The 57,671-nt window shown below is 50.2% G+C and carries 53 protein-coding genes and 2 pseudogenes (1 of these 55 cut by a window edge); 22 read left to right on the top strand and 33 right to left on the bottom strand.

Going from position 1 to position 57,671, the window contains the following annotated elements:
• Window positions 1-26: 26 nt before the first annotated feature.
• The 5 genes from tusB to fkpA all read right to left on the bottom strand — a co-directional run bounded on the left by tusB (window position 27) and on the right by fkpA (window position 2,849).
• Window positions 27-314 carry a sulfurtransferase complex subunit TusB gene (tusB, locus tag BM191_RS11560; RefSeq protein ID WP_092878309.1) on the bottom strand — a complete coding sequence of 96 codons (288 nt, stop codon included), beginning with the start codon at window positions 312-314 and terminating at the stop codon, window positions 27-29.
• An 8-nt stretch (window positions 315-322) separates the two neighbouring features.
• Window positions 323-679, bottom strand: coding sequence for a sulfurtransferase complex subunit TusC (gene tusC, locus BM191_RS11555; RefSeq protein WP_092878307.1), 357 nt, complete (start codon window positions 677-679; stop codon window positions 323-325).
• Window positions 679-1,065 carry a sulfurtransferase complex subunit TusD gene (gene tusD, locus BM191_RS11550; RefSeq protein ID WP_092878305.1) on the bottom strand — a complete coding sequence of 129 codons (387 nt, stop codon included), beginning with the start codon at window positions 1,063-1,065 and terminating at the stop codon, window positions 679-681. The genes tusC and tusD overlap by 1 nt, the downstream gene beginning before the upstream one ends.
• Complete coding sequence (locus tag BM191_RS11545; protein ID WP_092878303.1) at window positions 1,065-1,787, bottom strand: helix-turn-helix transcriptional regulator; 723 nt, start codon at window positions 1,785-1,787, stop codon at window positions 1,065-1,067. Before BM191_RS11545 ends, tusD begins: the two co-directional genes overlap by 1 nt.
• Window positions 1,788-1,997: 210 nt before the next feature.
• Window positions 1,998-2,849 (bottom strand): FKBP-type peptidyl-prolyl cis-trans isomerase, encoded by an 852-nt coding sequence (gene fkpA, locus BM191_RS11540; protein WP_092878301.1) that lies wholly within the window; start codon window positions 2,847-2,849, stop codon window positions 1,998-2,000.
• A 292-nt stretch (window positions 2,850-3,141) separates the two neighbouring features.
• On the opposite strand from fkpA, the gene BM191_RS11535 reads away from it, so the two are divergent.
• Complete coding sequence (locus BM191_RS11535; protein WP_092878299.1) at window positions 3,142-3,360, top strand: SlyX family protein; 219 nt, start codon at window positions 3,142-3,144, stop codon at window positions 3,358-3,360.
• Window positions 3,361-3,484: 124 nt separating this feature from the next.
• Here BM191_RS11535 and slyD read toward each other — a convergent pair whose 3' ends face one another.
• The 4 genes from slyD to kefG form a co-directional block, all read right to left on the bottom strand.
• Entirely contained in the window at window positions 3,485-4,030 is a 546-nt protein-coding gene (gene slyD, locus BM191_RS11530; protein WP_092878297.1) for a peptidylprolyl isomerase, read from the bottom strand.
• 129 nt (window positions 4,031-4,159) lie between these two features.
• Window positions 4,160-4,354 (bottom strand): YheV family putative zinc ribbon protein, encoded by a 195-nt coding sequence (locus tag BM191_RS11525; RefSeq protein WP_092878295.1) that lies wholly within the window; start codon window positions 4,352-4,354, stop codon window positions 4,160-4,162.
• 52 nt (window positions 4,355-4,406) lie between these two features.
• On the bottom strand, window positions 4,407-6,212 hold the full coding sequence (gene kefB, locus BM191_RS11520) for a glutathione-regulated potassium-efflux system protein KefB (protein ID WP_092878293.1): 1,806 nt from the start codon (window positions 6,210-6,212) through the stop codon (window positions 4,407-4,409).
• Window positions 6,212-6,763 carry a glutathione-regulated potassium-efflux system ancillary protein KefG gene (kefG, locus tag BM191_RS11515; RefSeq protein ID WP_092878291.1) on the bottom strand — a complete coding sequence of 184 codons (552 nt, stop codon included), beginning with the start codon at window positions 6,761-6,763 and terminating at the stop codon, window positions 6,212-6,214. Before kefG ends, kefB begins: the two co-directional genes overlap by 1 nt.
• A 125-nt stretch (window positions 6,764-6,888) precedes the next feature.
• Here kefG and BM191_RS11510 point away from each other — a divergent pair, with 125 nt between their 5' ends.
• Together BM191_RS11510 and BM191_RS11505 are read left to right on the top strand one after the other, a co-directional pair.
• Entirely contained in the window at window positions 6,889-8,793 is a 1,905-nt protein-coding gene (locus BM191_RS11510) for an ABC transporter ATP-binding protein (RefSeq protein WP_092878289.1), read from the top strand.
• Window positions 8,794-8,819: 26 nt separating this feature from the next.
• Window positions 8,820-9,032, top strand: a complete 213-nt coding sequence (locus BM191_RS11505; protein ID WP_092878287.1) for a hypothetical protein — start codon at window positions 8,820-8,822, stop codon at window positions 9,030-9,032.
• 170 nt (window positions 9,033-9,202) lie between these two features.
• Here the strand turns inward: BM191_RS11505 and BM191_RS16570 are convergent.
• A pseudogene (locus BM191_RS16570) lies at window positions 9,203-9,358 on the bottom strand (TauD/TfdA family dioxygenase); the annotation flags it as partial.
• A gap of 852 nt (window positions 9,359-10,210) precedes the next feature.
• Here BM191_RS16570 and treR point away from each other — a divergent pair.
• From treR to treC, 3 genes are all read left to right on the top strand, one after another.
• On the top strand, window positions 10,211-11,161 hold the full coding sequence (gene treR / locus BM191_RS11500; RefSeq protein WP_092878285.1) for a trehalose operon repressor TreR: 951 nt from the start codon (window positions 10,211-10,213) through the stop codon (window positions 11,159-11,161).
• A 168-nt stretch (window positions 11,162-11,329) separates the two neighbouring features.
• Window positions 11,330-12,748: a PTS trehalose transporter subunit IIBC gene (gene treB, locus BM191_RS11495; protein ID WP_092878283.1), complete on the top strand. Its 1,419-nt coding sequence runs from the start codon at window positions 11,330-11,332 to the stop codon at window positions 12,746-12,748.
• 23 nt (window positions 12,749-12,771) lie between these two features.
• Window positions 12,772-14,415 (top strand): alpha,alpha-phosphotrehalase, encoded by a 1,644-nt coding sequence (treC, locus tag BM191_RS11490; RefSeq protein ID WP_092878281.1) that lies wholly within the window; start codon window positions 12,772-12,774, stop codon window positions 14,413-14,415.
• A gap of 121 nt (window positions 14,416-14,536) precedes the next feature.
• Here the strand turns inward: treC and malM are convergent, their stop codons facing one another.
• The 4 genes and pseudogenes from malM to BM191_RS11475 all read right to left on the bottom strand — a co-directional run bounded on the left by malM (window position 14,537) and on the right by BM191_RS11475 (window position 18,739).
• Window positions 14,537-15,454 (bottom strand): maltose operon protein MalM, encoded by a 918-nt coding sequence (gene malM, locus BM191_RS11485; RefSeq protein ID WP_092878279.1) that lies wholly within the window; start codon window positions 15,452-15,454, stop codon window positions 14,537-14,539.
• 110 nt (window positions 15,455-15,564) lie between these two features.
• The gene (locus BM191_RS11480; protein ID WP_092878277.1) at window positions 15,565-16,833 is read right to left on the bottom strand and encodes a maltoporin; all 1,269 of its coding nucleotides are present in this window, start codon (window positions 16,831-16,833) and stop codon (window positions 15,565-15,567) included.
• Between the two features lie 985 nt (window positions 16,834-17,818).
• A pseudogene (gene tauA / locus BM191_RS16810) lies at window positions 17,819-17,977 on the bottom strand (taurine ABC transporter substrate-binding protein); the annotation flags it as partial.
• A 159-nt stretch (window positions 17,978-18,136) separates the two neighbouring features.
• Window positions 18,137-18,739: a LysE family translocator gene (locus BM191_RS11475; RefSeq protein WP_092878275.1), complete on the bottom strand. Its 603-nt coding sequence runs from the start codon at window positions 18,737-18,739 to the stop codon at window positions 18,137-18,139.
• Between the two features lie 59 nt (window positions 18,740-18,798).
• Here BM191_RS11475 and BM191_RS11470 point away from each other — a divergent pair, with 59 nt between their 5' ends.
• The 5 genes from BM191_RS11470 (at window position 18,799) to BM191_RS11450 (ending at window position 24,148) form a co-directional block, all read left to right on the top strand.
• Window positions 18,799-19,815 (top strand): hydrolase, encoded by a 1,017-nt coding sequence (locus BM191_RS11470; protein ID WP_092878273.1) that lies wholly within the window; start codon window positions 18,799-18,801, stop codon window positions 19,813-19,815.
• A gap of 1 nt (window position 19,816) precedes the next feature.
• Window positions 19,817-20,035: a YheU family protein gene (locus BM191_RS11465; protein ID WP_092878271.1), complete on the top strand. Its 219-nt coding sequence runs from the start codon at window positions 19,817-19,819 to the stop codon at window positions 20,033-20,035.
• Between the two features lie 58 nt (window positions 20,036-20,093).
• Window positions 20,094-20,963, top strand: a complete 870-nt coding sequence (locus tag BM191_RS11460; protein ID WP_092878269.1) for a phosphoribulokinase — start codon at window positions 20,094-20,096, stop codon at window positions 20,961-20,963.
• Between the two features lie 415 nt (window positions 20,964-21,378).
• Window positions 21,379-22,011 carry a cAMP-activated global transcriptional regulator CRP gene (crp, locus tag BM191_RS11455; RefSeq protein WP_092878267.1) on the top strand — a complete coding sequence of 211 codons (633 nt, stop codon included), beginning with the start codon at window positions 21,379-21,381 and terminating at the stop codon, window positions 22,009-22,011.
• A 64-nt stretch (window positions 22,012-22,075) separates the two neighbouring features.
• Window positions 22,076-24,148 carry a YccS/YhfK family putative transporter gene (locus BM191_RS11450; RefSeq protein ID WP_092878265.1) on the top strand — a complete coding sequence of 691 codons (2,073 nt, stop codon included), beginning with the start codon at window positions 22,076-22,078 and terminating at the stop codon, window positions 24,146-24,148.
• Window positions 24,149-24,214: 66 nt separating this feature from the next.
• On the opposite strand, the gene argD is transcribed toward BM191_RS11450, so the two are convergent.
• The 3 genes from argD to ppiA form a co-directional block, all read right to left on the bottom strand.
• On the bottom strand, window positions 24,215-25,435 hold the full coding sequence (gene argD / locus BM191_RS11445; protein ID WP_092878263.1) for a bifunctional acetylornithine/succinyldiaminopimelate transaminase: 1,221 nt from the start codon (window positions 25,433-25,435) through the stop codon (window positions 24,215-24,217).
• An 86-nt stretch (window positions 25,436-25,521) separates the two neighbouring features.
• Window positions 25,522-26,097, bottom strand: a complete 576-nt coding sequence (locus tag BM191_RS11440) for an aminodeoxychorismate synthase component II (RefSeq protein WP_092878261.1) — start codon at window positions 26,095-26,097, stop codon at window positions 25,522-25,524.
• Window positions 26,098-26,283: 186 nt separating this feature from the next.
• Window positions 26,284-26,856: a peptidylprolyl isomerase A gene (ppiA, locus tag BM191_RS11435; protein WP_092878259.1), complete on the bottom strand. Its 573-nt coding sequence runs from the start codon at window positions 26,854-26,856 to the stop codon at window positions 26,284-26,286.
• A gap of 258 nt (window positions 26,857-27,114) precedes the next feature.
• Here ppiA and tsgA point away from each other — a divergent pair, with 258 nt between their 5' ends.
• On the top strand, window positions 27,115-28,302 hold the full coding sequence (gene tsgA / locus BM191_RS11430; protein WP_092878257.1) for an MFS transporter TsgA: 1,188 nt from the start codon (window positions 27,115-27,117) through the stop codon (window positions 28,300-28,302).
• Window positions 28,303-28,342: 40 nt separating this feature from the next.
• On the opposite strand, the gene BM191_RS11425 is transcribed toward tsgA, so the two are convergent.
• The 13 genes from BM191_RS11425 to pilM form a co-directional block, all read right to left on the bottom strand.
• Window positions 28,343-29,626 (bottom strand): cytosine deaminase, encoded by a 1,284-nt coding sequence (locus BM191_RS11425; protein ID WP_092878255.1) that lies wholly within the window; start codon window positions 29,624-29,626, stop codon window positions 28,343-28,345.
• Between the two features lie 187 nt (window positions 29,627-29,813).
• Window positions 29,814-30,818 (bottom strand): tryptophan--tRNA ligase, encoded by a 1,005-nt coding sequence (trpS, locus tag BM191_RS11420; protein ID WP_092878253.1) that lies wholly within the window; start codon window positions 30,816-30,818, stop codon window positions 29,814-29,816.
• Between the two features lie 15 nt (window positions 30,819-30,833).
• Window positions 30,834-31,511 (bottom strand): phosphoglycolate phosphatase, encoded by a 678-nt coding sequence (locus BM191_RS11415; protein ID WP_092878251.1) that lies wholly within the window; start codon window positions 31,509-31,511, stop codon window positions 30,834-30,836.
• Window positions 31,495-32,181, bottom strand: coding sequence for a ribulose-phosphate 3-epimerase (gene rpe, locus BM191_RS11410; RefSeq protein WP_092878249.1), 687 nt, complete (start codon window positions 32,179-32,181; stop codon window positions 31,495-31,497). The genes BM191_RS11415 and rpe overlap by 17 nt, the downstream gene beginning before the upstream one ends.
• Before the next feature lie 66 nt (window positions 32,182-32,247).
• The gene (dam, locus tag BM191_RS11405) at window positions 32,248-33,063 is read right to left on the bottom strand and encodes an adenine-specific DNA-methyltransferase (protein WP_092878247.1); all 816 of its coding nucleotides are present in this window, start codon (window positions 33,061-33,063) and stop codon (window positions 32,248-32,250) included.
• 128 nt (window positions 33,064-33,191) lie between these two features.
• On the bottom strand, window positions 33,192-34,223 hold the full coding sequence (locus BM191_RS11400) for an SPOR domain-containing protein (RefSeq protein ID WP_092878245.1): 1,032 nt from the start codon (window positions 34,221-34,223) through the stop codon (window positions 33,192-33,194).
• A gap of 83 nt (window positions 34,224-34,306) precedes the next feature.
• The gene (aroB, locus tag BM191_RS11395; RefSeq protein WP_092878345.1) at window positions 34,307-35,404 is read right to left on the bottom strand and encodes a 3-dehydroquinate synthase; all 1,098 of its coding nucleotides are present in this window, start codon (window positions 35,402-35,404) and stop codon (window positions 34,307-34,309) included.
• 52 nt (window positions 35,405-35,456) lie between these two features.
• Entirely contained in the window at window positions 35,457-35,978 is a 522-nt protein-coding gene (aroK, locus tag BM191_RS11390; protein ID WP_092878243.1) for a shikimate kinase AroK, read from the bottom strand.
• Window positions 35,979-36,342: 364 nt separating this feature from the next.
• A complete protein-coding gene (gene hofQ, locus BM191_RS11385; protein WP_092878241.1) occupies window positions 36,343-37,581 on the bottom strand; it encodes a DNA uptake porin HofQ in 1,239 nt (412 codons plus the stop codon).
• Window positions 37,484-37,903: a HofP DNA utilization family protein gene (locus BM191_RS11380; RefSeq protein ID WP_092878239.1), complete on the bottom strand. Its 420-nt coding sequence runs from the start codon at window positions 37,901-37,903 to the stop codon at window positions 37,484-37,486. Before BM191_RS11380 ends, hofQ begins: the two co-directional genes overlap by 98 nt.
• Entirely contained in the window at window positions 37,866-38,396 is a 531-nt protein-coding gene (locus tag BM191_RS11375; RefSeq protein WP_092878237.1) for a HofO family protein, read from the bottom strand. Before BM191_RS11375 ends, BM191_RS11380 begins: the two co-directional genes overlap by 38 nt.
• Window positions 38,389-38,931, bottom strand: a complete 543-nt coding sequence (locus tag BM191_RS11370) for a PilN domain-containing protein (protein WP_092878235.1) — start codon at window positions 38,929-38,931, stop codon at window positions 38,389-38,391. Before BM191_RS11370 ends, BM191_RS11375 begins: the two co-directional genes overlap by 8 nt.
• Window positions 38,919-39,764: a pilus assembly protein PilM gene (gene pilM / locus BM191_RS11365; protein WP_092878233.1), complete on the bottom strand. Its 846-nt coding sequence runs from the start codon at window positions 39,762-39,764 to the stop codon at window positions 38,919-38,921. The genes BM191_RS11370 and pilM overlap by 13 nt, the downstream gene beginning before the upstream one ends.
• Window positions 39,765-39,882: 118 nt before the next feature.
• Between pilM and mrcA the strand changes: the two genes are divergently transcribed.
• Window positions 39,883-42,441 (top strand): peptidoglycan glycosyltransferase/peptidoglycan DD-transpeptidase MrcA, encoded by a 2,559-nt coding sequence (gene mrcA, locus BM191_RS11360; RefSeq protein WP_092878231.1) that lies wholly within the window; start codon window positions 39,883-39,885, stop codon window positions 42,439-42,441.
• Between the two features lie 42 nt (window positions 42,442-42,483).
• Here mrcA and nudE read toward each other — a convergent pair whose 3' ends face one another.
• Window positions 42,484-43,050 carry an ADP compounds hydrolase NudE gene (nudE, locus tag BM191_RS11355; RefSeq protein WP_092878229.1) on the bottom strand — a complete coding sequence of 189 codons (567 nt, stop codon included), beginning with the start codon at window positions 43,048-43,050 and terminating at the stop codon, window positions 42,484-42,486.
• A 390-nt stretch (window positions 43,051-43,440) separates the two neighbouring features.
• Here nudE and BM191_RS11350 point away from each other — a divergent pair, with 390 nt between their 5' ends.
• From BM191_RS11350 to pckA, 4 genes are all read left to right on the top strand, one after another.
• On the top strand, window positions 43,441-45,564 hold the full coding sequence (locus BM191_RS11350) for an IgaA/UmoB family intracellular growth attenuator (RefSeq protein WP_092878227.1): 2,124 nt from the start codon (window positions 43,441-43,443) through the stop codon (window positions 45,562-45,564).
• Window positions 45,565-45,756: 192 nt separating this feature from the next.
• Window positions 45,757-46,158, top strand: coding sequence for a ribosome-associated heat shock protein Hsp15 (gene hslR, locus BM191_RS11345; protein ID WP_092878225.1), 402 nt, complete (start codon window positions 45,757-45,759; stop codon window positions 46,156-46,158).
• 137 nt (window positions 46,159-46,295) lie between these two features.
• A complete protein-coding gene (gene hslO / locus BM191_RS11340; protein WP_092878223.1) occupies window positions 46,296-47,177 on the top strand; it encodes an Hsp33 family molecular chaperone HslO in 882 nt (293 codons plus the stop codon).
• 298 nt (window positions 47,178-47,475) lie between these two features.
• Entirely contained in the window at window positions 47,476-49,095 is a 1,620-nt protein-coding gene (gene pckA / locus BM191_RS11335; RefSeq protein ID WP_092878221.1) for a phosphoenolpyruvate carboxykinase (ATP), read from the top strand.
• Window positions 49,096-49,176: 81 nt separating this feature from the next.
• On the opposite strand, the gene envZ is transcribed toward pckA, so the two are convergent.
• Entirely contained in the window at window positions 49,177-50,547 is a 1,371-nt protein-coding gene (envZ, locus tag BM191_RS11330; protein WP_092878219.1) for a two-component system sensor histidine kinase EnvZ, read from the bottom strand.
• Window positions 50,544-51,263, bottom strand: coding sequence for an osmolarity response regulator transcription factor OmpR (gene ompR, locus BM191_RS11325; protein ID WP_001157751.1), 720 nt, complete (start codon window positions 51,261-51,263; stop codon window positions 50,544-50,546). The genes envZ and ompR overlap by 4 nt, the downstream gene beginning before the upstream one ends.
• A gap of 418 nt (window positions 51,264-51,681) precedes the next feature.
• Here ompR and greB point away from each other — a divergent pair, with 418 nt between their 5' ends.
• The 5 genes from greB to BM191_RS11295 form a co-directional block, all read left to right on the top strand.
• Window positions 51,682-52,158, top strand: coding sequence for a transcription elongation factor GreB (greB, locus tag BM191_RS11315; RefSeq protein ID WP_092878213.1), 477 nt, complete (start codon window positions 51,682-51,684; stop codon window positions 52,156-52,158).
• Between the two features lie 517 nt (window positions 52,159-52,675).
• Entirely contained in the window at window positions 52,676-54,028 is a 1,353-nt protein-coding gene (gene hdcC / locus BM191_RS11310) for a histidine-histamine antiporter (protein WP_092878211.1), read from the top strand.
• Window positions 54,029-54,062: 34 nt separating this feature from the next.
• The gene (locus BM191_RS11305; RefSeq protein ID WP_092878209.1) at window positions 54,063-55,199 is read left to right on the top strand and encodes a histidine decarboxylase; all 1,137 of its coding nucleotides are present in this window, start codon (window positions 54,063-54,065) and stop codon (window positions 55,197-55,199) included.
• A gap of 203 nt (window positions 55,200-55,402) precedes the next feature.
• Window positions 55,403-56,665 (top strand): histidine--tRNA ligase, encoded by a 1,263-nt coding sequence (gene hisS, locus BM191_RS11300; RefSeq protein ID WP_092878207.1) that lies wholly within the window; start codon window positions 55,403-55,405, stop codon window positions 56,663-56,665.
• A gap of 112 nt (window positions 56,666-56,777) precedes the next feature.
• A protein-coding gene (locus tag BM191_RS11295) for an ATP phosphoribosyltransferase regulatory subunit (protein WP_092878205.1) crosses the window boundary here: on the top strand, window positions 56,778-57,671 show its start. The gene runs 951 nt beyond the window's last position; 894 of the gene's 1,845 nt are visible here — the first part of the coding sequence; it begins with the start codon at window positions 56,778-56,780; its stop codon lies beyond the right edge, outside the window.

The raw sequence follows: 57,671 nt of genomic DNA, 5'->3' as shown, positions 1-57,671 counted from the left end.
GTCAAGAAATAACCAAGTTTCTCGTACTACCAGGCCATTTGATGTGGATTTTTAACCGTAAGCGCGACGAATTTATTATAGTCCACCACGCTGACTTTGTTTGAAATTTGAGCAACAAGGCCGCGCGCTTCAAGATCGACACGCAGAGCAAATAGCGTTACGCCAGAGGTCTGTAGTGCCTGAAACGCCATAGTTGAGGGTAAAGCGGCGATGACGCCGTCCTGTAACATCAGCAGGTCATCCCCCGGCATCAGCATACGTAACAGAGCGGAAAAATCACACTGAAAGGGAGAATGTCGCAGCGTATGTAGCATCAGGTACCTCAGAAGGTGAAGATTTGCTGATAGCCGCCCAGCGTTTTACGCAGCTCCTTTAGCGGCAATCGTGTTACCGGCAGCACCCAGTTCGCCTGCTCCAGACCGCGCTCACACACAGAAGCTTCGCAAATAAAGCATGACTCCACGTCATACAGCGGCAATACACCGAAGGTGGCAATATAGTCGCGAGATAAAATTTTACCTGGCAGCTGTTGAGGCAAAAGCTGTAGCACTCCGTCGGCAATAAAGAAAACTCCGATATTATCACTCAATGCCGAGACGGCCAGTAAGGCATCCAGCCCCTCTCGACCGGAGCTGCTTCCATGAGGAGATTGGGTGAAAACAAACGCCACAGATTTCATCAGAACTGAACCACCCGATCGCAGTTTAACGCGGCTTCCGCCAGCGCCCCTAATCCGGATAACACAAAACCCGTGGCGAGATTCTCACCCTCAATGCCTGCCTCGCGCCCTTCCTCGCTGTTTAGCACGCCACGGCGCAGAGCAGCTGCGACGCAAATATTCAACCTCACACCGTATTGTTGATGGATCTCTTGCCATGCTCTGACCATATGCTGCTCATCGCTGGCGGGCGCTGTCAGACGGTTAGCATTGTAGACCCCTTCACGGTAAAAAAAGACGCTGATCAGCTGATGTTCACTGGTACAAAGCGCACGGGCGAACTGGAGTGCACTGATACTCTGCTGAGTACCATAGGCCGGGCCGGTCACCATCAGGCTGAAACGCATTAGCGTTCATGCCCCTGAACGTCGCCGCTTTTGAATTGGCGGATATACAGATAAACCGTGTGCTTAGAAATAGTGAGGCGTTCTGCAACCTGGTTAATTGCGTCTTTGATATCGAAAATGCCTTTTTCATAAAGGTTAAGGACTATCTGCCGGTTCTTGGCATTATTGGAGACATTGCGGTCGGCGCTAACTTCTTCAATCGAAAACTCCAGCGTCTGAGTAACCAGATCTTCAACGGAAGAGGCAAAGTTTACCGCGGGCGAGACTTCCGGTGCTTCTGGCGGAATAAAAGTAGACATAATTTGTGAGAAGGGGACGTCAAGATTCATATTGATGCACAGCAGACCAATGACTCGTTGCTGGCGATTACGAATAGCGATGGTCACCGATTTCATCAGCACGCCGCTTTTGGCGCGTGTAAAATAGGCCCGTGAAACGTTACTATCGGCATCGGTCATATCATGCAGCATGCGCAACGCCAAATCCGTAATTGGCGAGCCGATTTGACGGCCTGTATGCTCGCCGTTAGCGATCCTAACCGCCGAACAGTTCAAATCCTCAAGGGAATGAAGCACGATTTCACAGTGGGAGCCAATCAGCATAGCTAGCCCATCAACGACGGCCTGATAGGAGTTAAGTATCTCGTGATCGCTATCTTCAAACGGATGCTGTCCCAGCAATTCTGAATCGGCGGGATCACCTATAGTAAGTGAATTCGACATCAACGACACCACCCTTTTATCAATAGCCTGTCTGCTCACCGTGCGACAGACTCACTTTACCTGTTTTTCATATGGATAAGTTTAACAAATGCAAGAAAGGTGCGCCCTGCCTTTGTTAATGATTCGTCATTTTCGTTCAGACGCCGACGACAGGAAAGGGAGAGGCAAAAACAATCGCCACCCGGAGGTGGCGACAACGTAACAGGATGATTATTTACTGGCTTTAGTCACCGCAGCGCTCTTGCCATGTGCAGTCTGAGCAGACTGCGGGGTTTTATTATCAGTCTGGGCTGTTGCAGGCTTAACATCCAGGAGCTCAACGTTAAATATCAGCGTTGAATTTGGTGGAATGCCGGGAACTCCGTTCTTGCCATAAGCCAGGTCCGGCGGAATAACCAGCTCGATTTTACCACCTTTCTTGATATGCTTCAGACCTTCAGTCCAGCCGGGAATAACACTATCAAGGCGGAAGGACAGTGGTTCACCACGGGTATAAGAGTCATCAAACACGGTGCCGTCAACCAGTGTACCCTTGTAGTTCACAACTACGGTATCGCTGTCCTTGGGCGTCTCACCGGTGCCTTCTTTCTCTACTTTATAGAGCAGACCCGACTTCGTTTTTTTCACGCCTTTTTCTTTGGCGAATTTATTTGCGAAGGCTTCACCTTTGACAGCGTTCTCTTTCGCATCTTTTTCCATTTTTGCCTGGGCAGCAGTTTTTACCCGCCCCTCAAAAGATTGCAGGGTTTGTTCAATTTCCTGATCGGAGAGTTTGCTTTTGCCAGCAAATGCATCCTGAACGCCAGCAATCAACTGTGATTTATCAAGCTTGATACCCAGCTTCTCCTGCTCTTTCAGAGAATTCTCCATGTAACGACCCAGAGAAGCGCCAAGCGCATAGGCAGACTGCTGATCCTCATTTTTGAATGCAGCATTTTTCGGTGCCTGCTGCGGCTGAGTCGGTGCTGGCGCAGCCTTGGCTTCCGCCGCCATTGCCAAAGGGGCATTTAGTGCGACGGCCATGGTGGTGGCTAACAGCGTTACTTTAAACAGTGATTTCATCCATTTCTCCAAACCCGAAGCCTCTCGCCCCGGAAGTCATGTGCAAGCCAAACGGCCTGTGGCGGTACTATACCTTTGCGTGAGAAAACAAAACACTCTCACATTCAAACAGCCTGCTCGATAAGACTTTAGCCGCGAGAGGAAGTTTCATCAGAAACATGCGGTCTTTAGCTTATTTTTTCAACCTCTAAGAGCAAGTTCAGCCATTTGGTGTGCGTATAGTATTAGATTACCGTTAATATCAACATAATAAGATCTGCCTGCTTTGCGGGAGGTAACAAGAGGAAATACTATGCAACAATTGCCGTTCAAAAAGCGTCTGGAAGAACTGGAGAGCCGTCTGGCATTTCAGGAGCATACGATTGAGGCCCTCAATCAAACGGTAACTCAGCATGAACTGGAGATGGCGCGAATGCGCGAGCAAATGCGGTTAGTAGTAGAAAAACTTAAAAGCGCGGCGCCATCGATGGTGGCACATCAGTCTGAAGAAACCCCTCCGCCCCATTACTGACCAACGGCTTGAGTGGAAAACGCGCCAGACAAAGGCCAACAAAGAAATAACCTTTGCTGGCCTTTTAAGCATCTGCGGCTGAGAGTATATCAACCGGCTTCAAAGCCGGTTAAGTTGCACAGACTCAGTGGCAGCCGCAGCTACCATTGCCGCCGCAACCGCCGCCATGTTGATGATCATGGTCGTGGTCATGATGATGATCATGCTCACCGTGAACATGGCCGTGCGCAATTTCTTCCTCGGTTGCTTCACGGATAGCCATCACTTCCACGTTAAAATGTAGATTCTGCCCTGCCAGCATGTGATTACCATCGACGGTGACATGATCGTCTTCAACGCCAGTAATCTCTACCGGCACCTGCCCCTGATCTGTTTCTGCCAGGAAACGCATGCCAACCTGCAGCTCATCAACGCCCATAAAAACATCTTTCTGTACGCGCTGAACCAGATTGTCGTCATACTGGCCATAGGCATCATTGGCTCCAACATCCACGTCGAATTTATCGCCAACCTCACGCCCTTCCAGTGCGTTTTCCAGACCAGAGATAAGAGAGCCATGACCATGAAGATAATCCAGTGGCGCGCTCACCGGAGATTCATCAACTAATACACCGTCTTCGGTACGTACCTGATAGGCCAGGCTAACCACCAGGTCTTTTGCTACTTTCATGATTACTCCTAACCGTTGAGAGCGTTCTTTGTATGCAGTACCACATTGTACTTACACATTGGATTGCGCCGATTGTACCGGAATTCAATGTGTCTGTGTGATTAAGCTCAAAAAAAGTGACGCCTTGCGTTACTCCGGATGAAAGATCCCGATGACCTGCTCTTTTTCACGCACACTCTTTTGATTTTGCTTATCGGCCTCGCGCATCTGGTGGCCGCACTTAACGCATTCAACGACATCTATATTGTGTTCTCGCCACAACGTCAGCACATCTTGTTGCTGACAGGCCGGGCAGACCGCACCCGCAATAAAACGTTTAGCCATCGTTACACCTTAAATAACGGACGGGTAGCGCGATCAGCTTTCACAATCCGATTTATTCATAATCATCCCAGTCATTGAACTGGCGCTGCTCGTATCGCATTTCCATTTTGAATATATCTTCCAGTTCCCGGCGCGCTTCCCTGACCCTGGAAATTTGCTGGCTGTCGGCGTGGTCTGGCATTAATTCACGCAGCATTCGCATATCGAGTCGACGAAAATGCTGCTGGGCGCGAAAAGCCTGGTGGGGGTGCATCCCCAGAGAAATAAGTGCTTTGCGGCCCAACTCCAGCGCACTGGAAAAGGTTTCACGTGAAAATTGATCCACTCCAGCCTGCAATAACTCATGGGCTTCCACCCGCCCGCGAGCCCGCGCCAGAATTTTTAGCTGCGGGAAATGTGTCTGGCACAGATGTACAATTTGTATCGCCGTTTCCGGTCCATTGCAGGCTATCACGATCGACTCTGCATTTTCAGCACCGGCAGCACGCAGCAACTCTAACTGTGTGGCATCGCCGTAATAGACCTTATAGCCGTATTTACGCATCAGGCTTACGGCGCTGATATCGCGTTCCAGAACCGTAATCCGCTTTTCATTGGCCATCAGCAGGCGGGCGACAACCTGGCCGAAGCGGCCAAAACCTACCACAATCACCTGCGGCTCATCGTTCTCTACGAAAGGTTTTTCATCCTGTTCGTCAACATCGTTAAAACGCCGCGCCAGGATCTTATCAACCAGCTGCATCAACAACGGTGTGGTAATCATCGACAACGTCACCGTCACCAGCAGCAAGGGTAGCTGATCTCCGTTAAAAAGCTTCGCTGAAGAAGCTGCAGAAAAAAGCACGAAGGCGAACTCTCCGCCCTGGCTCAACACCGCAGCAAATTGCAACCGCTCCGAACTTCGTAAACCATAAATACGCGAAAGCAGATAAAGCACCAGCGACTTTATCGCCACCAGACTGGCTACGCCCGCTAAAATAATCCCTACATGTGTACAGAGCACTCCGAGATTCAGTGCCATACCAACCGATATAAAGAACAGTCCCAGCAGCAGTCCTTTAAAAGGATCAATGGCAATTTCCAGCTCGTGGCGATATTCGCTTTCGGCCAACAGAACACCGGCGATGAAGGTACCGAGAGCCATCGACAGGCCTAATGCATCCATAAAGAGTGCCGCGCCCAACACCAGTAGCAATGAGGTGGCAATAAAAATTTCGCGTACGCCTGAAGCGGCAATAAAACGCAGAATTGGCCTCAGCAAATAGCGCCCGCCAATTAACATGCCCGCAAACGCCAGCACTTTCATGCCGACTTTCATCCAGTCGGCATGTCCATCGCCGTGGCCCGCCAGTAGCGGAACCAGCGCCAGCGCTGGAATAACGGCCAGATCCTGAAACAATAGCACCGAAAAGCCCAGCTGCCCTGATTCACTACGATTCATGCCTTTATCGCGCATCAACTGCAGGGCCATCGCTGTCGATGACATCGCCAGTCCGATCCCGCCAATCACCGCAGCCTCCCAGCTGAATCGGGTCAGCCATAGCAAACCTGCTAAAGCCGCGGCGCTGAATATCACCTGCGCGGCGCCGACCCCAAAAATTGAGCGTCGCAGCTGCCACAATTTGGCCGGATTCAGCTCCAAACCAATAATAAACATCAGAAATACGACGCCCAGCTCAGAAAAATGCAAAATTTCATCCACATCACTAATAAAACCCAGCCCCCATGGACCAATAGCAACACCCGCCAGCAGGTAGCCCAACACGGCACCAATGCCAATGCGCGCCGCCAATGGCACCACCAGCACTGCAGCAAAAAGATAAACCACACCCGCCGTTAACAGTGCCTGTCCTTCCATTAATGCCCCCCTGGCGGCAATGGTGACGCCAGCCACTCGCCGTAAGCGCGGGAAAAATTTTTCATCGCCTCGGATGACTGACGCCGTGCCCAATAAACCACCATTGGCGTCAGCCAGTGCATATGGCACATCCGGGCGGTGAGTTCAAAAGGACGCATAATTTCCGATAACGGATGGCGGTTCAGGCCGTTGTGATGATATGCCGACTCAGGTTCGCCAGTCGTAACAACACTACGCCAGAATTTACCTTCCAGCGCAGTACCCTCTACTCCGCTGGCAAAGCCGCGAGATAGCACGCGGTCCAGCCACTCTTTTAACAGCGCAGGGCAGCTATAAGTGTAAAGTGGATGTTGAAAAACAATCACCTGATGCGTACGCAGCAGCTGCTGTTCGCGATGGATATCAATAAAAAAATCCGGATATTCTGCATACAATTCATGCACGGTAACGTTATCAAGTTGACTGGCTGATTGCAGTAGTACCCGATTGGCAATAGAGTCCTGTGACTCCGGGTGCGCATAGAGCAGCAAGACTTTCGGCGGCTGCAACATCATTTCCCCCTTCAAATCGTCGTGTTGATCGGCGATTTCCGTTACCATGCACTACGCGATGGAATCGGTGATTCCGAAATTTTTATTGAAATACTAATTTAACATATACCCTTAATCCGGCGCTTATGATTGTCTTCTCTTCCTTACAAATTAGACGCGGGGTGCACGTCCTGCTTGATAACGCTTCCGCCGCCATTAATCCTGGACAAAAAGTAGGTCTGGTTGGCAAAAACGGCTGCGGAAAATCTACCCTGCTTTCATTGCTGAAAAATGAAATCAGTCCGGATGCAGGGACAGCTCGCTGGCCCACAACCTGGTCGCTGGCATGGGTAAATCAGGAAACCCCGGCGCTGCAAAAGGCCGCCATTGAATACGTTATTGATGGCGATCGCGAGTACCGTCAGTTGGAAGCCGCGTTAAACGATGCCAACGCCCGTAATGATGGCAACGCAATTGCCTCAATTCACGGCCAGTTAGATGCGATTAATGCATGGAGCATACAGGCGCGGGCGGCCAGCCTGTTAAGCGGGCTGGGCTTTTTGCAGGATCAAATAACCCAGCCGGTAAGCGCTTTTTCCGGCGGCTGGCGTATGCGCCTTAATCTGGCCCAGGCGCTGCTATGCCGTTCTGACCTACTGTTACTTGATGAACCAACTAACCACCTTGATCTCGATGCAGTTATCTGGCTTGAGCGCTGGCTGAAAAGCTATTCTGGCACGCTGATTCTGATCTCGCACGACCGTGACTTTCTTGATCCGGTCGTGAACAAAATCTTGCATATCGAACAGCAGAATCTGTTCGAGTACACCGGGAATTACAGTTCGTTTGAAATTCAGCGTGCAACCAAACTAGCGCAGCAGCAGGCAATGTTTGAAAGCCAGCAGCAAAAAGTGGCGCATCTGCAAAGCTACATCGATCGCTTTCGCGCAAAGGCGTCAAAAGCGAAACAGGCTCAGAGTCGTATTAAGATGCTGGAGCGTATGGAGCTGATCGCCCCGGCCCACGTTGATAATCCCTTTAGTTTTAGTTTCCGCCCGCCGGAAAGTCTACCAAACCCGCTGCTGAAAATGGAAAAAGTCAGCGCAGGGTATGGGGAGCGCACGGTTCTGGACGCGATTAAGCTGAACCTGGTGCCAGGCTCACGTATCGGCCTGCTAGGCCGTAACGGCGCCGGAAAATCCACCTTAATTAAGCTGCTGGCAGGCGAGCTTTCACCGCAACTAGGGGATATCGGCCTGGCAAAAGGCGTCAAACTTGGCTATTTCGCTCAACATCAACTTGAGTTTTTACGCCCTGACGAATCGCCACTTCAGCATCTGGCCCGCCAGGCGCCGAAAGTATCCGAACAGCAATTGCGCGACTACCTCGGCGGGTTTGCATTCCAGGGCGATAAGATTAATGAACATATCGCGCGTTTTTCCGGTGGCGAAAAAGCACGCCTGGTTCTGGCGCTGATCGTCTGGGATCGGCCAAACCTACTGTTACTCGATGAACCAACTAACCACCTCGATCTCGATATGCGACAGGCGCTGACTGAAGCGTTAATTGATTTTGAGGGCGCGCTAGTGGTTGTATCGCACGACCGGCACTTATTACGGGCAACAACCGACGATCTCTATCTGGTCCACGACGGTAAAGTCGACGTATTTAGCGGCGATCTGGAGGACTATCAGCAGTGGCTGAGCGACTTGCAAAAGCTGGAGATGCAGCCGTCAGCACAGGTAAGGAATGAAAATCAACACAGCGCTCAGGCACGTAAAGATCAGAAACGACGCGATGCTGAACGGCGAGCTCAGACTCAGCCTCTGCGTAAACTGATCGAAAAGCTCGAAAAGCAGATGGCCCAGCTGCATAAACAGCTTGGCGATGTGGAGAGCCGACTATCTGACAGCGCAATCTACGAGCAGGGTCACAAAGCCGACCTGTCTGCCGCATTGCAACAGCAAGCGCAGGCGAAAAGCGAGCTTGAGCACTGCGAGATGGCGTGGCTGGACGCTCAGGAGCAGCTTGAGCAGATTCATGCGCAATAATCGCCGATTGAGGTGCTGTCTCGTCTTTGCGCTTCAATACCGGGTTTTATGGCGTTGCCTGCGTCCAGTCCTCATGTTTCAGCCCGGCTTCCGGTCTGTTCGCCGGGCGTTCATTTTCTACCCTCGACTCAGCCTGGGCTGGCTCCATCCGTTCGCTACTGATAAGTCCGGGTACGCAGGTTCGTCACGATGATGGTGATGCTTTGATTAAAGAGCGTAGGCCAGACGCAGACATTTAATCTGGCGTAGATATGGTTAAGCTTTTTACTCAAGCCATACAGAAGTTCACTTCGGAGAAAAGGACCGAGCTGATTTCAGCCAACTCACGGACACAAGGTCAGGCTCGCGCTGAAGCAGCAAGCACAGTCACCGTTGTGATCACAGCGGGAGCAGTCAGGCCGTCGCATCCTTAGCCGGCGAAAACGGGTTTGTCCCCCAACACTGTCGCCCGGTTCATCACCCGGCGCGCCGGATAATAATCAGCATTCGCATAGTGCGGAGTGACCCGGTTATCCCAGATAGCCATATCGTCTTGCGGCCAGCGCCAGCGCATCTGAAACGGCACTGTTGTAAATATCAGGTAGGTTGAGTAGATCCTGCTATTACATGCTGTCAGCCTCGTCCAGCCCCTCGCCTGCCCAGAGTTGAGTTCTGAACAGACTCACGATTTCTGTGAAAGTCCAATATGCGAGATTCTATCGGATGAATGATCTGACCAGCCGAAGCAGTGACATTTAAGATAAACAAGAAAGACTACGTACATAAACCAACTGCACGAATGAAAATTAACGGTGAAAATACTTATAACGCCGGGGGCAGGACACCGTATTGGGCTATCGTGAAACCTAGACGAGATAGCAAGGGGAAAGTCTACTGTCATAGCGGTTATGCCCATTCAGCCTACAGTGCTAATGACCCAATCGCGGTGGACAGTCACCGGGAATAAATCACGCTGAAAACCAACATAAGCGCGATGCGGTTTGCAGCAACTCAGAAGAGCCGACGACTGTCAGCCTGAATGACCCCCTTTTCCCACTTATGTGTAAGGGGAGAAGGCGTCAATCAAGCTATTCACCCTGATAGTATAATCAACGCAAGTCCAGCCAGTGGTGCAAATCTGACGACGCTGATAATAAAAAAATAGTCAGTTAATCAGAAGATTATATCGCTCGAAAAGTTCGGACTCACAGCATGATGACCCTGCTGGTTGCAACAGTCTTAAGTGCATTTTTTGCCCGGCAGGCACCTGTCCTGCGGGAGATGCCCGAAGGTGACCGCAGCCTGTGACATTGCTGAGGTGATAGTCTGCCAGGGTGACCTTTTTTATGGCCGCTAATTTCCCATACTATCCCGCCCTGTATTTTTAACTACAAATGGCAGTAAACTGCCTGTAATAACTTGTTGACCAGATAACACCATGAAAAATAGCCTGACAATCAAGGACATTGCTCGCCTCAGCGGAGTAGGAAAGTCTACCGTCTCCCGCGTTCTGAACAACCAGCAAAACGTTCGTCCAGATACACGTGAGCGCGTACTAAAAGTGATTGAAGAGCATAATTTTAGTCCATCCAAGTCGGCGCGGGCTATGCGAGGCTTCAGCGATAAGGTGATCGCTATTGTCGTTTCACGCCTGGATTCACCGTCGGAAAATCAGGCGGTACGCGCCATGCTCCCCGTATTCTATCAGCAAGGATATGACGCCATCGTGCTGGAAAGCCAGTTCAGTGTGGCCAGGGTTAAAGAGCATTTACAGGTGCTGAAGCAGCGCAATATCGACGGAGTGATCCTGTTTGGCTTTACCGGCCTGCCAGCAAAAATGTTGCTGCCGTGGCGGAATAAGCTGGTCGTGCTGGCCCGCGAGATCCCCGGTCTATCTTCGGTGTGTTATGACGATGTTGGGGCTGTGAGGCTGCTGATGCAGACGCTGATGGACAGGCAGATTAACGATATCGGTTTTATCGGCGTCTTTCCTCGCGACACCACCACTGGCCTGAAGCGTACGCGGGCCTACGAAGAGTATTGCCAGCAGCACGGGCTGGTACCCCATATTGCTCTTGGCGAGCTATCTTGGCAGAGCGGTTACGATCTGCTACCGCAGATACTGGCCCACGACATCCGCTCGGTGATCTGTGCCTCGGATACCATTGCGCTAGGGGCACAAAAATACCTTCAGCAACAGCAAATAAATAACGTGCTGGTATGCAGTATTGGTAACCTACCACTGCTGCGTTTTCTTTTCCCCGAATCTTTCTCCGTAGAGCTAGGATACGGTTCTGCAGGAGATGCCGCCGCCCACCAGTTACTGGCACTGCTCAACGGTTCGATCGATATGCAGCAGATCCTTATTCAAGGAAAACGGGTACCTTGATGTTGTCTTTTAGCCCTGTCTCTCTCCACGAATCTGAAAATTTGTGATCGTTTCGATATAAGTGGGAACGTTCCCATGTCAATCTGTTACCGATCTCGAAATTCTTACATCGACTCCAGGCATCCCTTGATCTGCCATTGGACACTTTAAGAAATAAGGCTACTTTTCATGAGTAAAGTTAAGCGACAGGATGTTGAACAACTGATCGACCTTGTTGGCGGCAAATGCAACATTGCTACCGTGACCCACTGTATAACTCGCCTGCGTTTTGTCCTGAAAGATCCAAAGAAAGCGTCACCTCAGGGGCTGGAAGCGCTGCCGATGGTAAAAGGCTGTTTTACCAATGCCGGTCAATTTCAAGTGGTTATTGGTCCCGACGTCGGCGACTACTATAAAATGCTGATTACCATTGTCGGTCAGGACGAAGTTGGCAAAGAACAGGCAAAAATCGCTGCACGGCAGAATATGAACCTGTTTGAGCGCAGTATTTCCCATTTCGCAGAGATTTTTTTCCCGTTGCTGCCTGCGCTGATCAGCGGTGGCCTCATCCTCGGCTTCCGAAACGTTATCGGTGATATTCCCTTCAACAACGGGCAGACGCTGGCGCAGATGCATCCGTTATGGCAGTCGGTTTACGACTTCTTGTGGCTGCTGGGCGAGGCAATATTTATGTTCCTGCCTGTGGCTGTTTGCTGGTCAACGGTGAAAAAAATGGGGGGAACTGAAGTCCTCGGCATTGTGCTGGGCATCACCTTAGTTTCCCCACAGCTGATGAACGCCTATAACCTCGGTCAGCAGCTGCCGGATGTGTGGAATTTCGGCTGGTTTACCATTGAAAAAGTGGGTTATCAGGCGCAGGTGATCCCGTCAGTCCTGGCCGGTATGGCACTGGCTATCATAGAAAATTTGCTGAAACGCATCGTGCCCTCGTATCTGAATCTGGTCATTGTGCCGGTTACTTCACTGTTGATAGCTGTTTTCCTCGCTCATACGCTGATAGGTCCGTTTGGTCGAATGATCGGTGACGGCGTAGCCTTCGCAGTAAAAAGTGTGATGACCGGTAGCTTTGCTCCTATCGGTGCCACGCTGTTTGGTTTCCTCTACGCCCCACTGGTGATTACCGGCGTGCACCAGACCACGCTGGCAATCGATATGCAAATGGTGCAGAGCACGGGTGGCACCCCGCTCTGGCCGCTGATCGCCTTGTCCAACATTGCCCAGGGTGCCGCGGTAGTGGGTATAATTATCGTCAGTAAAAAACATAACGAACGTGAAATCTCAGCGCCGGCGGCAATCTCCGCGTTCCTCGGTGTGACAGAGCCAGCAATGTACGGCATCAACCTGAAATATCGCTTTCCGATGCTATGTGCGATGACTGGCTCCGCGGTAGCGGGCCTGATTTGTGGGCTGGCAGGTGTAACGGCTAATGGTATTGGGGTCGGTGGCTTGCCGGGCATCCTCTCTATAAAGCCGCAGTTCTGGAGCGTTTACGCACTGGCAATGCTGGCGGCGACGGTCATCCCTATTATTTTGACTGTATTGGTATATCAGCGTAAGGCGCGCCGTGAAGCATTGGCCACGGCATAGTGCTATTTAATAAGGAACAGGGAATGAGTAACGAAATAGAGTGGTGGAAAAACGGCACTATCTACCAGATTTACCCAAAAAGTTTCCAGGATACGACCGGCAGTGGCACGGGCGATATCATCGGGATTATCAAACGTCTGGATTACCTACAAACCTTGGGCGTAGATGCACTGTGGCTGACGCCTATGTATAGTTCTCCGCAAGTGGACAACGGCTACGACGTGGCCGATTACTACACCATCGACCCGACTTACGGCACGATGCCGCAGTTTGAGCAATTAATAGCGGAGACCCATCGCCGCGGCATTCGTATCGTAATGGATATGGTCTTTAACCACACCTCGACAAAGCACGAATGGTTCCTGAGGTCGCAGGATGGTGACAGCGAGTTCCGCCCGTTTTACATCTGGCGCGATCCGGCCGAAAACGGCGGGCCGCCGAACAACTGGCGTTCCAAATTTGGCGGCAGTGCATGGCAGTGGCACGAAGCGAGTGGACAATATTATTTGCATCTGTTTTCCACCGAACAGGCGGATCTTAACTGGGAATATCCACCGGTGCGTGAAGCGCTGAAGAGCGTTTGCCGCTTCTGGGCGCAGAAAGGCGTTGATGGCCTGCGGCTGGACGTGGTGAATCTGGTCTCCAAGCAGCAAGATTATCTACCGGATGAGATCGGTGACGGGCGTCGTTTTTATACTGACGGACCGCGTATTCATGAGTTCCTGCATGAATTTAGCCGCGACGTGTTCAAGCCACTGGGCCTGATGACCGTGGGTGAGATGTCCTCCACTCGACTGGAGGATTGTCGACGCTACGCCGCCAATGACGGCAGCGAACTGTCGATGACCTTTAATTTCCATCACCTTAAAGTAGATTATCTTAACGGAAATAAATGGACCGATGCAGCACCGGATTATGTGCTGCTGAAGCAGATATTTCGTGAATGGCAGCAGGGAATGCACGGCTACGCCTGGAACGCACTGTTTTGGTGTAATCACGATCAGCCGCGCATCGTTTCGCGCTTTGGCGATGAGGATTCGCTACGTGTCCCCTCAGCTAAAATGCTGGCGATGGTATTGCACGGGATGCAGGGTACCCCATACATCTATCAGGGTGAGGAGATAGGGATGACCAATCCAGGCTTTACCTGCATTGAACAGTATCGCGATGTGGAAAGTCTGAATATGTACGCCGAACTGAAGAGGGCCGGTCGAAACGATGAAGACCTGCTGTCTATTCTGGCCGGTAAATCGCGGGACAATAGCCGTACACCGATGCAGTGGAGTGCCGACCCGCAGGCCGGATTCAGTGCCGGTGCGCCATGGATCCCTGTGGCCCATAACGCAGACAGGATTAATGTGGAACGGGCGCTGACCGATCATGATTCGGTATTCTATCTTTATCAGCGGCTGGCTCAGCTACGTAAAAGTGTGTCACTACTGACTGAAGGTGATTATCAGGATCTGCTGCCCGACCATCCGTTTATCTGGTGCTATACCCGCTCAGCCGCCGGGAAAACTCTGCGTGTACTGGCCAATCTGAGCGGACAAGAGCAGGCGGTGCCACTGGCGGAGTTAAGCGGCAAGGTGCTGCTGCATAACTACAATGAGGCTGCACGTACGGGTTGCCTGCGCCCGTATGAGTGCATCTGGCAATTGGCTGAGTGAGGATAAATGTGGCGTTTCAGGCAAAGCATCGCGCCGCATATCTGATTACTTTTCCTGATAGTCAATACACATAACAGAATGATAATCACTCGGGCGCGGCTTTTATGGGAGATGCAGACCCTTATTTGCCTTTTACACTTTCAATAAAGACAGAACGGGCAGATTTTGATCCTATCCTCTCGGCTTCATTCATTAATTTCAAGGCCTTATCAATATCACCTTTTTCTACCGACAACCTGATACCATCATTAAAATAATTTTCGGTATCATCAAGGATCGGTCCGCGCTGCACAAACGGGGCTGAGTTATGTGCTTTTGAAACAGAAGCTGCCGTATTACCTATAATTACTGGTACAGGACGCGAAGAGCCAAACAGAGATCCTACTAAAATGCTGGCGCCGGAAGCCGATTTCACCCTTAGACTGATGGTGCCGTCAGAAATATGTTTGGCAATGGGATCCGGAATATCTGGTACCGCATTGCCCGTACCTTTGGCGTAGGCTTTAGCCGGATTGATTAATTTGGTGTTTTGCTGCAAATCCCTGGGTGTAGTAAACACCAGAACATAAATTTTCTGCTGTCCTGGGGCCGGCGTAAGACGCATAACTCCTTGCAGACGGTCAGAACTCATGACGCCCGGCACCAGATAAGTGAAATAGGTGCCAGGGAAGAATGCGTAGGGCGTCATATTCTGGTCAAAAATTAATACGTTAGGCGAAAAAACGCGATTTTTATTGTCCACTTCACTGGTTAGCATAATCTTCAGTTCGCCAATATTAGCTGGAACGCTGTATGCGGCGACCGGGCCCGAGATACCGGGGACATTCAACTTTTGTCCGGCGATAGCGAATTTCGTGGTTTGCGTTTTTGATTGATCGACCGGAGTCCATATTAGCTGATGCAGTGCGGAGACGGGTATAGACGGTGCGGCAGAGGTATTCTGCGGCACGAAATTGGCATCAGCAAAACTGGCCGCGGGTAGATATGCCGCGAGTCCGACGGACAAGCAGAGGGCAACGAGGCTTTTCTTCATTTTCATTGTTGTCACCTTAATTCTAATGGCCAAACGGTCACGGGATAATAGTGCTCTGGACCGAAAGTAAGGGGGCTAAAACCCTCCCCTTTCAAGCACGATAGACAGGATTTCGATCACCACCAGATTTCCATCTGCGCACCGAAGGTCCACTCATCGTTATCACCGCGGCTATAGGTGTTAACGTTAGTGTCGTTATAGGCCACGCCGCTATTGTTATAACCCCATTTCTCGTCCCATGTGGCATAGGTTGCAAACACACGGATAGCCGGACGCGACCAGATGCTGTCGCCAGCCTGCCATTGTTGAGCCAGGGTCATTTTATACTGACTGTTGCGATCACCAATGCGTTGAGATTTAACGTTGTCATAACCGATCTCCATCAGGGTGCTCATAATTGGTGTCCATTTATACATAGGTCGCACTCCGGCCGTATACCAGGTGGTACCATTCTTATTATCACGATCAATATCCTGGTACATTGCTACATACATCAGGCCCCATTTATCGTTGAAATCAATAGCGCCATGATTAATCACTCGAACCATGTGACCATTATTATCGATTGTTGCCCCCGCATTACGTCCATTGTTCTGCCCAGTCATAGAATCATTGGCATACTGAACTGCGAATTTGTTATAACCATTCAAAATGCTTTGAGTATGTTCTGCTGTAAACATCCAACCATCTTTACTGGCGCCGTCAGCGAAATGATAGCGATCTTTAGCATGAGCCCGCCCGTAATCGGCACCGAACTCCAGAACGCCTCCTCGATTGGTCTCAAGCCCTGCCAGACGAACATCCAACGTATCGTTAACGGTTGGAACTTCTTTCAATTGATTATCAATATAGCCGTAAGAACCACCAGATTCACTGTTACGCGTCACCGCCAATGAGAGTTTCCCAAAACCCAAATCGATATTTTCCAGCCCAGCACCTGGACCTGAAATATCCCAGTAATAAAAGTCAATCATATGGACATCATGGCGTTGATAAAAACTTTTCCCTGCCCAAAGAGTTGCTCCAGGCAATAAATCTATCAGATTTTCCCCCCGTACACTGGCAATTCGTAGTGATGGACTTGTTGACTCATTATCCGTTCTTTGGGCGACGGAATATGCCAGTAGAGAATCAAAGTAAAAATTTTTATTTCCTTCTTTCCATATTTCCTGACCAAGGCCTAATTCCGCATAGGTTTCACATTCATTCCCCAGACGATATTTACTTTGTGCACCTGTTACCTGAAAACATTGCTGCTCTTTACCACTACCTGTCCAGCCGATACCAGAGCGAGCATAGCCATGAAAGTCGAGTGCCAGCGCGGGTGTAGATGTCATGCTGACTGTGAAGAGGACAGCCACAGTATTTTTGCGGAAAACAATCATTATTCCCGATCTCCAAAGAGTATATTTTGATAATCTGCGGATTAAAATCCGAGGCGATAACGCAGAGCCACTATTATTAGCTCTGCAAATACCATCGAAAGTTACCCGAGGCCAAGATACTTGCGTGGACTACTTTTTCAATCCGCCCTGACAGGGCTATAAATTCTTTTCTAAAAAAAACCTGTTATTTTAGGGATCAACTGTCGCAGAATGCGGTTTGTATTTTCATTCAGCCTTCGCTCATGCTAAGCGTAGATAAATAATATCGCGGTTGACTGGAGCAATATTCCTCTCCCACAAACTCGATTAGTTTGTCAAAATTTTGTTGATTTATGTCATGCATCGCTAATCTTTATTGAAGATAACCTAAGTTAGAAAATAATCTGTGGGATAAGCCTGAATCATTTTTATTACAGAATAAACGGGAACGTTCCCAATATTTAATTGGGATCACATAATTTATGCGTCATCAGGAAAACTCAATCATCATTTTATTGAGTTTTCTAAGACTTTTTTAAATAAATCGAATTTTTGCTTAATAGCAAGATAAGATCACGCCTGTCTGAAAACACAAATAATTTCGTGTTAACGTAGCGTCTTTACCGGACGAGCGTTACGGCTTCGCTGCCCCAGTGCTTTGCATGCCCTGAGCTTCACTTTATACTCAGAACCCTTTATATCTCGCTTGCAGCTACAAGCCTTGGTACATTGTTAGCAGCTGCGGTATCTGCTCTGTGGGCACGCAGTTTTAGCGGAAGAACCGCTGCAGATTATTGTGATTTTTTAGCCAGCCCCCGACTCATCAAGGTAGACTTTTTGCACCTGAATCGCGCTGCGAGCAAAGGCAGTAACAACGCCAGAGCGATCTGGCGAAATCTCTTCGCACGACCCAAACATAGCGCCTCAGTGAACCCCAGCGGTTAATCTGACGAAAATCCTTCAATGCTTTGCCGCTTTTTGCCAGCTGATATATGGCAGGCGCCTAAACGTACGCATCGCTGAGCTTTTCAAACATATTATCCGCCTGCGCAACCTTTGCCGGCTCGGCCGACGTTTGCCACGCTACCGTAACGTTTGCCGCCTGGGAGTGAAGGCTCAACACGGCCAGTACGGCAAATAGCGCCATGCGTGTCATTGTTTTCATCATTACCTACCACTCCGGTTTTTTTATCCTGCCATCATGGCGACAGGTTTAACCGTGAGTTTTAGGCTTAATAAAAGAATAAAAAATTATTCTTTATAACTAAAATTATCCAGAACAAAAATGGCAATTCATTGCTTAAAGCGACGAATGGTGGCAACGTTAGTGCCAGATCAGAAAAACACAGCTGGCAGTCAGCAGGCCCATTGCCAAATTAAAAATTTTCCACGCCCTACGACCGCGTAGGATTCGGCCAATCGCGGTGCCAAAACCCAGCCATATAATGCCAGCTAACAGATTAACCAGTGCCATGCCAATGCTGATCGCCACCACCGAATGAAGATATTGCGCACCGGCTAGCGAAAAGCTGGCAACTGCGCCGAGGGCCATGAGCCAGGCTTTCGGGTTAATCAGCTGCAACACCCCACCCTGCCAGAGCGGCATCGGCCTGGACGGCACCGCGTCGGTATTCAGCTTTTCGTATGGCGCGGTTGCAATCTTCCAGCTTAACCACAGGAGATAAACGCTGCCGGCTACTTTTAAAAACAGATGCAGAGAAGGACAGAGTAGAATCAGACCGCCAATGCCAAACGCCACCATCAATAGCATCAGCTGCATACCTATCATGATGCCAACCAGTAGCATTATTGAGCGAATAAAACCATAATTCGCTGCCGAGGCGGTGAGTAGCATATTATTAGGGCCTGGCGTGATGGCAGCGACCCAGAGAAAGCCTAACATTGATAAAAAAATATTCAGTTCCATAGAATAAGAGTGCTCCTCACCCAGCAAACAAATTAACCTTCCGAAGCTAGCAGTGTGATATGGATCCGACAAGCATTACCGACATAAATTTTCATCGGCCGGATGAAAGCACATTTAGGCCTCTCGCCGGCTTTCAAAATGCCCACTTGCAAACGTTGCTACCACGCATTTTGCGCCGACGTGTCCGGCTACAGCCGTACTGGCAGCGATTAACGCTGCCAGATGGTGATTTTGTCGATCTCGCCTGGAGCGAAAACCCGGCCGGCGCTGCTCATAAACCGCGTATGGTGCTTTTTCACGGCCTGGAAGGTAGCATCAACAGCCCCTATGCGCACGGGCTGATTGAAGCAGCCCAGCGTCGCGGCTGGCTGGGCGTAGTCATGCATTTTCGCGGTTGTAGCGGCGAGCCGAACCGGCGGGAGCGTATCTATCATTCGGGTGAAACCGAGGACGCCAGCTACTTTTTACACTGGCTACATACCCAGTGGGGACGAGCCCCCACAGCAGCCGTTGGCGTTTCGCTAGGTGGAAACATGCTGGCTTGCCTGATGGGCAAGCAGGGCAATGACTGCCTTCTGGACGCTGGCGTCGTTATTTCCGCACCGCTAATGCTTGAACCCTGTAGCGTCAAACTGGAGCAGGGATTTTCCCGCTTCTATCAACACTATCTTCTGTCGCGGCTAAAGCAGAACGCCAGAAGAAAGCTGCGCGCCTTCCCCGGCACGCTGCCAATTGACGCCTCGCTGCTGAAACGTATTAGGCGGCTGCGACATTTTGACGATGCCATTACCTCGCGCGCTCACGGCTTTAGCGATGCACTTGATTATTATCGTCAGGCCAGCGCCCTGCCACTGCTCCATGGCGTACGTAAGCCGATGTTGATTATTCATGCCAAAGATGATCCATTTATGACCGATGACGTCATTCCAACATCCAGGCAACTATCAGCCAGCACCACTTATCAACTAACCGCTAACGGTGGGCATGTCGGATTCGTCGGCGGAACGCTGCTCAGGCCGCAAATGTGGCTTGAGCAGCGGGTGCCCGACTGGCTTGAAAATTGGCTGGAGCAATAGCGTGATTATTCCCTGGCAGCAGCTCGAAGCAGAAACACTGAACAATCTTATTGAAGCATTTGTACTGCGTGAAGGCACCGATTACGGCGAACAGGAGCGCACTCTTGAACAGAAAGTGGATGATGTCCGCCGCCAGTTGCATAATGGTGATGCGGTACTGGTGTGGTCAGAGCTGCATGAGACCATCAATATTATGCCGCGAAATTCGTTTCATGGATGACATCCACAGGTTGAACATGATAACAAGTGATCCAGTCATCTATCAGGGAGCGTAATCTATGTCGGTAAAACACCCGGTCATCGCCGTAACCGGCTCCAGCGGCGCAGGAACGACGACGACCAGCCTGGCTTTTCGTAAAATATTCCAGCTGCTAAATTTGACAGCCGCAGAGGTCGAAGGCGACAGCTTTCACCAGTACACGCGCCCGGAAATGGATATGGCTATCCGTAAAGCGCGCGATTTGGGCCGACATATTAGTTACTTTGGCCCGGACGCGAATGATTTTTCCCTGCTGGAAAGGACCTTTACAGAATATGGTCGATCCGGCAGCGGACAAGCACGCAAATACTTGCATACCTATGATGAAGCTGTGCCGTGGAATCAGGTTCCCGGCACCTTCACGCCTTGGCAGCCGCTGCCGGAACCGACTGACGTGCTGTTTTATGAAGGGCTACACGGCGGCGTAGTAACCGAACAACATGATGTCGCCGGACAGGTCGACCTGTTGGTTGGCGTGGTGCCAATTGTAAACCTTGAATGGATTCAAAAGATGGTGCGCGACACCACCGAACGTGGGCACTCGCGCGAAGCGGTGATGGACTCCGTGGTGCGTTCGATGGATGACTATATCAATTACATTACGCCCCAATTCTCACGCACTCACATCAATTTCCAGCGCGTCCCGACCATAGATACTTCCAACCCGTTTGCAGCCCGCAGCATTCCATCACTGGACGAAAGCCTGGTCGTCATTCATTTCCGCGATCTTGAGGATATTGATTTTCCCTATCTGCTGGCCATGCTTCAAGGTTCTTTTATCTCGCATATTAACACCCTCGTGGTGCCCGGCGGGAAAATGGGGCTGGCTATGGAGCTGATTATGACACCGTTGGTTAAGCGCCTGATGGAAGGAAGAAACGCGCACTGACACCGCCGTAGCTGATTCCAGACTATTCGTCGATATCAGAGCATCAGCTAATCACATAACTACGGGTTCTCCAAAATAATTAGCGCTGCCGTACCTTTACGCCAGGATGACGTAACGCTGCTATTCTTTTTTACAGGCCGCCAGCGTAATGCGCTCAGAATGCTGTTGCGCTGTTATGTGCATCAAGCTGAAGCGAGAGAACAGGAGACAGTGAGATAAAGCTATGCTACAAACAAGTCTGAACAATTTGCCGGTGGTAAATCACAGGGCGAAGGCGGGATAAAAACCTGAGCGATGCTCTGATAACACACCTGAAATAAATTTTCCGATGGCAAATGGCGTTAACATCTCAATACCTGGCAGGGAATTCTCATCCTGTGTTCAGGGCACGATTATAAACAGAGGATAACAGCGAATGGTGCTCGGCAAACCGCAAACAGACCCGACTCTTGAATGGTTCCTGTCACATTGCCATATTCACAAATATCCATCAAAAAGCACGCTGATTCATCAGGGTGAAAAGGCTGAAACGCTTTACTATATCGTTAAAGGTTCGGTAGCCGTTCTGATTAAAGATGAAGAGGGTAAAGAGATGATCCTCTCTTACCTCAACCAGGGCGACTTCATTGGTGAATTGGGGCTATTTGAAGAAGGTCAGGAGCGCAGCGCATGGGTAAGAGCAAAAACTGCCTGTGAAGTCGCTGAAATCTCTTACAAGAAGTTCCGCCAGCTGATCCAGGTCAACCCGGAGATCCTGATGCGGTTATCATCACAGATGGCGCGCCGGTTACAGGTCACCTCTGAAAAAGTAGGTAACTTAGCCTTCCTGGACGTTACCGGGCGCATCGCTCAGACGCTGCTGAATCTGGCAAAACAGCCGGACGCAATGACACACCCGGATGGAATGCAGATTAAAATCACGCGCCAGGAGATCGGTCAGATTGTCGGCTGCTCACGTGAAACGGTTGGCCGCATACTCAAGATGCTTGAAGATCAAAGTCTGATCTCTGCTCATGGTAAAACTATCGTTGTCTACGGCACTCGCTAAACCCGATCGTAGGAATACGGCGCGGTAATGACTATCGCGTCTTTTTATTTTTGTTAAAGGCCGTATGTGGCGTCGAATTATTTATCATCCTGAGGTCAATTACGCACTACGTCAGACGCTGGTGCTCTGTTTACCCGTTGCGGTAGGATGGCTGCTCGGCGATTTACAAAGAGGGCTTCTTTTCGCGCTGATCCCTGCCTGTTGCAATATTGCCGGACTTGATACCCCTCACAAACGCTTTTTTAAGCGACTGGTCGTCGGCGGCAGTCTGTTTGCTTTCAGCAGCTTTGCCATACAATACTTCGGTTTGCTGCATGTCCCCCTACCGGTAATTATGTTTGTCATGACGATGCTCTTAGGCATTACTGGCGAAATCAGCCCATTGCACGGGCGCCTGCTTCCTGGTGCGTTGATTGCCGCGATCTTCACTATCAGTCTCGAAGGGCGCATGCCAATCTGGCAACCGCCATTGCTCTATATCCTTGGCACCATATGGTACGGGCTTTTTAACTGGTTCTGGTTCTGGTTGTGGAAAGAGCAGCCAATGCGGGAAACCCTGAGTCTGCTCTACCGTGAACTGGCCGACTACTGTGAAGCAAAATACACTTTGCTAACCAGGCTGACCGACCTGGAAACTGCCCTGCCACCTTTGCTTGCACGCCAACAAAAAGCCGTCGATCTGATTAACCTTTGCTATCAGCAAATGCACATGCTGTCGGGGGGCAAACAAAATGAATACAAGCGGCTGACGCGTGCCTTTCAGGTCGCGCTTGATCTACAGGAGCATATAGCCGTCAGTCTGCCTCAGCCTGAAGAGGTGCAAAAGCTGGTTGAGCAAAGCCATGCCGAAGCCGTGATCCGCTGGAATGCGCAAACCATCGCCAAACGCCTGCGTGTGCTGGCCGATGATATCCTCTACCATCGCCTGCCAGATCGTTTCAGCATGAGTAAACCGCTAAGCGCGCTGGAAAAAATAACCCGCCATCATAGTGATAATCCTGTCGGTCACTTCTGTTATCACCATTTCAGCCGTATCGGCCGGGTATTACGCACCCAACGGCCACTGTATCAACGAGATCTGATGGCAGATCGCCAGCGGCGCCTGCCGTTGATCCCGGCGCTACGCAGCTATCTGTCACTTAAATCGTCAGCATTGCGTACGGCCGGACGCTTCGCGGTCATGCTCAGCTTCGCCAGTACCCTCGCGCTATTCCTCAACATGCCTAAGCCATATTGGGTCCTGATGACTACCATGTTCGTCAGTCAGAACGGCTATAGCGCTACCCGGGTGCGTATTCAGCACCGGGCACTGGGAACGCTGGCTGGATTGGTGATAGCCGCTCTGACACTGCGCCTTCACGTTCCCGAAACCCTGGTATTGCTGGTCATGCTGCTGGTAACGCTGGTCAGTTATCTGTTTATTCGTAAGTATTACGGTTGGGCAATGATTGGCTTTACGGTAACGGCAGTCTATTCATTACAGCTGCTGTCGCTCAATGGAGCTGACTTTCTCTGGCCGCGGCTGTTGGACACGCTGCTCGGCTGTCTCATCGCCTTTGGCGGCATGCTCTGGCTGTGGCCGCAGTGGCAAAGCGGGCTGCTGCGCCAGAACGCCCACGATGCACTGGGGGCCTATCAGTCAGCGCTTCAACTATTGCTGGGAAATGAACAGCAGCCGGAAAAGCTGGCCTATCAACGTATCCGGGTAAATCAAGCGCACAACGCGCTGTTCAACTCGTTGAATCAGGCCATGCAGGAGCCAGCGTTTAATTCCCACTACCTTGCCGATATGAAACTCTGGGTTACCCACAGCCAGTTTATCGTCGAGGATATTAACGCCATGACTATTCTGGCGCGGGAACATACTATGCTGACATCAGACCTGGCGGAGCGCTATCTGCAAACCTGCGAAATTGCACTACAACGCTGCCAGCAGCGACTTGAGTATGATGGGCCTGGCTCCGAGACTAACATCATGGAAGCACCGGAAAATTTTCACGAAGGGCCGATTACCGTAGTGGAGCGACATGTCAGGCGCATTCTCAGTCATCTGAAGGTCATGCATACCATCTCATCGCTAGCCTGGTCGCAACGGCCGCATCATGGCAATTGGCTCTCGGGGAAACTACGTAAATAACCGCTAAAGACCGGCGATAGCGAATAACGCGACAGAGCATCGCTGGAATCCCGGCGGCGCAGTAAATTATGCCCTGATGACTTTTTCCAGCGCGCGGGCAAAACGCTGCATGCCCTCATCAATATCTGCTGGCTCAATGATCAACGACGGGGCCAGGCGGATAACACCGGTACCCGCATTTAGTATCATCAGACCTTCGCTGGCAGCGGCATCAAGAATATCGCGTGCTTTATCGGCATAGTGTGGCTTGAGCACAGCGCCGATAAGTAGTCCCATACCACGCACATCAGTAAACACATCCAGCCGCGTATTAATCGCATTTAACCCCGCATCAAACTGCTGTCGGCGTTCAGCCACGCCGTCCAGTACCTCGTCAGTATTGATAATATCCATCGCAGCTTCTGCTACAGCACATGCCAGCGGATTACCACCATAAGTGGTGCCATGCACGCCTGGCGACATTACAGAAGCAATTTTATTGGTAGTCAGCATTGCGCTAACCGGAAAGCCTCCACCCAGCGCTTTCGCAGTAGTCAGGATATCCGGCTCTACGCCGTAATGCTGATAGGCAAACAGCCTGCCGCTGCGCCCCATACCCGTCTGCACTTCATCAAATACCAGCAGGGCCTGGTATTCATCGCAAAGGTCGCGCAAGCCTGTCATGAAAGCCTGGCTGGCGGGCATAATGCCGCCCTCACCCTGAATGGGTTCCACTACCACCGCACAGGTGTGATCATCAATGACTGCTCTTACTGCCTCAAGATCGTTAAAAGGCACATGTATGATATCAGCTGGTTTTGGCCCAAAACCATCTGAATACTTAGGCTGACCGCCAACAGAAACGGCAAACAACGTGCGACCATGAAACGCATTGTGGAAAGCGATGATTTTCGTTTTATAGGGGCTTTGTTTTTTACTGACATAATAGCGCGCCAGTTTAAATGCCGCCTCGTTTGCTTCTGTTCCTGAGTTAACGAAGAACACCCGATCGGCAAAGGTGGCGGCAATCAGTTTGCTTGCCAGACGTAACGCTGGTTCATTAGTGAAAATGTTGCTGGTGTGCCACAGCGTCTCACCCTGATTCTTTAACGCGTTCACCAACGCTGGATGGCAGTGACCAAGCGCCGTTACCGCAATACCCCCGGAAAAATCGATATATTCGCTGCCATTCTGATCCCAGACACGGCTGCCCTTACCTTTCACCGGAACGAACTGCGCGGGTGCATAAACGGGCAAAATCACATCATCAAACGTTGCCCGGTTAACCATCATTTTATCTGCCGCCATGCCTGACCTCATGCTCTTACATTAATTTCAGAATTGATATTATAATCATAAAATATGCATAAAAAATCAAATAGAGACAATAAAATTCAACGTTGCAGAAAGTTATTCAGTAGCTGGAGGCCCTGATCGCTCAGCACACTTTCCGGGTGAAACTGCACACCTTCCAGTGCCAAACGGCGGTGGCGCAGCCCCATAATTTCATCCTGCTCGCCATCGCGCATACTCCACGCGGTCACCTCAAGGCAGGCAGGCAACGTCGCCGCCTCGACCACCAATGAGTGATATCGCGTCACGCTCAAAGTCTGATTCAACCCGGCGAATACCCCCTGATGTCGATGCATAATCTGCGACACCTTGCCGTGCATTACCTGACGGGCGCGAACCACGCGGCCACCAAAAGCTTGTGCCAGCGCCTGATGGCCCAGGCAAACTCCGAGGACTGGAAGCTTGCCAGCAAAATGACGGATCGCCGCTAGCGAAATTCCGGCCTCATTCGGTGAACCGGGTCCCGGCGAGATCACCAGATGGTCAGGGCGAAGAGTGCTCATCTCATGCAGTGAGATCGCGTCGTTGCGATACACTTCAACGTCAGCGCCCAACTGGCAAAAATACTGATAAAGATTCCAGGTAAAAGAGTCATAGTTATCGATAAGCAGCAGCATGATCACTCCGGCCAACAAAGAAACGTCGTTATTCTACGCGTTTTTTCACTGCAGAAAATTGATTACTTTTTTGCAAAAGTGATATCAGGAATTATGCCGCTCCCTATTCCATCGCACGATATCTGGCAAGAGTGTTTGCTTTACAGATGGTCGAGTCGGGCGCAAAGCGTATTGCGCCCCTACGTTTCAGGGAAGAACTTTTGCGGAAAGAATCACGATCGGTTTTACCGGCACGTTCTGATAAGGCCCGACGTTATGCGTCTGAACCTGGGCTATTTTATCGGCCACACTCATGCCTTTAACGACTTTACCAAACACCGCGTAGCCAAAATCACGCTGGCCGTGGTCAAGGAAAGCATTATCCGCGACGTTAATGAAAAATTGGCTGGTGGCGCTATCTTTATCAGCTGTACGCGCCATCGCTATGGTTCCCCGGCGATTAAGCAGGCCGTTATCTGCTTCATTTTTGATCGGCGGGTTAGTACTTTTCTGCTGCATGTCAGCGGTAAATCCGCCTCCTTGAATCATAAAACCGGGAATAACGCGGTGAAAAATGGTGTTGTTGTAAAAGCCACTGTTGACGTAATCAACGAAGTTCTTAACAGTGATTGGCGCTTTCTGATTGTTCAATTCCAGTTCTATATTGCCAGCGGAGGTCGTCAGCAAAACATGAGTATCATTGGTAGCGGCCAGAGCCGAAGCCGATACGACAGACAACATTATAGCCGTGGTGACGGCGGTGAGCGTGCGTTTAAACATGGATTATTCCTTAATGAGACAGCAAACAACTAAACAACAGGATTTTAGAGAGTGGCTAATCTCCACGCCAGTATTTTACCGAGATTTACCTAAAGGCAGAGGCGACACGCAAATGAACACCCCGTTATGAAGTGATTAAACGCACAAAGCAATGAATACGAATAATTTTGTTTCATTGTTTATTTATGAGTATCACAATACTGAGTAAAATTAATGCTGTTGCATTTCAGAATTTTTTTACAATACACAGGTTGTTTTATGTCTAATCGCGATCGCATCGGTCTTACCTGGATCAGTTTCCTTTCCTATGCCCTGACTGGCGCGCTGGTTATCGTCACCGGCGTGGTCATGGGAGACATTGCTAAATATTTTGATATGCCAGTATCAGAAATGAGCAATACGTTTACCTTTCTGAACAGTGGCATTCTGGTTGCTATATTTCTCAATGCCTGGCTAATGGAAATTATCCCACTCAAACGTCAGCTGATTTTCGGCTTTGTGTTAATGCTGCTGGCCGTCATTGGCTTGATGGTAACAAAAAGCCTGACGCTGTTTTCCGTCTGCATGTTCGTGCTGGGCGTGGTAAGCGGTATTACCATGTCGATTGGTACCTTCCTGATTACCCATTTATATGATGGTCGTCAGCGCGGGGCTCGCTTACTTTTTACCGACTCTTTCTTTAGCATGGCCGGTACCTTTTTTCCGGTTCTTGCCGCATGGATAATTGCTCATACTCTGCCCTGGTTCTGGGTTTATGTTTGCATCGGTGTGATCTATCTGGCCATCTTTATTTTGACGCTGAGCGTAAAATTCCCGCAGCTGGGAAGAACCGCATCGAACGAATACAACGCGCCGCCAGAAAAAGAAAAATGGGGTATTGGCGTTGCGTTACTCGCCGTCGCCGCACTCTGCTATATACTCGGCCAACTAGGCTTCATTTCCTGGGTGCCGCAGTATGCCAATACCAATCTGAACATGAATATGCTACAGGCTGGCGGCCTGGTAGGCAGCTTCTGGACGGCTTATATGATTGGTATGTGGGCATTCAGCGCCCTTCTACGTTTCGTCGATCCGCAGCGTATCGTGACCGTGCTGGCACTGGTGGCAACCGGGCTGATGTACTGGTTCGTCAACAGCAGCGATCCGGCCATACTGAAGTGGATAATCCTCGCACTCGGCTTTTTTTCCAGTGCCATTTATACCACCATCATTACGCTAGGCTCCCTGCAAACTAAGGTCTCTTCACCCAAGCTGGTTAACTTTATTCTGACCTGCGGCACGGTGGGCACCATGCTGACATTCATTGTCACTGCGCCAATCGTAAGTCATTATAGCGTGCATACCGCACTGAAAACCGCTAACGGCTTGTACGCAATTGTTTTCCTCATGTGCTTGCTGCTGGGTTTTGTAACTAAGCATCGCAGCCACGGTAACTGGAAACACTAAGCGTTAAACGGCAGCCCCCTGAAGGGGGACTGCCGTTTATCTATCGTGTGAAGTCGATGGCTTCTTGCTGTGCCAGATAAAGCGTCGATTTCGCAGGCTCCGTTGCCGCAATCACCCTTCCCGCGCGAACCGAATAGCGTACCGCTACCTGACGACGCAGCGCATCAAAACCATTTTCAGCAGGCAGAATAATCAGACTCGCCGGATTACCGGTGTGAATACCGTAATCTGTTAACTGTAGTGCCCGGGCGCTATTGCGCGTAATCAAATCGAGCCCGGCGTTAATCTGGTCATATCCCATTAGCTGACAGACATGAAGTCCCATATGCAGCACCTGTAGCATATTGCCGGTACCCAGCGGATACCAGGGATCAAATACGTCATCATGGCCGAAGCAGACGTTAATTCCCTGAGCCAGCATCTCTTTAACTCTGGTAATGCCACGCCGTTTAGGATAATCATCAAAGCGCCCCTGGAGATGGATATTCACCAACGGGTTAGCCACAAAATTAATTTTCGACAGTTTAAGCAGCCGGAACAAACGGGAAGTATATGCGCCGTTGTAGGAGTGCATCGCGGTAGTATGACTTGCCGTAACGCGCGCCCCCATGTTTTCTTTGTGCGCCAGCGCCGCTACCGTTTCGATAAAGCGCGACTGCTCGTCGTCTATTTCATCGCAATGCACATCAACCTGTCGCTGATACTTTTGCGCCAACGCGAAGGCAATGTGCAGCGACTCTATGCCATATTCACGGGTAAATTCGAAATGAGGGATCGCCCCGACCACGTCGGCACCCAGCCGGAGAGCCTCCTCCAGCAATGCGGCTCCATCCGGATAAGACATAATCCCTTCCTGTGGAAAAGCCACCAGCTGTAAGTTCACCCAAGGTGCCATTTCGTGCTTAACCTCAAGCATCGCTTTAAGCGCCGTAAGCGTAGGATCAGAGACGTCAACATGAGTACGTACGTATTGGATGCCGTTAGCAAGCTGCCACTTCAGCGTCTGTTTTGCCCGCGCTTTAACATCTTCATGGGTTAGCAGCTCTTTGCGCTGTGCCCAGCGCTCAATGCCTTCAAACAGCGTACCTGAACGATTCCAGGAAGGCTCACCGGCGGTTTGGCTGGTATCGAGATGGATATGCGGTTCTATAAACGGTGGAATAGCCAGCCCCCCCTCTCCATGCAGGCTTGCCTCATCCTGTGGACAATTCTTCAGCTGGGGTCCGATACGGCTTATTTTGCCATCGGCAATGTCGATCTGCCACAATCCCTCCTGTCCCGGCAAGCGCACATGGGTGATCCTTCTGAGTGGCGAACCCTGCATAAACATCTCCTCAAGTTGCGATAATACATTTACCCTGACACGGTTTTCATAACTTGAAAATAGCGGGACGAAGCTAACGCGCTAAAAACCAGGCAAGGTCAAACATCTGAAGTCCAGCCGCAGTAAAAACAAAGACCCCGGCGCCACGACGCCGGGGTCTACAAGATATCTTCAGATAGCCAGAAAATCAGGGCTTAGTAACAAAACCCACCGCCTGATAGACCTTTTTCAGTGTTTCCTGCGCGATGCTACGGGCTTTTTCAGCGCCGTGACGCATAATTTCTTCAAGAAAAGCCTCGTCATTACGATATTGGTGATAACGTTCCTGTAACTCGCTGAGCATCCCTGAGACTGCATCCGCAACTTCCCCTTTAAGATGGCCGTACATTTTACCTGCAAACGATCTCTCAAGATCAGCGACCGGCGTGCCTGTCACACCGGACAGGATATCCAGCAGATTTGAAACGCCGGCTTTTTCTTTTATATCGTAACGCACGACCGGTGGCTCCTCAGAGTCAGTCACTGCGCGCTTTATCTTCTTCACCACCGATTTGGGGTCTTCCAGCAGACCAATCACGTTATTGCGGTTGTCATCTGACTTCGACATTTTTTTCGTCGGATCGAGTAATGACATTACGCGCGCGCCAGATTTGGGAATAAAAGGCTCAGGCACCCGAAAAATATCACCATAGAGCGCGTTGAAACGTGAGGCAATATCACGGCTCAGCTCAAGATGCTGCTTCTGATCTTCACCTACCGGCACCTGATGCGTCTGATAAAGCAGGATATCTGCGGCCATCAGCACCGGATAATCGAACAAACCTACATTAATATTCTCTTCGTAGCGCGCGGACTTATCCTTGAACTGCGTCATACGGCTAAGTTCACCAAAATAGGTATAACAATTCAGCACCCAACCGAGCTGCGTATGCTCCGGCACGTGAGACTGCGCGAAGATAATGCTCTTATTGGGATCGATGCCGCAGGCCAGATACAGGGCCAATGTATCCAGCGTTGCCTTACGCAATTTCTCTGCATCCTGCCGCACTGTGATAGCGTGGAGATCGACAATACAATAAATGCACTGATAATCATCCTGCATCTTCACCCACTGACGTAGCGCACCCAGATAGTTACCAATAGTCAGTTCACCTGAGGGTTGTGCGCCACTAAAAACGATGGGTTTGCTCATTGCTAATATCCTGATTTACAGCCCTAATACGGGCAGAAGCTGATTGAAATGATCAAGTACGATGTCAGGCTGGCTACTGGTAATCGGCTCACCATAATTATAACCATACGTCATACCAACGCAGGGACATCCTGCTGCCTGCGCGGCGAGAATATCATTACGTGAATCGCCTACAAATAGCAGCGATTCTGGTCGCAGACCAAAGGTGCCTAAAACTAAAAATAGCGGGGCGGGATGCGGCTTCTTCTGGACAACGTCATCGCCACCCAGCACCAACGAGAAACAATGCGCGATAGCCAAAGATTGCAACAACGGCGCAATAAAAGGCGTCGGCTTATTGGTCACAATCGCCATTGGCAGGCCGCTGGCTGCCAGAGCGTCAAGCGTCGCTTTGACTTCCGGAAACAGCTGGCTACCCTGTCTAACCGTGCGGGCATAATGCTTATCAAAGAGGGCTCGCGCCTCATTAATCTGCGTCTGCGTCGGCTCGGCATCCAGTGCCCAACGCAATGCGCGGGTAATCATGATATCTGCCCCGTTACCTATCCAGGCAGCAACGCGCTGGATCCCTGGAGCAGCAAGATTCAGCGCGTTCAAGGCAAGGTCAACTGCGGCGGCCAGGCCCGGAGCACTGTCCACCAGCGTACCATCAAGATCGAATGCCAGTCCCTGAATATTAGTGGAATGAGCCATGACGTGACTTCTCCAACTCAGTACGCATTTTCTCGATGACCTGCTTATAGTCTGAATGACCAAAGATAGCAGAACCGGCAACAAACATATCCGCGCCGGCGGCCGCGATTTCGGCAATGTTCTCAACCTTGACACCGCCATCCACCTCAAGTCGAATATCGTAGCCGCACTGATCGATACGCTTACGCGCAGCGCGCAGCTTATCCAGCGTCGAAGGAATAAACGACTGACCACCAAAACCGGGATTCACCGACATAAGCAAAACAATGTCCAGCTTGTCCATCACGTAATCGAGGTAACTCAGCGACGTTGCCGGATTAAATACCAGACCCGCTTTACAGCCGTGTTCTTTAATCAACTGCAGGGTGCGATCGACATGCTCTGACGCTTCCGGGTGAAAGGTAATGAAGCTGGCACCCGCGCTGGCAAAGTCAGGTATCAGGCGGTCAACGGGTTTTACCATCAGGTGAACATCAATTGGTACGGTGATGCCATAATCACGCAGCGCTTTCAACACCATAGGTCCCATTGTCAAATTGGGCACATAGTGATTATCCATCACGTCAAAATGCACAACATCACCACCAGCGGCCAGTGCTTTAGCCGTATCTTCTCCGAGACGGGCGAAATCTGCAGACAGAATCGAAGGTGCAATCAAAGGTTTTTTCATCCATTTCTCCCGGTTCTTACGCCTGACTACAGGCGGTTAGCACTCAGTGACGATCAGATAACCCGCTTAAATATACAGGGCCAGCAGCTCATCCACTTTGATCCGCCCAACGCCGCGACTGCTGATTGAGCGTCTTACCTTTATCGGCACCAGGCACGACGCACTCCGATACCACTCACGGGTCAGGGGCGTGTCATGATTGGAGATCAGTATCGGTATCTGGTGTTCTGCCGACAAACTACTCGCCATTTCGGCCAGGCGCTGCTGCTCCCGCAGCGAAAAATTATTGGTATGGTATGCGGTAAAATTTGACGTAGCCGAAAGCGGTGCATAAGGCGGATCACAATAGATAACCGCCCCTTTGCCAGCCTTCCTCAGAGTAACATCGTAGGGTTCGCAGACAAAAGTTGCTTTCTGCGCACACTCAGCAAACCAGTACAGCTCATCTTCCGGAAAGTAGGGGCGCCGATATCGACCAAAAGGCACGTTAAACTCACCGCTAAGATTGTAACGACACAGGCCGTTGAAACAATAACGATTCAGATAGAGGAACAGTAACGCCCGCTCGTAAGCATCAGTACTACGATTAAAACGCTCCCGCTGCGCGTAATAAAAGTCCGCCACATTGGATTGTTCGCTGAATAACATGCGCACATCCTGTACAAATTCGACGGTACGCGTCTTGACTATATTGTACAGATTAATCAGGTCACTGTTGATATCCGCCAGGATGTAGTGAGAATAATCGGTGTTGAGAAATACCGAACCTGCACCGACAAATGGCTCAATCAGGCACTCACCCTCTGGTAAATAACGACGGATCTCATCCAGTAGCAGATATTTACCGCCAGCCCACTTCAAAAAAGCGCGATTTTTCTTCATGCCATTATATTAGTTATTCTCTTCAGGCCGCGACATATCTTACAGCTCAAGCGCTTTAAGAGTGTTGTACCATCCGCTGCTATGCGGGCCAGAACCGACATCAATCGGCTCTGACTGTATTGTTATACTTATTTTTTTAACTGATTGAGCGGTTTAACCCAGGGATCCTGCGCACGCACACCCGCGGGCAAAGAGGCAACCGCGCGTTTTGCCTCAGCCGGTGTGGCAAACGAACCGGTGATCAGAACGTACCAAGGCTGCCCGTTACGCGTTGTCTTATAGATATGGTATCCAGTCAGATTTTGCGTCTTCGCCCAGGCATTGAGTGGGCCCTCCCGCGATGCGCCACTGAGCTGCAAGGTATAATTACCAGATGGCAAAGCGCGTAAAGCGCTCTGCTCATTATGCGCCTTACCACTGGCTGATTTCGCTGCTGGTTTAGCCTGATGAGCTGACGCTGACCTGTGGCTATGATGTTTAGCCCTCTCTGTGGAAGGTTTTACCAAAGATGACTGAGATGTGCCTGACACTCTTGACGTGGAGCTATGAGCAGCACCGGCTGCAACAGTCGCAGGTGCCGTCGGAAGCGTGCCAGCACTGCCACCTTGCGCGGCAGAAGCAGCGTCATCAACCGAATTCTGCTGATTGTTTAACGCGTTGTTAAGATTGCCTTGCAGCTCGATACGATGCTGATTTTCCGCAATCGGATGCGATTTGCTTTCCGTCGGAGTTGATGAGATAGCTGGAGGGCTCAGCTGCTGAGGCGAAGATCCGTCGGCAGGCAAAGTCTTCTGCGGAGCCATACCGTCATTCGTTGAGCTAATGTCAGGAGTCCCGCTCGTCGCCGTCGGCGTTGCATCACCCGGATTGCCTGACGTTGAAGATGAGACGGAAAGATCGATATTTTTCGCCACTCCCCCTTGCGTCGCCGTTACGCCAGCAGCACTGTTATTATCGATGTTGGCTGATTTATCATTGTTGTCCTTAAGTGCAGAACCGATGCCAATAACCATCAGCAGTAGTACCAGAATACCGATCCCCATCATTACACGCTGACGCGGGGCCGGTGCCCTATTCGCAGAAGATGGCTTACGTGGCCGTACAGGACGACGGTCACTGGCATCAGGTTTTAGTTCATCTTCCGGTTTAAACTCGTCCATCAAACCTCCTCAAGTCTGGCAACTTCACCACACGTTTTCCGTGTGAATGCCAATTTGGTTAACCTGGTTACCCTTGACGATTGTCAGAAGGTCGGGTTCACAATGCACTTTTCAATTGCGGCCAAAACAATATCGTGGGCAACACCGCTCTGCACTTGCGCTGCGCCTATGCTGATAGGGAGCACCAGCCGCAACTCACCGGCTAATACCTTTTTATCGCGCAGCATATGGGGAAGATAATCCTCGGCGCGCATCTCTGAGGGGCCGTTGGTCGGCAGTCCGGCGCGTTTTAGCAAATCAATGATACGCGCAGTTTGCACCGACGTGAACTGCCCGAGACGTTCTGCTGTCCTGGCAGCCATGACCATGCCAGCGGCAACAGCTTCGCCATGCAGCCAGTTGCCATACCCCATATGCGCTTCAATCGCATGTCCAAAGGTATGGCCCAGGTTAAGTAAAGCACGCTGTCCCCCCTCCCGTTCATCGGCTGCAACCACGTCAGCTTTTAACTCACAGCAGCGGCGAATGCACCAGGCCATAGCCGCGCTGTCCAGTGCCAGTAGGGCATTAAGATTAATTTCCAACCAGTCAAAAAAATCGCCATCGAGAATAATGCCGTATTTAATGACCTCGGCGAGTCCTGAGGCCAACTCACGCGCAGAAAGCGTATTAAGGCAGTTAAGGTCGATGACAACCGAGGCAGGCTGATGGAAAGCTCCGATCATATTTTTACCCAGCGGATGGTTAACGCCGGTTTTACCCCCTACCGAGGAATCAACCTGAGACAGCAGCGTTGTAGGCAGCTGGATGAAGCGTACGCCACGTTGATAACTGGCAGCGGCAAAACCGGTCATATCACCTATCACTCCGCCACCTAAAGCCACCAGAGTTGTATCGCGTCCATGGGAACCTTCCAGTAGCGCGGTAAACACCTGATTCAGCACTTCCAGGGATTTGTATTGCTCGCCGTCAGGTAAAATGCGCGTATCAACCCTAATATCTGCCTGTTCAAGAATTAATCGAACGTTATTAAGGTAGAGCGGAGCCAGCGTTTCATTGGTCACCAACATCACCCGGTCACCCGGCTTTAGCGGCCAGAAAGAAGTCGGATCATCAAATAAATTGGCTGCGATGGTAATAGGGTAGCTGCGATCCCCCAGTAATACGGTGATCTTTTCCATGATACGCATACTGCCTTAATTGATTAGCGATAAACTCGGCTGGCCGCGCTACTCAGCGCTTTTCCAGCATGTTGATGATTTGATTGGCGACCACCTTCGCGCTTTGCTCATCCGTACGAATAGTCACATCTGCAATCTCTTCGTACAGCGGATTACGTTCTCCGGCAAGGGATTCAAGCACTTCGCGCGGCGGTGAATCGACCTGAAGCAGTGGACGCTTCTTGTCTCGCTGCGTACGTGCCAGCTGTTTTTCTATCGTGGTTTCAAGATAAACCACCACGCCGCGCGCAGAAAGACGGTTACGAGTATCACGCGATTTAACCGCCCCTCCGCCCGTTGCCAACACGATACCTTGCTTTTCAGTAAGTTCGTTTATGATTTTTTCTTCTCGATCGCGAAACCCTTCTTCGCCTTCGACGTCAAACACCCAGCCCACATCTGCTCCGGTACGTCGCTCAATTTCTTGATCAGAATCAAAAAATTCCATATTGAGTTGTTGAGCTAACTGGCGCCCAATCGTGCTTTTTCCGGCACCCATAGGCCCAACCAGAAAGATATTGCGTTTCTCTGCCATTTTTTCGGTATTACTAAGACAATTCGTTAATGATACCCCGTCCTCGAAGGACAGGACATGAACTGAAACCTCATGAGCGATAGTGCGAGAGTCAGACGAAAAATTATCTCAACACAACCGGTGCTTTGGCAACCAAATACTTTATTTGGTCTGGCGCAGTTTTATTCGCCATATAAGGATGAATACGCGAGTTTTATACGAACAGATGCCCAAGGCAATAAAAACATTGCTCTCAAATCTGTAACGTATTCTCCCGGACCCAGCCATAAAGTAAACCGCTAACCTTGTAAGCTAATTCCGGCCGTGCGTCAAACGCTCTTCAATCTGAACGGAAGAAAAATCAATCGTTAGTTCAGAGAGTTTGCTATTCGCCGGTAAGATGTGGGGTGATAAAGATCACCAGCTCACGCCGCTTATGCTGGGAAACCTCATGACGAAACAGTCGTCCCAACAGCGGGATATCACCCAGCAGCGGCACCTGGGTTTTTTCATGGTCCCGCTGATGCTGAAAAATCCCACCCAGTGCCAGCGTCTGCCCATCACGCACAGTTACCTGAGTATCTATCTCCTGTTTATCGATGGTGACGACTTCGCCCTCACCGTTGCGCATGGTTTTACCGGGGACATTCTGTGTAATATGTAGTTTTAACAAAATTCGGCTGTTACTCATGATGATCGGCGTAACCTCCATACCCAGAACCGCTTCGCGAAACTCCATCGACGTTTTGCCATTATCACCGCTGGAGACCTCATAGGGTATTTCAGTGCCCTGCTTAATACTCGCTGGCTGCTGATGAGAGGTAAAGAGATGGGGACTGGCGATGATTTCTACCTGATTTTCACGCTCCAGAGCGCTGAGTTCCAGCGACAACAGGCGTCCATCTATATGCGCCAAAGAAAAGCCAGTGCTAATCGCCGGGTCGGCTACCGGCAAATTGACATGGAACTGGCTGGCGCGTAGTGCCTGACTAATGGGATCGCCGCCCTCAAGTCCCCATTTCACTCCCAACTCTTGCAGCTTATCTTTATTAATAGTTACGATATGTGCGACCAGCTCAACCTGCTGTAGCGGAACGTCCAGCGCGGCAATCCATCGTGCCGTTTCTTCGAGAGCAGGCGTAACATCGCGCAATAACAGACTGTTCGTACGAGCGTCGAGGGTAATAATGCCACGGGGGCTCATCAGCTGAGTTTTTTCTTTCTGCAGGCTAGCAAAAAGTGTTTGAGCATGAGCATATTGCAAATGGATAACACGATTTTTCAGCGGCAAATGCTGTCGAACGTCATCTCCTTCCAACGTCCGACCGCTCAGACCTGACATAGTACGGGGAGATACCAGCAGCACATTACCTTGTTTTTCACTGCTGAGGCCAGCCATTTTGTTAACCAGTTGCCATGCCTGCTCCCAGGGGACATCGTGCAAACTGAGTGTTAATGTGCCTTCAATCCCAGGAGCAATTACCAGGTTATCGCCATGATGGCCTGCCAACGCCTGAAGCACATCGCTAACCGGCGCCTCGTTGAATGTCAGAGAAACCGTCGGCTCTGCTGCCTGAGCGTTTTTCACCAGAGTCAGCAGCAGGGGCAACATCCATATACGCATTAAATCGACCTTTTTTGAGTGAATAAAAATAACTAGCCGCCTGACATTGTCCCTGCCATACAAGGGTGACGCCGGTCAGTTCAACCTGAACAATTCGCCAGTTTGTCTGGCTTAGGCTCGCCTGCTCCGCCAGAGTAATACGGTAGTTAAGCGGTGATTGCCAGCGGCTGACAAAGTGCCCCTCACTGCCGATGACACCCAGTAATTGCCATGATGTTGGCAGCGACGGGTGGGAAACACAGCTCGGTTCAGGAGGAAGAAAAGGATCCCGCCCCTGAACGCCATTACAGAACATCAGTAGCAGCAGCCAAAACCGGTTCATCAGTTATCTCCAAGACCAGATTCATATGCAGCATTTTTTCATGCGGGCGTAGACTCAGCTCTGAAATTACTGTACCAGGCAGCTGGTGAAGCAAGCTGTCCATAACCGGAGAAACCTGCAACCACGCCACCACGAGCTGGAGTGAACGGGTGGAAGGCGACGTTTGCCATTGCAGTAAATGAGCCTGAGAATCATGCAAAAATGCTGACAAAGAGAAATCCCGGCGCGCAAGAAAGTGAGCACGCTGGTACTGTTGTTTTTCTCTGAGGCGCAGTGATGCGGTTCGAGGTAAATTCGCCAGTTGATGCACACACAATGCAACGCTTTTACGCCATTGTCGCTGCTGCTCTTCCAGTTGGACGCTCTTATGTCCAGCAGCTTGTCCGGCGAAAAGCCAACAGCCGAGGCTAAATGAGAGCGCCAGAAATAGCAGAATGCAGTGCCTCCGCCACAGAGGTGAAGTTAAAAGCCACCAGAGAGTAGATTCAATCATCGGAACCGGCCTCAGACCAGTGGCCGACGAGGGTAAAATCAAGCGTACCACTGGAGGCGCGTCTGAAGTGAGTAACAAGAAGCCGATCGAACAGTCTGGCGTTTAACAGCGCTTTTCTTAAAAGCGCGCTATCTTCAACCTGCGCACAGCGCCCTGTAAAAGTGACTGTTTTAACATCACCGCGAATTTCAGTCAGCCAAAGTCCAACCGGCAGTTTTTCTCCCAGGAGAGTCATTAGTTTCTGCCAGCGCATTAAGCGCTGATGGCGTCGTTCAAGCTTGTCCAGCTTAACTTGCCCTGCACTAACCTGCCGCTGCAAGGCCGTTTTCTGTGTGAAGACGTGTTTAAGCTGCATCTGAGATTGCCGCCAGGTCTGGTTTTCAATCGCTTTGAGTGAATTAAACTGCCGCTGTATCGTTATAACCAGGGCTACGGCACACAGCAGTGCAAATGGCGTAAGCAGCCCTTTCAGCCAGATCCGTCGCAGAGATGCCAACCGGCGTTCACGCCAGGGCAGCAGGTTTACCCATACCATGAGTGATCCTCCTGCCGCAGCGCCAGTCCTGCCGCCAGCACAAAGGACTGCTGACGCTGGGGAAACGGCGGCTGAAGGTTACCGAACAATGAAAATGGGTTCAGCGTTTTATATTCCGGCGCCGGAGTCCGATCGTTTATCGCATCGCTAATAAAAATAGGCCTGTTGGCAGCAAGGCGGGTTTCGACCAATGCCTGAAGATCATTAACATCACTGCGGGGACACCATCCGGTGGCCGGATTTTTTTGAGGAGAAAACCATAGCCAGTGGTCGCTAAGGGCATGAACCAAGGATGCCTGAGCCGGCAGTTTCATCGCCTCCGCCAGTGCAACGAGCGCCGCAGGCGTCAGCTCCATCACATCTGCAAACAAACCGGCGGCCTGTAAGCAGTCATTCCAGCTATCCAGCGCCGAGCGGTGAGCTGCCGTAAGGCATATTTCTCCGGACAATTTATGCTGACGATAATCAACAACAAGCTCTTTGATATCAATTGGGAAAAATCGTCTCGCGGCTGCGTTGATATACCTGCTACGCTCAGATTCTCTCAGCCGATTTTCCGCCGCTGGCAGCGCCAACTGGCGCTGCAAAACCAATTGAGGATGAAGGCCTACGCGCAGCGAAACGTTGCAGGGCAAGCTTTGACGCCATGTGCTGAGTAACGTAATCAAGGACTCCGAACGTTGAATAATGCCCTGAACCAGGGTGTCCGCGGGAAGGGGGAAATGCCACCAATGGCGTAGCTGTAAGCCTTTACGACGATGGCGTTGGACAGCCAGCGCACAAAGCTGGCCATTCTGAATATCAAGACCAATATTCCAGCGTTTAAAAGCCATCAGGCGCGATCTCCATATCGGCGAAAACAAAAGAACGTATCAAAGCGTTTAGCTTACATTTATACTACTGCATGATTGTTTATAAACTGCCCAAACGACTAAAAGTGGGAATAATCAGGTGAAGTTCGTAAAGTACTTTTTGATCTTTGCAGTCTGTTGCATTTTGCTGGGCATCGGGTCGATATACGGCCTGTATAAATTCATCGAACCACAGCTACCTGACGTGAATACGCTGAAAGATGTGCGTCTGCAAACGCCAATGCAGGTATTCAGCTCAGAGGGCAAACTAATTGCACAATACGGTGAGAAACGACGTATCCCTCTCACCTTGCAGCAAATACCGCAAATGCAAATAAATGCCTTCCTCGCGACCGAGGACAGCCGCTTTTATGAGCATCACGGCGTCGACCCTATCGGTATATTTCGTGCCGCCAGCGTAGCCGTCTTTTCTGGCCATGCTTCACAGGGGGCCAGTACAATCACTCAGCAGTTGGCGCGTAACTTTTTCCTCAGCCCTGAACGCACGCTGATACGAAAAATTAAGGAGGTTTTTCTCGCCATCCGCATCGAACAGATGATGTCAAAAAACGAAATTCTTGAGCTTTATCTGAATAAAATTTATCTCGGCTATCGTGCTTACGGCATCGGTGCCGCAGCTCAGGTCTATTTTGGCAAAACGCCTGAGCAGCTTAGCCTGAGTGAAATGGCAATGGTCGCAGGCCTGCCTAAAGCGCCCTCTACTTTCAATCCTCTTTATTCGCATCCCCGGGCGCTGCAGCGGCGTAATGTGGTACTGGCACGTATGCTCAGCCAGAACTACATCACCCAGCAGCAGTATGACGAAGCGCGTAATACACCGTTAGTCGCACGTTACCACGCCCCCCAAACTCAATTCTCTGCGCCCTATCTCACAGAGATGGTGCGTCAGGAGATGATTAAACGCTACGGTGAAAACGCCTATACAGATGGCTTTAAGGTTTACACCACCATTACAGAAAAGCTGCAGATTGATGCCGAAAAGGCGGTGCAGGATAACGTCATTAACTACGACATGCGCCATGGCTATCGCGGACCTTCTGAGGTTTTATGGAAAACAGGCGAACGAGCGTGGGAACATAGCGAAATACTGAAAAAACTAAAAACGTTGACGACCTATGGCCCGCTGGAACCGGCTGTCGTTACCACAATAAACAATCAGGAAGCAACCGCCACCATGCGCGATGGCAGTTCAGTTTCGCTTGGACTGACAGGGATGCGCTGGGCGCGTCCTTTTAAATCAGATACTTTGCAAGGGCCAACCCCGCGTTCTGTCAGCCAGGTTGTTCAGGCAGGACAGCAAATCTGGGTACGCAAGGTGAACAACGACTGGTGGCTGGCACAGGTACCGGACGTTAACTCGGCGATAGTCTCTATTAATCCGCAAAATGGCGCAGTGTTGGCGCTGGTCGGTGGTTTTGACTTTAACCAGAGCAAATTTAATCGCGTAACTCAGTCACTGCGCCAGGTCGGTTCTAACATCAAACCGTTCCTGTATACCGCAGCGATGGATCGTGGACTGACGCTGGCCTCTATTCTTAATGATGTACCGATTTCCCGCTGGGATGCCGGTGCCGGTGCCGACTGGCGGCCAAAAAACTCACCGCCGACCTATGCCGGGCCGATCCGTTTGCGTCAGGGACTTGGCGAATCGAAGAACGTCGTCATGGTGCGCGCAATGCGAGCAATGGGTGTTGATTATGCAGCAGAATATCTGCAACGTTTCGGCTTCCCGGCGCAAAATATCGTCCATACTGAATCGCTGGCCCTCGGCTCCGCTTCTTTCACTCCCCTGCAAATGGTTCGCGGTTATGCGGTCATCGCCAACGGTGGTTTCCTGGTAGACCCTTACTTCATCAGTAAAATAGAAAATGAGCAAGGCGAAACTCTGTTTAATGCAAAGCCGAGGGTGGCCTGCCCTCAGTGCAACCTGCCGGTTATTTATGGAGAAACAAAAAAAGCGCTAGCGCTTAATGATGAAAACATCGAAAACGTTGCTGTTTCACGGGAAGGCATTAACAATGCTGTTCCGGCCCCGCAGCTGGAGCAAGTGGCGCCAAACCAGCCCCATCAGGAAAATGCTCAGGAATATGCGCCGCACGTAATCAATACGCCGCTGGCTTTCCTGATTAAAAGCGCGCTTAATTCGAATATTTTCGGCGAACCCGGCTGGATGGGTACAGGTTGGCGTGCCAGCCGCGATCTCAAACGCAACGATATTGGCGGCAAAACCGGTACCACCAACAACTCAAAGGATGCATGGTTTTCAGGCTATGGGCCGGGCGTGGTTGCGTCAGTCTGGATCGGCTTTGACGATCATCGCCGCGATCTTGGTCGCACCTCCGCATCAGGTGTAATAAAAGATCAAATATCGGGTTATGAGGGGGGAGCCAAGAGCGCACAACCAGCCTGGAATCAGTTTATGGCTATCGCTTTACAGGGCGTTCCGTTACAACCGTTAACCCCTCCTGAAGGCATCGTGACGGTGACTATTGATAAAGCCACCGGTAAGCTGGCTAGAGACGGGGGACGTTATACCCGCCAGGAATATTTTATTCAGGGTACGCAGCCCACTGAATATTCAATGCATGACGCAGGCACCACCTTGCAGGAAAACGGGGAAAGCCACGAGCTATTTTAGTTTCGACAGCGCCGGTCTTAACCGGCGTTTTTTTATTACCAATTAATAACTTAAACGTCCCTGTTTCACTAACCATTCGCGTATCAGAAACAGCGCACTGACGTTACGCGCTTCGCGAAAGTCTGGCTCTTCTATTAAGGCCATCAGGTTTGCCAGCGGCCAGCGACGCAGAGTCAGCGGTTCAGGTTCATCCCCCTCAAGCTTCTCCGGATAAAGCCCATCGGCAACCACTATATTCATTTTGCTGGAGAAATAGGATGGCGCCATTGTCAGCTGACTGAGCACCTGCAATCGTTCAGCGCCAAAACCAGCTTCCTCTTTTAACTCACGATTGGCCGCTTCAAACACCGTCTCACCGGGATCAATCAGCCCTTTGGGAAATCCCAGTTCATAAGCTTCCAGCGCGACGGCGTACTCTTCAATAAGAATGAGGCAATCATCGACTATAGGCACAATCATCACGGCTTCCCGTCCTGAAGGATGCATGCGCTCATAAACCCGTTTTACCCCGTTACTAAACTCAAGATCCACCGATTCAATAGTAAAAAGGCTCGACTGCGCAACGGTTTCAACGCGATGAATAGTGGGTTTTAGTCGTTCCTTGCTCATCATGACCTCTGATCGTGCCAATAGGGTTAAATCAATGCATATGACAACATCATCCAGATCGCCTGTCCCGGCATTGTGCGGCAGTCGTTGCTGGAAGCCAATATAAAGTGGCGATATTTTGACTTTATTTGCTGCGATTAATCTGCCTTTAGTCAAATTTAAATTTCGATATCAACACAAATGCAACAAAATAGGATTACACCGATACCTATCAATCTATATGGTTGATAAGATTATTTAAGGCACTATTATCTGGTAACGCTAATCGCTTGATTCTGGGCTTATTTCAATATGCCAAACCTGAATCTATACGGCCTGATTGTGTGTAGTGAATAATAATCATGACATTTGATTTACTCCTTGGGAGCTATTTATCACAATGAGGGAAGCATGAATACAATAGCTTTTATAGTATTGCTTGTGCTTATCGGCTCTCTACTGGTGGCGAGTTATTTCTGGTTTAAGGCACGCTATCAACCAAAACATAGACCTTCCAGACTGTTTCCTCAGCCCTCTCATCGCCAGCTTACCTTTGATGAACAGCAGGCTATACAGCGCTACATAGATTCCCTCGAAAAATACCGTCATGACAGTATTTTCCCCAGCGGCTATAGTCGTTCAATTGAAGATAAGCTGACGCTAACCTCGCAAAATCACAACGTTTATCCTCTTACCAGAGCTATCACCCGCTACGGGCTGTCAACTGACACGCCGGAAAAGTGGCGCTACTATCTGGATGAAGTTGAAGTTCATTTGCCCCCGCAGTGGGAACAATATATTGCGGATGAAAACTACGTTGAGCTGGTGGATACCTATCCTGTTCCGCTCATTATCCTGTTAAATGGTCATACGCTGACCAATGATAACAACGCGACACAACCGCCGTCGTTACCGCCATCAGGACGCAATGCTTCTATACGTCAGGAAGAGTTTGAAAATATCGAGTTAATCCGGATACGCAAAGAGACCCTACCCGAGCATGTATTAAGCCGCTCTGACGGCACGCGTGAAGCATTCGCCCTTTGCTCCGCCCTGTTGCTATTTTTTATCAGCCTGATAAGCCCACTGCTGTTTATGCCGTGGCTGATTGCCGCCGGGGTTGTGATTATCGCTGTCAGCGCCTGGTTTTATTATCGTTCATCAGGTGAGAAATCACTACGGGACATCCACTGCCTGCGCGGCAGGTTGAAGCGGTGGGGATTATTCAGCGAAGCCTACCAGAATCAGATGAGTAATCTCTCACTGGGAAGCGTTGATCTTATCTATCCTCCCCACTGGCAGCCCTACGTTGCTAACGATCTGGGCCAGACCACCGACGTTGAAATCTATCTCAACCGTCATGTAGTACGCCAGGGAGACTTTCTCTCTTTGCACGACGAGGTGCGGAATTTTCCCGTCCAGCGCTGGCGTAAAAACGTGGTACTGGCGACAGGTTCGCTCATGGTGCTGATATTGCTGATTACTCTGGCCCCCCTGAGCATGCCACTCAAGCTCAGCCTGGCATGGGCTAAAGATACGGAAAGTATTCAGGTAAACAGCGTTGCGCAGCTAGAAAACACCGCGCTGCACGTCGGCGACCTGCTGCATATCAGCGGTTATGGCATGTGTTCGATTCCCAGGGCCTATCAGGGAAATCGTCACTATGCCTTTATGCCTTTTGATTGCTCATCAATTTACTGGAACACCGCTGCGCCGCTAGCCTTACCGCAGTCCGACATCATAGATAAAGCCAACGCACTGCTGAATAGCATTAACCAACAGCTACATCCGCAAACGCCAGCGGACCCCAAACTGAACCCACAGCTGGCAAGCGCTATTCAAAAATCCGGCATGATTTTACTGGATAACTTTTCCAATATCGTGTTGAAAACACAAGCGCTTTGTAGCCAGCCGCAGGATTGCGTTCGGCTAAAGAATGCGTTGGTAAATCTGGGAAATGCTAAAGACTGGCGTTTTCTGGTGCGTCAGGCTGATTCCGGCGCGCTCAACGGCATCAACGTTTTACTACGTCCGGTCAGTGCCGAAGCACTGGAGAACATGGTCAAAACCGCCACCGATTCATTCTTTTACCGTGAAACACGCCGGGCAGTTGATGCGCTCAACAGCCCGCCCCCCGGCGGTTTTTTTATCATCAGTGATGAGGGCTATCCGCTGGTAAGCCAGCCAGCGCCTGCGGTTCATTTATTTGACTACAACGCGTCGGAACAGTGGCCGGAGCTGCAGCGTCTTGCCGGGATGTTACTCCATACGCCCTTTTCTGCCACCGGTGTTATTACCAGTATCAGTGTCGATGCTAACGGTACACAACATATCGCCCTGCACAATGAGCCGGATAGCATTATGCTCTGGCGCTACCTTAGCACCAGCCTGCTGCTCGGTATTCTGCTGCTAACTTTGCTTATAAACAGCCTTTTAGCACTGCATCGGATTCAGCGTAACCGCGTTCGAATGCAGAAAATTCAGCAATATTATGAAAGCTGCATGAACTCCCGTAGAGCATCCAGAAGCCCATAAGCGCACCGTTCTGAGGATTAGATAAAAATATGGCAGGCGATTTCATCCGCTTTAATACAAACTCTCCGTTGTGCGGCCTTGATATCTGATTTTTAACCCTCACACTAATAGCCCATCACCCTATCAAGCGTCTGTGCTGACCACGGATCTCAGCAGCGGAGTCTGATTAGCCAGTGAACGCAGGAACAGATTATGAAAGACGATCCAGGCGGCGATGTACGACTTGATAAATGGCTTTGGGCCGCAAGATTTTATAAAAGTCGCGCCATTGCCCGCGAAATGATTGATGGCGGGAAGGTTCACTATAATGGCCAGCGCTGTAAGCCCGGCAAGCTGGTCGAACTCAACGCCGAGCTGACGCTACGTCAGGGAAATGATCAACGAACGGTGATGGTATGCGGTCTCAGCAATCAGCGCCGTCCGGCCAACGAGGCTCAGCTTCTGTATCGTGAAACGGCTCAAAGCATTGATAAGCGAGAAAAACTGGCATTAGCGCGAAAAATGAACGTGCTCACCATGCCACATCCGGACCGACGACCGGATAAAAAAGAACGACGGGATCTGCTCAGATTTAAAAATTTTGGTAAAGAATAACCCACTTTGGCTGCCGTTACCGACATGCAGCGCTTAAGGCCAGTAGCGTCCGTCCGTTGAGAGAGAAATTTTCTCAGGCCTCGCAGAGGTCAGCAATCACAAACGCACGAGTCGATCGCACAACATGAGAGAACATTATGTCGCACTCCGATCAGATACATCGTTACCTTTTCGAAAACTATGCCGTACGCGGCGAGCTGGTAACGGTAAGTGAAACCTGGCGTGAAATAATCAAAGATCATGATTATCCTCAGCCCGTACAAAAACTGCTGGCTGAGCTGCTGGTCGCCACCAGCCTGCTGACCGCAACGCTTAAATTCGATGGCGACATAACCGTTCAGTTACAGGGTGACGGCCCGCTGGCGCTTGCGGTTATCAATGGCACGAATAATCAGCAAATGCGCGGCGTGGCGCGGATGCAGGGTAAAATTGAGCCAGGCAGTAGCCTCAAACAGATGGTGGGTAAAGGCTACCTGGTGATCACGATTACGCCTTCACAGGGTGAACGTTATCAGGGCGTCGTCGGTCTCGAAGGCGACACGCTGGCTGCCTGCCTGGAAGATTATTTCATGCGATCGGAACAGCTGCCGACCCGCCTGTATATTCACACGCGCTGTGACATCGAAAATAGTGGCGCGGGGGGGATATTATTGCAGGTTTTGCCTGCGCAAAATGCTGACAGCAATGACTTTGATCATCTGGCGACCCTCACCTCCACGTTGAAAACTGAGGAGCTTCTTGGCCTGCCCGCCCGTGACGTACTCTGGCGGCTCTATAACCAGGAAGAGGTTACCGTTTACGATCCACAGCCCATCAGTTTTCACTGCTCATGCTCACGCCAGCGCTGTGCAGAGGTGTTAAACACGCTGCCGGCGGACGAAATTGACCAGCTTTTGCAGGAAGATGGCCACATCGACATGCACTGCGATTATTGCGGCAGCCACTATATTTACGATGTGGTAGATATCGCGGCCCTGCGTAATGATAATGCAGGTAACAGCAGTGAGTGCATACATTAACGGTTTGCTGTTGCCGCATTCAATCAGGGGGCGCGATGCCCCCTTTTTACGTTCTGGCTGAAGCAGGCTGAACGTAAAATTTCATTAGCATTCATTATTAAGCTTTCTTTTTTAACATGCTAATTATAGGAATATTTTATCTTCAGCTTATTTCAGCAATAACTTCTGCATGACCTCTCATTTTCTACCTCCGTATACTTTGGCTACAGGCTGCCAGGTGTAAACTTCGCGCGAACACAGTACTCATTCATTTGTGAGTTCTGACTGAATTATCTCGTCATCAAAAAGGAGCAGTCATATGCGCAGTTACGGCCTGATCCCTCAGGATCTTGTTCAGTATGGCATTACTGAGGTAACCGACATCGTCCACAATCCTGATTACGACACATTATTCGCAGAAGAAACGCGTTCAGATCTTCAGGGTTTTGAACGAGGGATTGTCACTCAATCTGGTGCAGTTGCCGTTAATACTGGCATTTTTACCGGAAGATCGCCGAAAGATAAGTACATTGTGCGTGACGATACAACGTGTGACACCTTGTGGTGGAACGATCAGGGCAACGGTAAAAACGATAATCAGCCGATTTCCCAACAAACCTGGGAACGGCTGAAATCATGCGTGACTCATCAGCTATCCGGCAAACGCCTGTTCGTTATAGATGCCTGGTGTGGAGCCAATCCTGATACTCGTCTTAGTGTAAGGTTTATTACAGAAGTCGCCTGGCAAGCCCACTTCGTTAAAAATATGTTTATCCGTCCTGACGATAGCGCACTGGCTGAATTCACACCTGACTTCATCGTTATGAATGGTGCCAAATGCACCAACCCTGACTGGCAGCAGGAAGGTCTCCATTCGGAAAACTTTGTCGCCTTTAACCTGACGGAAAAAGTCCAGCTGATTGGCGGGACATGGTACGGCGGAGAAATGAAAAAAGGGTTGTTCACCATAATGAACTACCTGCTACCGCTACGCGGTGTAGCCTCTATGCACTGCTCAGCCAACGTCGGAAAAAAAGGAGATGTGGCGATATTCTTCGGCCTTTCCGGTACCGGAAAAACCACGCTGTCTACCGACCCTGCACGCCAGCTTATCGGCGATGACGAACATGGCTGGGATGATGATGGCGTTTTCAACTTTGAAGGCGGCTGCTACGCAAAAACGATTAATCTTTCGGCCAGCGCCGAGCCGGAGATATATCAGGCTATTCGCCGCGATGCCTTACTGGAAAATGTTGTCGTACATGCTGATGGCGGTGTCGATTATGCCGACGGCAGTAAAACAGAAAACACCCGTGTTTCCTACCCGCTTCATCATATTGAAAATATCGTTAAGCCGGTGTCAAAAGCAGGCCACGCGCGCAAAGTCATTTTCCTTACCGCAGATGCTTTCGGCATACTGCCCCCAGTAGCACGTTTAACGCCTGACCAGACGCAATACCACTTTCTCTCCGGATTTACCGCTAAACTGGCGGGAACCGAGCGCGGTATCACCGAGCCAACGCCAACATTTTCCGCCTGTTTTGGCGCGGCTTTTTTAACTTTACATCCAACCCAATATTCTGAGGTTCTGGTCAAACGTATGCAAGCGGCAGGGGCTGAGGCATGGTTGGTCAATACCGGTTGGAATGGCTCAGGCAAACGCATTTCAATAAAAGAAACCCGAACAATTATTAATGCCATTCTCAACGATGAATTGCAGGATGTGGCGATGCAAACGCTGCCGGTTTTCAACCTGGCGATCCCGCTAGGGCTAACCGGGGTTGACAGCGCCCGACTTGATCCCCGGACCAGCTGGCCATCGTCAGAAATGTGGGATCAGCACGCACGGCAGCTTGCTCAGCGTTTTATAGCTAACTTTGAGAAATACACCGATACCGCAGCAGGGGCGACGCTGATCGCCGCCGGCCCGCAGCTGTAAATAAAGATTTTTCGCTAAAACAGACTACCTCAATTGGCGGTAGTCTGAGATTGATAAAAAAGGGAACTCTCGCTCCCTTGCTTATTTGACGGTTTTATCTGCCAGCAGTGCCATCGTTCCAGAAGCGCGCACGTCTGGCAGAGGTAGCCAGGCGCGAATACGTAAACCACCGTGATCGCTGGTACCTACCTCCAGCTCCCCATGATGGGCATCAATAATACGCTGCACGATCGCCAGCCCCAAACCGGTTCCACTGGTGCTACGCGCGCTATCGCCGCGCACAAAAGGCTGGAACAAGTGTGTAAGCTGATCGGGTTCTATCCCTGGGCCATCATCTTCAACCTGGAACCAGGCTCGCTGCAACTCCGAGCCAGAACTGACTTTTATCCAGCCGTTACCGTAGCGAGCGGCATTGACGACCAGATTTGCCACCGCGCGTTTGATCGACAACGGATTAATATCCAGCACCAGCTCACCCTCCTGAATACCGTTATCAATCTCACGTTCATAGCCGCTTTCAGCCGCCACCACTTCACCCAGAACGCTGTTCAGGTCCGATCTTTCCGTTTGTATTTCCTGACCAGTACGCAAATACTCGATGAACTGCTCGATAATGGCATTACATTCCTCGATATCTTTGTTAATAGATTCAGCCAGATAGCCATCATCTTCGCTCATCATTTCAGTCGCCAGACGAATACGCGTCAATGGCGTACGCAGATCATGGCTAACGCCAGCCATCAGTAATGTACGGTCGTCAGCTAACTGCTTAACGCCCGCGGCCATCTGATTAAAAGCGCGTGTGACCGATCGAACCTCTGATGCACCGTATTCCCGCAATGGCGGCGGAATAATACCTTTCCCAACCTGCAAAGCAGCATGTTCCAGATCCACCAGCGGCCGGTTCTGAATACGAACAAAAAGCCAGGCACCGCCAATCGCCAACAGCATAATCGCCAGGGTATAGCGAAATAGCGGTGAAAAATCACCCTGGTGAATTTCTGTTAACGGAACGCGCACCCAGATATCAGGCTGTAGCCAGGTTTTCAGCCAGACCACCGGCGAGTTCTTATTGACCTCAACCCGTACATCTGTTGGACCACCCAGCTGACGCGCCATTTGCTGGCTAAGAAAATCGTAATGCTGCGCCCAGCGTAAACCGCTCTCCTCAGCTGCCGCATTGGTGTACAGGGAAATGCCCAGCTCGCGGTATATCTCACGACGAAAAGCCGGAGGAACGACCAGCTGCGTCCCATCTTCAAGCTGCAACCGATCGGTCATTAACATACGAACTTCGTAAGCCAGCACCTTATTAAACTGTTGCAGGCTTGGAAGGATGGCAAAGTTAAGCACGACCAGATAAGTCGTTACCAGGCTGACAAACAGCAAGGTAACGATTAACAGCAGCGTACGGGCAAACGAACTGCGTGGCGAGAAGCGCAGTCGCCTCATGCTTTACTGCCATCTGGCACGAAAACGTAGCCTAACCCCCATACGGTCTGAATATAACGCGGATGGGCCGGATCTTCTTCGACCATACGACGCAGACGCGAAATCTGCACGTCGATAGAACGCTCCATCGCGCTGTATTCACGGCCGCGGGCAAGATTCATCAGCTTGTCGCGGGAAAGCGGTTCACGAGGATGGCTGACCAGCGCCTTGAGTACGGCAAATTCACCGCTGGTGAGCGGCATAGGCTCATCTTCACGAAACATTTCGCGGGTGCCGAGGTTAAGTTTAAATTTACCAAAGGCAATTACCGCTTCTTCCTGAGAAGGCGCACCCGGCAGCTCGTTAGCCTGGCGTCGCAATACAGCGCGAATTCGCGCTAACAGCTCACGCGGATTAAAAGGTTTTGGAATGTAATCATCCGCGCCAATTTCCAGCCCGACGATACGATCGACCTCTTCCCCTTTTGCCGTGACCATAATAATGGGCATCGGGTTGCTCTGACTACGTAGGCGACGGCAAATTGAAAGACCGTCTTCCCCTGGTAACATCAGATCAAGCACCATCAAGTGAAAAGATTCGCGCGTCAACAGACGATCCATCTGTTCGGCATTCGCCACGCTACGAACCTGGAAACCTTGTTCGGTCAGATAACGTTCAAGCAGTGCGCGCAAACGCATGTCGTCGTCAACAACCAGAATTTTGTAGTTCTCTTGCATTTAAACACTCCCAAAGGCGCAATTGCCTGAACCTGTATTCTCAAAAACTCCAGCGCTTGTGACAATTCATAATAGTTTATATTCTAGCCAAAATTGTTACAAAGCATATTAAACAGCAGCTTATCTTTATACTTTGTGGGAAAAGAGGCACTTTCACAGCGTAAGAACTATCTGAAGCAATAACGATGTATTGTCAGGAATCAACCCGTTTTCGGTGTACAGCCGTTCCGTCATGTTACACAAAGCTTTTTTCAATACGCAGGATAAACACCCGGCATTCTGATAGAAAAAGCCCGCTGTCATGTTACTGCCGGGAACGCTAAGATATGCGCTTGCACGCTTATCGAAGCATACATCAAACTGCGTTGACTGCATTCATTCCCTGTCTTTGGTGACAATTTTAATGGAAACACTTGCTATGCCGACGAAAATCATCACCCGCGAAGGTTTTAATAAATTGCAGGAAGAACATGATTATCTGTGGCGTGTAAAGCGTCCTGAAATAACAAAAATTGTTTCATGGGCAGCCAGCCTGGGCGATCGCTCAGAAAACGCGGACTATACCTACAATAAAAGGCTGTTACGCCAGATCGATCGTAGGGTGTATTTTCTGCGCAAACTGATGCCCGCACTTCAGGTCGTCGATTATGCCCCACAGCAGGAAGGACGCGTCTTCTTTGGTGCCTGGGTAACCATCGAAAATGACAGCGGTGTCAGCCGGCGTTTCCGGATTGCCGGACCGGAAGAGATCTACGGTGAGAATAAAGACTACATTTCCATTGATTCACCAATGGCCAGAGCGTTACTGAAGAAACAGGTGGATGACGAAGTTGATGTTACCACGCCTGAAGGCGTAAAAAAGTGGTACGTGGTTGCCATTGACTATCCGAAATGATTGATATTATCCCCCAGCCGCAATTCCCCTGATCCGCCTGTTTGTATCGCTCAGATAAAAATCCGGATCAGTTGAGATAATGTAAAATCTAAATCGCGGAAATCAGACAACTCGAATAATCTTCTCGAAAAAAATTCAACCAATACAAGTGCCACTTACCATTCGCTCTCAATAATTAAGTGTTATCAGTGCTGATACATCGCTGATAACGTTCAGGATGATAGAGCATCAGGACAAGTAGATAATTATCTATTTTCAAATAGCTCATCATTACCTCCTGCAACGTCGAAAATATACATCTCACAGCAGGCATTCGTCTTAATATAATAAATTTAAAATGGGACGGAGTTAATTTAAGAGAAAAAGATCAATTATTAACCAAAAGAGACTTTATATTTATTATTACCATCAAATAAAAATGACCTTGATCAAAAATAACCAACAACTCCCCCATAGAATGACCAAAAATCGTTAGCGGTTTTATATCTCTGCATTTTATCAAAACAGGAACGAGACTATGGGAAAGGTAAGTTCAGCCTCCGCAACAAAAATGGGAGTGGTTGCACTTACGCTGGTAACTGCATCAAATATGATGGGTTCCGGCGTATTTATGTTACCGACTAATCTTGCCGGTGTGGGATATATATCCTTATGGGGATGGTTATTTACCATTATCGGCGTTATAGCAATTGCACTGGTATTTGCAAAAACCAGCCTGCTGACGCCACGAAATGGCGGCATCGTCGCCTATGCAAGCGATGCTTTTGGTCCATTTATTGGTTTCCAGACTACCGTTTGCTATTGGATTAGCGCCTGGGTAGGTAATGTCGCTCTGCTGGTTGCCGGTATTGGATATCTGAGTTACTTCTTTCCGGAACTAAAAAACCCGCTGTATGGCTGTATCGCCGCGATTGTTATTCTCTGGGGGTTTATTGTACTCGCCAGCTTTGGAGCCAGAGCGGCAGGCCGCGCGCAATCTTTTACCGCCAGTTGCATGCTGTTAGTCGTACTGGGTATCGGCGTTGTTGGCTGGTTTTGGTTCGATCCTAAAATGTTCAGCGCGGTGTATAACGGCACCGGTAAAAGTGACAGCTCGGCGATTATTAGTGCCGCCTCCATCGCTCTCTGGGGCTTTTTAGGTGTTGAATCTGCAGTAGTTTCAACCGGACAGGTCAATAATCCGGAAAAAACCGTTCCTCAGGCAACGGTTTACGGCTTGCTGATCGCTTCCGTCTGCTATGTCGGCAGCTGTTCGGTCATTATGGGGCTGGTCCCACATGAAGAGCTGGTTAAGTCCGCTGCACCTTTTGCCGACGCCGCACGTTATATGTTTGGTGAAACCGCAGGCAACATTGCCTCCGCGCTTAGCATCATTGCCTGTTTCGGTTCAATTTCCGGCTGGCTAATTTTGCAATCAGAGGGTCCCAGGGCTGGCGCTCAACAAGGTCTTTTCCCGAAATTCTTCGCCGATACTAATAAGCACGACGTTCCCATGAAGAGCCTTATTTTCACCGGGGTACTCATGAGTCTGGTGCTACTACTGACCGCCTCGCCGAACCTTGCTCAACAATTTCAGGTTGTCATTCTGATGTCGGTATTCGCCTCTCTTCTGCCCTATATGTACGCGCTGATTTCACTGCCAATCATCATGGTTTCAAAAAAACAAAACCGAGGCCCAACCTTTATGTTTTATAGCGTCATGGTAGTGATTGGCATGATCTATAGCATTTTCGCCCTACTCGGTGCGGGTAGCGATTCAATGTTCTGGGGCATCGTGATGATGATGGTCACTATTCCACTATTTTGCTTCGTTGCCGTCGGAAAAAATAAAAAAGGGCAGGACATTCTTTATCTCGATAAAAACGCCTGATTCATCTGAGCCGAATTTCATAAGGAGCTAAACAATGACGTTATCAATTAAAGATCAAAACAAACTCGACGCCTTCTGGGCATATTGTGTGAAGAATCAATATTTCAATCTCGGATACCCTGAGTCGGCCGATTTCGATTACACCATTCTGGAACGCTTTATGCGTTTCTCAATTAATAATTGCGGTGACTGGGCAGAATACTGTAATTATTTGCTCAACTCCTTCCAGTTCGAAAAAGAAGTCATGGAGTTTTTTGCCCGGCTGTTTCATATACCGTTTAACGAAAGCTGGGGATATGTTACTAACGGCGGCACCGAAGGAAATATGTTTGGCTGTTATCTTGGCCGAGAACTGTTCCCCGATGGCACGCTTTATTACTCCAAAGACACGCACTACTCCGTCGCTAAAATCGTCAAGCTACTGCGCATCAAGTCCCGGCTGGTAGAGTCACAGCCTAATGGTGAAATTGACTATGACGACCTGATCAAGAAAATTCAGGCTGACAATGAACAGCATCCGATTATCTTTGCCAACATCGGAACCACGGTAAGAGGTGCTATCGATAATATCGAAATTATTCAGCAACGGATTGAACAAATTGGCATTCCACGTGATGAGTATTATCTGCACGCTGACGCAGCCCTGAGCGGTATGATTTTACCGTTTGTCGACGAACCACAGCCTTTTACTTTCGCTGACGGCATCGACTCTATTGGCGTTTCCGGCCATAAAATGATTGGCTCGCCAATCCCCTGCGGCATCGTGGTGGCGAAACGCAAAAACGTCGATCGCATATCAGTCGAAATTGACTACATCTCCGCGCACGACAAAACTATTACCGGTTCGCGCAACGGCCATACGCCATTAATGATGTGGGAGGCGATACGCAGCCGTAGTCTCAGCGACTGGCAGCGCCGTATTAAGCATAGCCTCGAGATGGCACAGTACGCAGTCGATCGCTTTCGTGTCGCAGGCATCGATGCATGGCGTAACAAAAACTCGATTACCGTCGTATTCCCTTGTCCTTCAGAAGACGTGTGGAAAAAACACTGCCTGGCAACGTCAGGGGATGTCGCACATCTGATTGCCACTGCCCACCACCTGGACACCAGCAAGATCGATCGCCTTATCGATGATGTCATCGCCGACCTAAACGCACAGGCCGCATGAAAAAGGGTAGAGGTTAGCCCCTACCCGTCGAACAAAAGTGCCACCACCATCAGAGCCAACTGAGATTTACGGCACTTCCAGCTCAGCGGCCGACAAGCCGCTGAGCTGCCAATACGCTAGCGGCTTTCATCTCCTGTTGCAAGCCAGCGATGGAAGCTTCCTGAAGAGAACAGCCGGGGTTAAATTGCGATAAGGATAGATAAATGAATAAGTTAAAAGCAATACGTGGTATGCGCGACGTTCTACCCGATGAAACACCCATGTGGCAATGGCTCGAAAAAAAATTCCGCCATATGGCATATCGCTACGGTTATCAGGAGATGCGCCTGCCGTTACTTGAGCCGGTATCACTCTTTGAGCGCGCCGTCGGCGAAGCGACCGATATTGTATCCAAAGAGATGTATAACTTTCTCGATAAAAATGGCGAGCACATCACGCTCCGACCTGAAGGCACCAGCGGCTGCATGCGTGCGGTGCTGGAAAATAACATGTGCTACAACAAAACGCAGCGTTTGTGGTATCAAGGGCCGATGTTCCGCTATGAGAGGCCGCAAAAAGGCAGGCTGCGTCAGTTCACCCAGTTCGGAGCCGAAGCCTTTGGCATGGCCGGCGCAGATGTTGACGCAGAACTTATTTTTATGGTCCGGGATCTGTTCAGAGAACTTGGTATTCTCAATCACGTACGGCTTGAAATTAATTCACTTGGCACGCTGGAGGAGCGAAAAGCGCACCGCCGTGAGCTGATCAAATGGTTTGAACAGCATCGGACGCTTCTCGACGAGGATAGCCTCGCGCGGCTTGAAGTGAATCCTCTGCGCATCCTCGACAGTAAAAATCCTGAAATGCAGCAAATGATCGAACAGGCACCACGTCTGCTAGATTATCTCCATGAGGAGTCACGCAATCATTTTGAGACCCTGTGTCTGATGCTCGACAGAGCCGGGATTGCCTATCAGATCAACCCACGGCTAGTTCGCGGCCTGGATTACTATACCCGCAGCGTATTCGAATGGATCACTGACGCACTCGGCTCGCAGGGGACGGTTTGCGGTGGTGGGCGCTATGACGGACTGGCTCAGCTGTTCAGCGATAAACCGCTGCCTGCAAGTGGTTTTGCGATAGGTATTGAACGGTTACTACTGCTGATTCAAACCGTAACCCAAAACGATCACCCTGACTGGCATTGCCGACCGGATGCGGTCATAACCAGTGAGCTTGACGATGATGGCGTACAAGCACTGCTGCTCGCGGAAAGCCTGCGCCATGAAAATGGCGCGCTGAATATTCTTGTCGACTGCAGCGGTGCCAGGTTAAAGAAACAACATCAAACGGCACTTAAAACTCACTGCAGATACATTATCACTTTAAATAATGACGGCGAGATCCGCCTGTGGGATCTGACTGATAATGCCCAGATCACCACGGATAAAAAGCAACTCGTTGATCAGCTCAGTAAACGCCACTGATTCGTTTCATACCGTACGCCTGCAGCATTCCGGTTAAGATGCAATGTGGATAAACGCCGCATTAGCCATAATGCCGGAATCGCGCTGAGCAACGAAATTAAACAAGGAAAATATGTCCAGAACCCGACGACTTTTTATTCAGGGTATACCGCATCTGGTTGCCCTGCGCGGACACAACTATTCCCCATTATTTCAGGCGCCAGAAGACTATCACCAATTTCTCAACGATCTGGATGTTGCTCTTGCGCAGTTTGAGGTCAGTCTTTATGCCTATTCTCTGGCATCAGAACACATTTTGCTGCTGTTAGAATCAAGCTCAAAAGAGAGGCTCGGGCGTTTTATGCAGTCGCTTGGCCGTCACTACGTCCCTTGGTATAACCAGCGTTATGGCCGCCGGGGGACGCTATGGGATAATCGGTTCCTTGCCAGCCCGGTCGAACCTGACAGCCACTTTCTTTTAGTCAAAAAATTCGTCGAGCGCAGCAATCAGGAAAAAGACGGCTATCATAGTTTTGCTGATACGCCCACAGAACGTATCACTGCACATGCTGTCTGGCTGGCCTCAGGGGCCACAGCAGACTGTCGTAAAAGGAATTATCAGCAACTTTACCAACAGCCTGTTAACGTCGCGCTGACCAATCGCATTCGCTTTGCGCTTGAGCAGAACTGTCCCATCGCGACTTTACGCTTCACCGAAACAATGGAGCAGCAGTTAGGGAGACCGCTACGCCCACGCCAGTGCGGCCGACCTCGCAAACATGAACGTAGCAAAGTTGAAGAATGGGCCTGGCTGGAAAAACAGGCAGGTCGTATCCTGCAACGCTACAGCTATAACGAAGTGCGTCTGCCTCTACTGGATGAATGGGAAAAAACGCTGGACGATCCGCCTTTCTCACATGAAAACAATCCGGTTGCACTCAATAATCAGGCGCTACTTGCCGGAGACGGTACGCGCGGATGCTTGCGGCTGCTGGCGCAAAATGCCGGGCTACCCGCTAACTGCAAG

The sequence above is a fragment of the Izhakiella capsodis genome (assembly GCF_900115045.1).
GTDB lineage: Bacteria > Pseudomonadota > Gammaproteobacteria > Enterobacterales > Enterobacteriaceae > Izhakiella > Izhakiella capsodis.
This window is presented reverse-complemented; position numbering and strand designations above follow the sequence as displayed.

Bases quoted from the DNA above. Each gene is read 5' to 3' on its own strand.
- fkpA (WP_092878301.1), bottom strand. From the start codon at position 2,849: ATGAAATCACTGTTTAAAGTAACGCTGTTAGCCACCACCATGGCCGTC.
- BM191_RS11380 (WP_092878239.1), bottom strand. From the start codon at position 37,903: ATGAACCGGTTTTGGCTGCTGCTACTGATGTTCTGTAATGGCGTTCAG.
- BM191_RS11470 (WP_092878273.1), top strand. From the start codon at position 18,799: ATGGATCCGACAAGCATTACCGACATAAATTTTCATCGGCCGGATGAA.
- hslR (WP_092878225.1), top strand. From the start codon at position 45,757: ATGAAAGACGATCCAGGCGGCGATGTACGACTTGATAAATGGCTTTGG.
- BM191_RS11450 (WP_092878265.1), top strand. From the start codon at position 22,076: ATGTGGCGTCGAATTATTTATCATCCTGAGGTCAATTACGCACTACGT.
- treR (WP_092878285.1), top strand. From the start codon at position 10,211: ATGAAAAATAGCCTGACAATCAAGGACATTGCTCGCCTCAGCGGAGTA.
- pckA (WP_092878221.1), top strand. From the start codon at position 47,476: ATGCGCAGTTACGGCCTGATCCCTCAGGATCTTGTTCAGTATGGCATT.
- tusB (WP_092878309.1), bottom strand. From the start codon at position 314: ATGCTACATACGCTGCGACATTCTCCCTTTCAGTGTGATTTTTCCGCT.
- envZ (WP_092878219.1), bottom strand. From the start codon at position 50,547: ATGAGGCGACTGCGCTTCTCGCCACGCAGTTCGTTTGCCCGTACGCTG.
- malM (WP_092878279.1), bottom strand. From the start codon at position 15,454: ATGAAAATGAAGAAAAGCCTCGTTGCCCTCTGCTTGTCCGTCGGACTC.
- pilM (WP_092878233.1), bottom strand. From the start codon at position 39,764: ATGGCTTTTAAACGCTGGAATATTGGTCTTGATATTCAGAATGGCCAG.
- ompR (WP_001157751.1), bottom strand. From the start codon at position 51,263: ATGCAAGAGAACTACAAAATTCTGGTTGTTGACGACGACATGCGTTTG.
- nudE (WP_092878229.1), bottom strand. From the start codon at position 43,050: ATGAGCAAGGAACGACTAAAACCCACTATTCATCGCGTTGAAACCGTT.
- kefG (WP_092878291.1), bottom strand. From the start codon at position 6,763: ATGTTGCAGCCGCCGAAAGTCTTGCTGCTCTATGCGCACCCGGAGTCA.
- hslO (WP_092878223.1), top strand. From the start codon at position 46,296: ATGTCGCACTCCGATCAGATACATCGTTACCTTTTCGAAAACTATGCC.
- crp (WP_092878267.1), top strand. From the start codon at position 21,379: ATGGTGCTCGGCAAACCGCAAACAGACCCGACTCTTGAATGGTTCCTG.
- trpS (WP_092878253.1), bottom strand. From the start codon at position 30,818: ATGAGCAAACCCATCGTTTTTAGTGGCGCACAACCCTCAGGTGAACTG.
- BM191_RS11480 (WP_092878277.1), bottom strand. From the start codon at position 16,833: ATGATTGTTTTCCGCAAAAATACTGTGGCTGTCCTCTTCACAGTCAGC.
- tusC (WP_092878307.1), bottom strand. From the start codon at position 679: ATGAAATCTGTGGCGTTTGTTTTCACCCAATCTCCTCATGGAAGCAGC.
- BM191_RS11400 (WP_092878245.1), bottom strand. From the start codon at position 34,223: ATGGACGAGTTTAAACCGGAAGATGAACTAAAACCTGATGCCAGTGAC.
- slyD (WP_092878297.1), bottom strand. From the start codon at position 4,030: ATGAAAGTAGCAAAAGACCTGGTGGTTAGCCTGGCCTATCAGGTACGT.
- BM191_RS11535 (WP_092878299.1), top strand. From the start codon at position 3,142: ATGCAACAATTGCCGTTCAAAAAGCGTCTGGAAGAACTGGAGAGCCGT.
- aroB (WP_092878345.1), bottom strand. From the start codon at position 35,404: ATGGAAAAGATCACCGTATTACTGGGGGATCGCAGCTACCCTATTACC.
- hofQ (WP_092878241.1), bottom strand. From the start codon at position 37,581: ATGCGTATATGGATGTTGCCCCTGCTGCTGACTCTGGTGAAAAACGCT.
- treC (WP_092878281.1), top strand. From the start codon at position 12,772: ATGAGTAACGAAATAGAGTGGTGGAAAAACGGCACTATCTACCAGATT.
- BM191_RS11510 (WP_092878289.1), top strand. From the start codon at position 6,889: ATGATTGTCTTCTCTTCCTTACAAATTAGACGCGGGGTGCACGTCCTG.
- BM191_RS11525 (WP_092878295.1), bottom strand. From the start codon at position 4,354: ATGGCTAAACGTTTTATTGCGGGTGCGGTCTGCCCGGCCTGTCAGCAA.
- BM191_RS11305 (WP_092878209.1), top strand. From the start codon at position 54,063: ATGACGTTATCAATTAAAGATCAAAACAAACTCGACGCCTTCTGGGCA.
- BM191_RS11460 (WP_092878269.1), top strand. From the start codon at position 20,094: ATGTCGGTAAAACACCCGGTCATCGCCGTAACCGGCTCCAGCGGCGCA.
- dam (WP_092878247.1), bottom strand. From the start codon at position 33,063: ATGAAGAAAAATCGCGCTTTTTTGAAGTGGGCTGGCGGTAAATATCTG.
- rpe (WP_092878249.1), bottom strand. From the start codon at position 32,181: ATGAAAAAACCTTTGATTGCACCTTCGATTCTGTCTGCAGATTTCGCC.
- BM191_RS11440 (WP_092878261.1), bottom strand. From the start codon at position 26,097: ATGCTGCTGCTTATCGATAACTATGACTCTTTTACCTGGAATCTTTAT.
- BM191_RS11475 (WP_092878275.1), bottom strand. From the start codon at position 18,739: ATGGAACTGAATATTTTTTTATCAATGTTAGGCTTTCTCTGGGTCGCT.
- BM191_RS11375 (WP_092878237.1), bottom strand. From the start codon at position 38,396: ATGATTGAATCTACTCTCTGGTGGCTTTTAACTTCACCTCTGTGGCGG.
- tsgA (WP_092878257.1), top strand. From the start codon at position 27,115: ATGTCTAATCGCGATCGCATCGGTCTTACCTGGATCAGTTTCCTTTCC.
- tusD (WP_092878305.1), bottom strand. From the start codon at position 1,065: ATGCGTTTCAGCCTGATGGTGACCGGCCCGGCCTATGGTACTCAGCAG.
- ppiA (WP_092878259.1), bottom strand. From the start codon at position 26,856: ATGTTTAAACGCACGCTCACCGCCGTCACCACGGCTATAATGTTGTCT.
- hisS (WP_092878207.1), top strand. From the start codon at position 55,403: ATGAATAAGTTAAAAGCAATACGTGGTATGCGCGACGTTCTACCCGAT.
- BM191_RS11350 (WP_092878227.1), top strand. From the start codon at position 43,441: ATGAATACAATAGCTTTTATAGTATTGCTTGTGCTTATCGGCTCTCTA.
- argD (WP_092878263.1), bottom strand. From the start codon at position 25,435: ATGGCGGCAGATAAAATGATGGTTAACCGGGCAACGTTTGATGATGTG.
- BM191_RS11545 (WP_092878303.1), bottom strand. From the start codon at position 1,787: ATGTCGAATTCACTTACTATAGGTGATCCCGCCGATTCAGAATTGCTG.
- hdcC (WP_092878211.1), top strand. From the start codon at position 52,676: ATGGGAAAGGTAAGTTCAGCCTCCGCAACAAAAATGGGAGTGGTTGCA.
- BM191_RS11425 (WP_092878255.1), bottom strand. From the start codon at position 29,626: ATGCAGGGTTCGCCACTCAGAAGGATCACCCATGTGCGCTTGCCGGGA.
- kefB (WP_092878293.1), bottom strand. From the start codon at position 6,212: ATGGAAGGACAGGCACTGTTAACGGCGGGTGTGGTTTATCTTTTTGCT.
- BM191_RS11370 (WP_092878235.1), bottom strand. From the start codon at position 38,931: ATGGTATGGGTAAACCTGCTGCCCTGGCGTGAACGCCGGTTGGCATCT.
- BM191_RS11415 (WP_092878251.1), bottom strand. From the start codon at position 31,511: ATGGCTCATTCCACTAATATTCAGGGACTGGCATTCGATCTTGATGGT.
- aroK (WP_092878243.1), bottom strand. From the start codon at position 35,978: ATGGCAGAGAAACGCAATATCTTTCTGGTTGGGCCTATGGGTGCCGGA.
- greB (WP_092878213.1), top strand. From the start codon at position 51,682: ATGCCGACGAAAATCATCACCCGCGAAGGTTTTAATAAATTGCAGGAA.
- treB (WP_092878283.1), top strand. From the start codon at position 11,330: ATGAGTAAAGTTAAGCGACAGGATGTTGAACAACTGATCGACCTTGTT.